General features: G+C 41.5%; 27 protein-coding genes. 18 read left to right on the forward strand and 9 right to left on the reverse strand.

Features of this window, described 5'->3' with window-relative positions; all coding sequences use genetic code 11:
• Positions 1–970 precede the first annotated feature (970 nt).
• On the forward strand, positions 971–3,793 hold the full coding sequence (locus M23134_RS25270; RefSeq protein WP_002700992.1) for a hypothetical protein: 2,823 nt from the start codon (positions 971–973) through the stop codon (positions 3,791–3,793).
• A 151-nt stretch (positions 3,794–3,944) separates the two neighbouring features.
• On the opposite strand, the gene M23134_RS25275 is transcribed toward M23134_RS25270, so the two are convergent.
• Positions 3,945–4,139, reverse strand: coding sequence for a hypothetical protein (locus M23134_RS25275; protein ID WP_002700993.1), 195 nt, complete (start codon positions 4,137–4,139; stop codon positions 3,945–3,947).
• A gap of 588 nt (positions 4,140–4,727) precedes the next feature.
• Here M23134_RS25275 and M23134_RS25280 point away from each other — a divergent pair.
• The 3 genes from M23134_RS25280 (at position 4,728) to M23134_RS38880 (ending at position 9,055) form a co-directional block, all read left to right on the forward strand.
• Positions 4,728–5,966, forward strand: a complete 1,239-nt coding sequence (locus M23134_RS25280; RefSeq protein WP_002700995.1) for a peptidase U32 family protein — start codon at positions 4,728–4,730, stop codon at positions 5,964–5,966.
• A 16-nt stretch (positions 5,967–5,982) separates the two neighbouring features.
• Positions 5,983–6,210, forward strand: coding sequence for a ferredoxin (locus M23134_RS25285; protein ID WP_002700996.1), 228 nt, complete (start codon positions 5,983–5,985; stop codon positions 6,208–6,210).
• A gap of 610 nt (positions 6,211–6,820) precedes the next feature.
• Positions 6,821–9,055: a GEVED domain-containing protein gene (locus M23134_RS38880; RefSeq protein ID WP_053337384.1), complete on the forward strand. Its 2,235-nt coding sequence runs from the start codon at positions 6,821–6,823 to the stop codon at positions 9,053–9,055.
• Positions 9,056–9,077: 22 nt separating this feature from the next.
• On the opposite strand, the gene M23134_RS25295 is transcribed toward M23134_RS38880, so the two are convergent.
• Entirely contained in the window at positions 9,078–9,638 is a 561-nt protein-coding gene (locus tag M23134_RS25295; RefSeq protein WP_002701000.1) for a hypothetical protein, read from the reverse strand.
• Between the two features lie 338 nt (positions 9,639–9,976).
• Between M23134_RS25295 and M23134_RS25300 the strand changes: the two genes are divergently transcribed.
• From M23134_RS25300 to M23134_RS25310, 3 genes are all read left to right on the forward strand, one after another.
• Complete coding sequence (locus M23134_RS25300; protein ID WP_002701003.1) at positions 9,977–11,680, forward strand: hypothetical protein; 1,704 nt, start codon at positions 9,977–9,979, stop codon at positions 11,678–11,680.
• A gap of 210 nt (positions 11,681–11,890) precedes the next feature.
• A complete protein-coding gene (locus M23134_RS25305) occupies positions 11,891–13,315 on the forward strand; it encodes a DUF1501 domain-containing protein (protein WP_002701004.1) in 1,425 nt (474 codons plus the stop codon).
• A gap of 59 nt (positions 13,316–13,374) precedes the next feature.
• The gene (locus tag M23134_RS25310) at positions 13,375–15,006 is read left to right on the forward strand and encodes a DUF1800 domain-containing protein (protein WP_002701007.1); all 1,632 of its coding nucleotides are present in this window, start codon (positions 13,375–13,377) and stop codon (positions 15,004–15,006) included.
• Positions 15,007–15,596: 590 nt separating this feature from the next.
• On the opposite strand, the gene M23134_RS25315 is transcribed toward M23134_RS25310, so the two are convergent.
• Positions 15,597–16,265 (reverse strand): DUF4159 domain-containing protein, encoded by a 669-nt coding sequence (locus tag M23134_RS25315; RefSeq protein WP_002701012.1) that lies wholly within the window; start codon positions 16,263–16,265, stop codon positions 15,597–15,599.
• Positions 16,266–16,450: 185 nt separating this feature from the next.
• The gene (locus M23134_RS25320) at positions 16,451–17,167 is read right to left on the reverse strand and encodes a 16S rRNA (uracil(1498)-N(3))-methyltransferase (RefSeq protein ID WP_002701013.1); all 717 of its coding nucleotides are present in this window, start codon (positions 17,165–17,167) and stop codon (positions 16,451–16,453) included.
• Positions 17,168–17,817: 650 nt separating this feature from the next.
• Between M23134_RS25320 and M23134_RS25325 the strand changes: the two genes are divergently transcribed.
• The 3 genes from M23134_RS25325 to M23134_RS25340 all read left to right on the forward strand — a co-directional run bounded on the left by M23134_RS25325 (position 17,818) and on the right by M23134_RS25340 (position 25,338).
• The gene (locus M23134_RS25325) at positions 17,818–21,501 is read left to right on the forward strand and encodes a PKD domain-containing protein (protein WP_045114314.1); all 3,684 of its coding nucleotides are present in this window, start codon (positions 17,818–17,820) and stop codon (positions 21,499–21,501) included.
• A gap of 564 nt (positions 21,502–22,065) precedes the next feature.
• Positions 22,066–23,697, forward strand: a complete 1,632-nt coding sequence (locus tag M23134_RS25330) for a S41 family peptidase (protein WP_045114315.1) — start codon at positions 22,066–22,068, stop codon at positions 23,695–23,697.
• Between the two features lie 480 nt (positions 23,698–24,177).
• Positions 24,178–25,338, forward strand: coding sequence for a homogentisate 1,2-dioxygenase (locus M23134_RS25340; RefSeq protein WP_045114326.1), 1,161 nt, complete (start codon positions 24,178–24,180; stop codon positions 25,336–25,338).
• A 1,765-nt stretch (positions 25,339–27,103) separates the two neighbouring features.
• On the opposite strand, the gene M23134_RS25345 is transcribed toward M23134_RS25340, so the two are convergent.
• The gene (locus M23134_RS25345; protein WP_002701024.1) at positions 27,104–27,493 is read right to left on the reverse strand and encodes a DUF1987 domain-containing protein; all 390 of its coding nucleotides are present in this window, start codon (positions 27,491–27,493) and stop codon (positions 27,104–27,106) included.
• Between the two features lie 595 nt (positions 27,494–28,088).
• On the opposite strand from M23134_RS25345, the gene M23134_RS25350 reads away from it, so the two are divergent.
• The 3 genes from M23134_RS25350 to M23134_RS25360 all read left to right on the forward strand — a co-directional run bounded on the left by M23134_RS25350 (position 28,089) and on the right by M23134_RS25360 (position 32,299).
• The gene (locus tag M23134_RS25350) at positions 28,089–28,553 is read left to right on the forward strand and encodes a (2Fe-2S)-binding protein (protein ID WP_002701026.1); all 465 of its coding nucleotides are present in this window, start codon (positions 28,089–28,091) and stop codon (positions 28,551–28,553) included.
• Positions 28,554–28,656: 103 nt separating this feature from the next.
• The gene (locus tag M23134_RS25355; RefSeq protein ID WP_045114316.1) at positions 28,657–30,831 is read left to right on the forward strand and encodes a xanthine dehydrogenase family protein molybdopterin-binding subunit; all 2,175 of its coding nucleotides are present in this window, start codon (positions 28,657–28,659) and stop codon (positions 30,829–30,831) included.
• A 346-nt stretch (positions 30,832–31,177) separates the two neighbouring features.
• Positions 31,178–32,299, forward strand: a complete 1,122-nt coding sequence (locus tag M23134_RS25360) for a serine hydrolase domain-containing protein (RefSeq protein WP_002701028.1) — start codon at positions 31,178–31,180, stop codon at positions 32,297–32,299.
• Positions 32,300–32,565: 266 nt separating this feature from the next.
• Here the strand turns inward: M23134_RS25360 and M23134_RS25365 are convergent, their stop codons facing one another.
• The 4 genes from M23134_RS25365 to M23134_RS25380 all read right to left on the reverse strand — a co-directional run bounded on the left by M23134_RS25365 (position 32,566) and on the right by M23134_RS25380 (position 38,213).
• A complete protein-coding gene (locus M23134_RS25365; protein WP_002701030.1) occupies positions 32,566–34,488 on the reverse strand; it encodes a M23 family metallopeptidase in 1,923 nt (640 codons plus the stop codon).
• A 100-nt stretch (positions 34,489–34,588) separates the two neighbouring features.
• Positions 34,589–34,774: a hypothetical protein gene (locus M23134_RS25370; RefSeq protein ID WP_002701031.1), complete on the reverse strand. Its 186-nt coding sequence runs from the start codon at positions 34,772–34,774 to the stop codon at positions 34,589–34,591.
• Between the two features lie 491 nt (positions 34,775–35,265).
• A complete protein-coding gene (locus tag M23134_RS25375) occupies positions 35,266–36,360 on the reverse strand; it encodes a DMT family transporter (protein ID WP_002701033.1) in 1,095 nt (364 codons plus the stop codon).
• A gap of 287 nt (positions 36,361–36,647) precedes the next feature.
• Positions 36,648–38,213: a bifunctional 3-(3-hydroxy-phenyl)propionate/3-hydroxycinnamic acid hydroxylase gene (locus M23134_RS25380; protein WP_002701035.1), complete on the reverse strand. Its 1,566-nt coding sequence runs from the start codon at positions 38,211–38,213 to the stop codon at positions 36,648–36,650.
• A gap of 95 nt (positions 38,214–38,308) precedes the next feature.
• Between M23134_RS25380 and M23134_RS25385 the strand changes: the two genes are divergently transcribed.
• The 5 genes from M23134_RS25385 to M23134_RS25405 all read left to right on the forward strand — a co-directional run.
• Positions 38,309–39,217 carry an SIMPL domain-containing protein gene (locus M23134_RS25385; RefSeq protein WP_002701036.1) on the forward strand — a complete coding sequence of 303 codons (909 nt, stop codon included), beginning with the start codon at positions 38,309–38,311 and terminating at the stop codon, positions 39,215–39,217.
• Positions 39,218–39,291: 74 nt separating this feature from the next.
• Positions 39,292–39,828, forward strand: coding sequence for an NUDIX hydrolase (locus tag M23134_RS25390; RefSeq protein WP_002701037.1), 537 nt, complete (start codon positions 39,292–39,294; stop codon positions 39,826–39,828).
• A gap of 96 nt (positions 39,829–39,924) precedes the next feature.
• Positions 39,925–41,529, forward strand: a complete 1,605-nt coding sequence (locus M23134_RS25395; protein WP_157558639.1) for a sensor histidine kinase — start codon at positions 39,925–39,927, stop codon at positions 41,527–41,529.
• Positions 41,530–41,782: 253 nt separating this feature from the next.
• The gene (locus tag M23134_RS25400; protein ID WP_002701040.1) at positions 41,783–42,481 is read left to right on the forward strand and encodes a response regulator transcription factor; all 699 of its coding nucleotides are present in this window, start codon (positions 41,783–41,785) and stop codon (positions 42,479–42,481) included.
• A gap of 251 nt (positions 42,482–42,732) precedes the next feature.
• On the forward strand, positions 42,733–43,488 hold a 756-nt coding region (locus M23134_RS25405; RefSeq protein WP_045114317.1), incomplete at its 3' end, for a hypothetical protein.

Here is a 43,488-nt window from a genome sequence, read left to right on the forward strand (position 1 = left end):
ACATCTCAAAATATTGAAAATATTTGTTAGCATTTCGTGCGATGTTTCGTCGCAGTAGAAGTTAAGCTCTCCATACATCACCATACGGCAATGTCATTCAGCGTATTCTAATTTACTATACCCCATAGTATAATCGAATTTAGCTGAACGGGCGAAGCCCTCAATGGTCAATTTTACTATGGGGTATAGTAACCCTAGCCTCCCATACGCCTACAGTGATTTCCGCTGGTCTCAGGCAAGAAGTAACAAATAATCATCATTTTTTTATTACTTATTGATAGTATAGTCTCAAATCGAGTTAGCATTTCGTGCGATGTTTCGTCGCAGTAGAAGTCAAGCTTTCCATACATCACTATACGGCAATGTCATTCAGCGTATTTTTAGGCTAGGGGGTATTACTCAAAGTAAAGCTATCCAAACATCATTTATAGTAATTTCATTTGGCGTGTTGAAGAGCCAAAAAGCAGCGTCGGTTTAATGCCTGCCTGTTTGTCTCTTGCTACGCTGGCAATGATTATTACAAATACCAGTGAGTAGTCACAATATTTGGTAAAAATACAAGCACACAACACCCACTTATTTTAAGTGAGTGAAGAATAAAGTAAAGTTGTAAGTTGAGTTAGCATTTCGTGCGATGTTTCGTCGCAGCAGAAGTCAAGCTTTCCATACATCACTATACGGCAATGTCATTCAGCGTATTTTAGCGGGATACCGTCAATTCTTTCATTAAGAATAGCTGAATGAGCAAAGCTCAATTCGATTAATAATAGAATTGACGGTATCCCGCACCATACGCCTACAGTGATTTCCGCTAGTCCCTAGTGAGTAGTAACAAGACTTATCAATGAAATCAAAAAAGTTATACGCAGTCACCAATGCAAGGGTGTTGATCAGTTAAGCTATAACTTTTTATAAACACCAATACTATTAAGAGCTTAAGAATCAATTATTTATAAGAAGGAGGTCTCCTATGTTAAATGAATCATTATTGCAAAACTTTCCCCCTGCCAATGATAAAGATGTGTTTGATATTATTCAATTCATCAAAAAATCTCCTTTGGAAAAAAACTATTGGCGCATACTCAAAACACTTTATAAAAAAACAGAGACTTATTTTTTGGGTTTGTCTTCACAAGACCGCCATGCTATAGATGTTGAGTCGACCAATAACCAATTGTTGATGTTGACCCACTTGATTTTTAAGATTGACCGTATCAACCCCCAAGATGTAAAGAGCCCTTATCCCACCCACGCTACTTTGCGTTATATGAAACGCCGTGCTCGTAGATTTTTGCGCACTCTGGCAGTTCAGCAGCCTCAATACTATTTCCAAATAGCTTCTAAACTGCTTGTTTTTCAGGCCGATAAGCCTCCGTTTAACTTAAGTTATCAATGGATAAGCGCTGATATATTGTTGGGTAACTCTCGTCGTGCTCACCAAAAAGGGCACGGACAAGGCAAGTTTGTTTTTGATGGCAATCGTTATCATTTACACCGCCGAGAAGACGGACAACCTGAGGTTTGGGATGGCCACCTCAATTTTTTGCAAGAGTTACTAATGAAAAATCTGCCTTGGGAAATTTATGAATTTGCGGTGAAGATATTAGACCATCATCAAGCTACCCCTACCCAGGTAAGCGAAGAAGTGCTGGAGAAATTTTTCAGTGCACCCTCGCATTGGCTTAAGCGTACTGCTACTGCTATGGCATACCAAACGTTTTTGTTTCAGGGGGTCAAGCCCGCATTGTTTGCTGGAATGTGGTTGTATAGCAATGCCACTATTCGCAAAAAAATAGATGAAACCGATGCCAATCGACCCAATAAAGGCGCTAAGTGGTACAAAGACTATGGCAAACACCTGTTTAAATACAGTTTTAATGAATTGCGTGTAGGCAACAACGGCAAACGTATTGTAAAAGCGCTGGAGTTAGTACAGCAAAAGTATGCTCAAGAGATTCAGCCAGATAGTATTCTGCCTATAGCCCCAGCTTTGCTTCAGTCTAAGCACAAAGCACTGAATGATTTGGCGTTACAAGGAGCCGATTTTGCTCAGGAGGGCGATGCCATGGAGTGGCTTAAAGCTTTGGGTACCAACGCCAACGAACAGTTGTATAAGCAACTTGCCAAAAAGCTGATTACCAAGTTTACCCAACGCTACATGTATGCCCGAGACATTGAGCCTTATGTATACAATGTGTCGCCTTACATAGCAGACTTTGGCTGGAGATTATCTGATAAATTATCCTGGGGAATTTATTCAGTATGGAGTAAACTCACCGACTATCAGCATAATAACCGCATCAAGCGTGCATATTTTATCAATGCCATCACTACCCAGGCAGGAATCAATGCTTTTATGAATTATTATAGTGGCAGGCATTACCTAAATAGTTTGCCTGAGTATATTCTGAACGACATTATCTCAGATGGAGATAAAAGGGTTTATGATTTTTTGGTAAATCGCCTGAAACTTGACTTGATTAAGCAACCTATGTATCACTTGCAAAGGTTGGCGGTTTTTCCGGGAGATGTAAAAGAGGGTATTTTGGCTGAAGCCTTGCAAAAACTTAAAAATAAAGACTTGTTTAAAGACAGTTGGGGGGTAAATAATGGCTTTTCGAACATTTATGGTAATGATTGGGCTATAGATGCCTTTTTTCAACTCTTAGATATCGCCAAGGTGTCTGATGCCGGGGCAAGCAACCTTTGTGGGCATGTATTTAAGTATGATCAACTGGCGGAACGTTTGATGGCATACATCTATGGTTTGCCTAATAGTAGTAATCGCAAAAGCTTGTTTTTGAAGCACTTGGCAGATAAGCTGAGCCGTGATGTAAACCTTGGCTCACGTATACCTGCCGAGTTGATAAGTGAGGTGATGCTGCGGATGAACTTTGAAATGTTGCTGACCTTGGTGGCTACTGCCAACGATCAGGCTTGGGAAAACCTCAGCAAAGCAGTATATCAACAATTGCTGCATAAACAAAACGAAGTTGGTTTCTGGAAAAATATTCTTGAGCGGGTACTCTCTGCTGAAAGTCAGGTTTTGAGCAATCGTTTGATAGAAGATCAAGGCTTTTTTGAACTTTTTCAGCAACAAAAAGATGCCTCGGTACTCGAAATCAACCATCCTTCTTTTGAGCAAGCATTATTGGCTTGGGTAAAAAACAACGAAGACCTGTTTACAGCAGGTGCAGCGCCTTTGCGAAGCTTGTGTTACCACAAATTACCTTCATTGCGTCAATGGGGGCTTGCCAAAGCCACCGAGATGGGCATGAGCATTATGTTTGGGCTACAATTGCTAGAGTCGGGCATTCCTGATACAATGGCTGCCGGGCGTGCTTATTTCAATGGATTGGCGGCTGGTTCTGACGATGAAAGAGAAGCTGCTTTGGCTTTATGCGACAGCCCCAGCAAAGAGGTACGCACATTTGGAATGGAATTTCTTACGCAGCGCAAAGATCAACTCAAAGACCAACCCCAGGTACTGGCGTTTTTGTCTGAGCATGCCGATGCTTTTGTACAAGCGTTTGTATCGCATGAAATAAGTCAACAAGCGCTTAATGAACCTTTTGTGGCACGTTTCGATAAAGAGATTCTACGAATGAAAAATCGTAGCCGCAAAGCAAAAGAGCATACTAAAAAGAGGGTAGAAGAAACTATGGCTGTAGATGCTCAAGTATTGAAAGAGGTAGCACGTTCGGGGGGCAAAACTGATGCAGAATGGGCCATTGTACAATTGACCAAAAAGGCATTGGCAGGCGAAGAAATAGATGGTTTTGTCCTGGATTAATTAAATGCTTGAGGTTTAACTATTGACCTAAATACAAATCCCCTCGTTTGAAAATATTCAAGTGAGGGGATTTGTATTATATTTAGATATGAGTGGTGTCGTATACAATGTGTTGTGTAGGTTAACAAAAACTAACCTTTGTAACACTGGCTTAACTTTCTACATCTACCCAAATGTTGGTAGTAAACTTGGCGGTTTGGGTTTTCTTGCAGCGGGTACAGGTTCGTTTCAAACTATTTCCTTGCCAATCATGTCCCCAAATTCGGCAGGCAAAATGCTTTGATTTGATTTTGTCTGCCTGAAACTCCTTTAAGTTCTCGTTCTCAGGTGTTTGATGCTCTGTCATAATTGTTTAATTAACGTGTTCGTGTGTCATTACAGCTTTTTTAAGAAATACGGTTATTTTCTAAAAAAAGTTAGATGATTCACCCAATACACAAGATATTATTTTCGTCTATGTTTCCCTGTAAATCACTCATGTTAAATTTACTTTCGTGCGCTGGGTCAATCTTTAAATTTAATAAAAAAATCAAATACTTAAGTAGCGGGTGTAAGACATTTTTTAATAATGCATATTTTAATTTGCTGTTACTGACCACTAGTTACTTGTATTATTTCTGGTTTTGCTCAGAAATATCCTGCCAGACAAATGTCAATGGATAAGCGGAAAATACTGCGGGTAAAGTAAAAATTTTGAGTTTGATGCGTGTTTGCGGTGGTGGCTAAGTAAGTTTTTGGCAGGTTTGTTACACAACTCCCCAATTTAAGTGTAATACAGACGAAGCGTGAAACTGTTTTTTCAAGTTTAAAAACTTTTACTATATCAATTAATTGAAGTGAAATAGTTGAAAAAAAACGAATACGTGCTATGATAAAAATCATTTTACACCTCGATTTTCACCTTCATATTTGTGGCTTTCTAAACTTGTAATTGATGATAGAGCAGCAAATAGAGCTCATGGCTCCGGCAGGGTCATTTGAAGCGTTGATGGCCGCCATTCAGGCAGGCGCCAATTCGGTATATTTTGGGGTAGATCAGCTCAACATGCGCGCCCGTGCCACTATGAATTTTACCTTGGATGATTTGGGTGAAATTGCTAAAATATGCCAACAATACAACGTTAAAACCTACCTTACCCTCAACACCATTATTTATGACCATGACTTGTCGTTGTTTAAACGCATTGTACAGCAGGTAAAAAAACATAATATTACAGCCATCATTGCCAGCGACCAGGCAGTGATTAGTTATGCCCACTCTCAGGGGGTAGAGGTACATATTTCTACCCAAACCAATATTACAAACATAGAGTCTGTAAAGTTTTTTGCCCACTTTGCCGATGTGATGGTGTTGGCGCGTGAGCTAAGCCTCAAGCAAGTAAAAGCGATAGCAGACGCAGTGAAAAAAGAACAAATCACCGGACCTTCGGGCAAGTTGGTAGCGCTCGAAGTTTTTGCGCATGGTGCTTTGTGTATGGCGGTATCGGGCAAGTGTTATTTGAGCTTGCATACCCACAACTCATCGGCAAACCGAGGGGCTTGTATTCAAAACTGTCGCCGTACTTATACTGTCATCGATAAAGAGGAAGGCTTTGAGTTTGATATTGACAATGAGTTTATTATGTCGCCCAAAGACTTGTGTACTATAGACTTTTTAGATCAACTGCTAGACACGGGTATCAATGTGCTGAAAATAGAAGGCAGAGGGCGGGCTCCTGAATACGTAAAAACCGTGATTGCTTGTTATCGCGAAGCAATAGATGCTTACCAGGCGGGTACTTATACCTCTGCCAGAGTAGAAGGCTGGATGAAACGTTTGCACAATGTATACAATCGAGACTTTTGGGGAGGCTATTACCTGGGGCAAAAGTTAGGGGAGTGGACAGACACGAGTGGCTCGAAAGCCCGCCAAAAAAAGGTGTACCTAGGTAAAGGCATGCACTATTTTTCTAACCTGCAAGTGGGAGAGTTTAAGATAGAGGCACAATCGTTGAAAAAAGGTGATCAAATACTCATTACCGGACAAACTACCGGAGTGATTGAGACAAGTGTATATGAAATAAGGGTAAACAATGCCATAGTAGACGAAGCCAAACGAGGTGAGGCTTGCTCGTTTAAGGTAGCGGCTAAAATTCGCCCATCAGATAAGTTATATAAGGTAGTAGAGGTGTAAGCAAACTTGAAAGGCCATGGTTACAATTACCCAACAACGACACAAATGCATTGGTTGCCATTATTGCGTAGAGCTTGCCTATGACCGCTGGCGTATGTCGAAAAAAGATGGTAAGAGTGTGTTATTAGGTGCCACTGAAAAAAAAGGGTTTTATACGGTGAGGGTAGGAGACGAAGAACTGGACGATAACCTAAAAGCAGCGGAGGCTTGCCCGGTAAAAATTATTCAGGTGCGGCAACGATAGATGTGGTTGCTGCACCCATAATTAGATGTAATACTCCGAGGATATTTATTAGTTTTGCTCTTGTTTTGTTGTATCAATACTCAAAACTTACACCTTTTTTTATAAAAAAGATTGCTACCAGGGAAGTTTTTAAACAAAAACATGAGTTATTTGTTTTAACCTCAAAAACAGTAGATTATTTTGTTAAATAACTTTTATTGTACACTATATTTGGCTGTTAAAAGCTCATCAAATCTACTTCAACCTCTTTAAAAACCTCCCTTCATTTTACTACTAACCAATTAGTTATACTTTTTGCAACTGATTGCCAGAGTGATACTTAGGCTTTGAAAAAGACTTGTTTTTTGTTCATTCTACCCTGTATAGGTTCACTCACTTATTTTGCCAGTACCAGGCTGCACTCCATAAAACGTGTTCTCCTTAAAATATTAGAATTTATGCGATTTTTTGAATATAAATCAAAATAATATATGGATTTGTTATATTTGTACTTGTTTATATTCTGAATAGGTGTATCAAAAAACAAGTGCATAAATTTGCTTCATCCCGATAAGTTACTACTTTCGCATCATTCAATTATATTACGCACAATTAAATACACTTATTTACGATGAAAATTAATCAATTCTGGGCAAAATCGATCAATTCGATTTTGTCCACACTTTTGCTTGTCTTTTTTGCAAATCTTCAAGCATGGTCGCAAACCCCTCTAAACGACCTGGTAGAAAAAGTAAACTTCAAGTTTGACAGTAAATCCCGTACTACGGGCAACTCATGGAAAGATGTGCAGTTGCCCACAAATGCGATTTATGGGCGTTTTATTATTTCTAAGGCTAACCTTGGGAAGTATAGCAAAGTTATTTTCACCTCTTACAAAGATGGACAACAGCAAGTTTTGACTGGTGGACAGCTAAGAGAGTGGGGCAACTCTAGTGCTTATTTTAATGGTAACCAATTGAGCGTACAGGTTATTCAAGACTCACGCGACAAAGGGCATGTTTTTCTTGAAATGGAGCAAATGATTGTGGGTTATCCTACCCGTGGCATCAAGTCGCAGTGTGGTAGTACTGACGATCGCATACCTTCAAACGATGCAGCAGTTGGCCGTATTGTACCAGTAGGATGTACAGGGTGGTTAATTACCAACGGTAAAATGGTAACAGCGGGTCACTGTACAGGTTCAAGTGCCCAAATACTGGAATTCAATGTACCTGCTTCTAACTCTAATGGCTCTATTGTACACCCCCCAGTAAAAGACCAATATCCTCTTTTGACTTCTTCATTGCAAACTGGTTATCCATCTGAAGACTGGGCAGTATACAACTTAGGCACCAACTCTGAGACTGGTTTGACGGCATTGGCAGCTCAAAACAAGTCTTTCAACGTGGTACAAACTAATGCTGCAAACACGATCAGAATTACTGGTTTTGGGGTAGAAAAAAGCAGCAACAATCCTTATAACCCTGAAAGAAACCAAACCCAACAAACCCATACCGGACCTTTTTCGAGTGCTACTGGTACTAAATTGTACTATGCCACAGATACTGAGGGTGGTAACTCTGGTTCGCCTGTAATTGATGAGGCTACTGGTAACGCGATTGGTGTACACACCCACGGAGGTTGTTCTACAGGTTCCAATAGCGGAACAAACGCGCAGTTACAAAGCTTTTGGAATGCAATGGGGCTTGGTGACGGTAACCCCGACCCAGGTACTTACTGTGTTTCTAAAGGAAACAACGTGAGCGATGAATATATTAGTAAGGTAGTATTTGGCAGCATCAACAAAAGCTCAGATGGCGGCAATGGCTATTCTGATTTTACGGCGACAAGCACCGATGTAGCACTTAATTCTACCACTACCATCTCTATTACCCCTACCTGGACAGGTACTCAGTACAACGAAGCCTACAGTGTATGGATTGATTTTAACCAAGACGGTGATTTTGGTGATGCTGGCGAGCAGGTCTTTACTAAAGCGGCAAGCCAAGTTACTCCTGTAACTGGTAATATTACCATTCCGGCCAGCGCCAAAGAGGGAACTACCCGTATGCGTGTGTCAATGAAATACAATGCAGTGCCTACTTCTTGCGAAACTTTTACTTATGGTGAAGTAGAAGACTACACCGTAAACATTACTAATGGAACCACCCCTGCACCTACTTACTGTGCTTCTAAAGGTAATAATGTGAGCGACGAATATATTAGTAAGGTAGTATTTGGTAGTATCAACAATAGCTCTGACGGAAGCAATGGTTACACCGATTTTACTTCTACGTCTACCTCTATAGCTCCTGGCAGCAGTGCTACAATTACTATTACCCCTACCTGGACAGGTACTGTATACAGCGAAGGTTACAGCGTATGGATTGACTTTAACCGTGATGGTGACTTTACCGATGCTGGTGAGCAAGTATTTACTCAGTCGGCTACTCAAAGTACGTCTGTATCTGGCACAATTAGTATTCCTGCTTCGGCTACTACTGGCGCTACTCGTATGCGTGTATCAATGAAATACAATGCAGTGCCTACTTCTTGCGAAAGCTTTACTTATGGCGAGGTAGAAGACTATACGGTAAACATTGGTGGAGCTTCGGTAGAAAGTGCAGCTAAAAATTTGCCTGCCGAAACTGTAGTATTGTACCCAAGTCCTGCCAAATCTGGGCAAAATATCAATATGAGAAGCAACCAGGCTGGACAAGTATATACAGTAATGTCTGCCTTGGGGCGTGTAGTGTTGAGCGGTAAAGTATCAGATAGCAATTTTCAGATCAATACTTCTAAACTGGGCAAAGGCTTGTACATCTTGCGCGTGGGTAAGTCTACCAGAAAATTTTTGATTGACTAGTGTCTCTATTAGTTTCAAGCCCTTAGCTACAAGCTACAAGTGGCTCGGAACACTTCAAGTACAAGGTTGCTTCTACAACAGAGGCAGCCTTGTATTGCTTTAGAAGCAGGAGCAAAGAAAGTTTTTCATAATCAAATCCTTCGCTGTAAGCTACAAGTGGCTCGGAACACTTCAAGTACAAGGTTGCTTCTACAACAGAGGCAGCCTTGTATTGCTTTAGAAGCAGGAGCAAAGAAAGTTTTTCATAATCAAATCCTTCGCTGTAAGCTACAAGTGGCTCGGAACACTTCAAGTACAAGGTTGCTTCTACAACAGAGGCAGCCTTGTATTGCTTTAGAAGCAGGAGCAAAGAAAGTTTTTCATAATCAAATCCTTCGCTGTAAGCTACAAGTGGCTCGGAACACTTCAAGTACAAGGTTGCTTCTACAACAGAGGCAGCCTTGTATTGCTTTAGAAGCAGGAGCAAAGAAAGTTTTTCATAATCAAATCCTTCGCTGTAAGCTACAAGTGGCTCGGAACACTTCAAGTACAAGGTTGCTTCTACAACAGAGGCAGCCTTGTATTGCTTTAGAAGTAGGAGCAAGGAAAGTTTTTCATAATCAAGCCCTTGGCTACAAGTGGCTTAAAACATTTCAAGTACAAGGTTGCTTCTACAACAGAGGCAGCCTTGTATTGCTTTAGAAGCAGGAGCAAGGTAGCTTCTCAGGATCAAGTTCGGAGTGCAAGCATAAACTTTCTAAAATCTAAGGATACAAGTTACACCGCGTTAAACTTGCGTTAGAGCAGACTTCGGAGTACCTCAGCCATATAACTATAAAGCAATAGAGTAATAAAACTATCAAACCATTTTATCTATCAAACTATATTTTCCGCCTATTTTTATAAATTAGCCCCCTTTCTCAGGAATGAAAAAAACGATATATGAAACAGTTCACAAAGCTTTCATTGCTTTATAGTGTTTGCTTGGGTTTGTTTTGGGGTATGTTGCCTTCGTTGGCGCAAGCCCAAAGCGTGTATGCCCCCATTAACAACGACTACGCCCATCTCATTAAGCGGTATGAGATCAAAAATGGTAAGTTTCTCAATAGCTTGCCTACCCAATTACAGCCTTATTCGCGCAAGGGCATTGCCCAACTTGCCGATAGTGTGCAAAAAAACAGTACGAGGCTTTCGCCACAAGATGAGTTTAACCTTGTCTATTTGCGCAATGATAACTGGGAGTGGAGCAAAACCGCAGACAATGATACAAAGCGTCCTTTTCTGAAGTATTTTTTAGAAAAAAAATCAGATTTTTATCATTACCAAAGCGACGACTTCGAGGTACACGTAAACCCAGTTATTGGGGTAGGGGGTGGCCTGGAGCGGGGCGACATTAGCCAAACTCCCTACTTTAGCAGCAGAGGGGTAGAGTTACGGGGAATGATTAGTAAAAAAATAGGCTTTTATACCTTTTTTACTGATAATCAAGCGCTTTTTCCTACCTATGTCACCAACGAAATTACGCGGCTCAATGCAGTGCCAAACGAGGGGTTTTATAAAAGACCACTGAACGAAGACAAGGTCGATTTTTTGACCGCACGTGGTTATATTACCTTTGATGTAGTCAAGAACATCAGCTTGCAGTTTGGGCACGACAAAAACATTGTAGGGCACGGTTATCGGTCATTGGCATTGTCTGACTACTCCAGCAATTACTTGTTTATGAAGCTCAATACCAACGTCTGGAAACTCAACTACCAGAATATTTTTGGGCAACTGACCGCCGAGGTGCTCAATGCTGACGGCTTACGTCCCAAAAAATACTTTGCCATGCACCACTTGAGTGTAAACATTACCAAAAACTTTAACATTGGCTTGTTTGAGACTGTCATGTTTGCCCGTAATGATACCACTAACTTGAATGGGGGCAGTGGCACTTTTGATTTTAACTATCTTAATCCCATCATTTTTTATCGCTCGGCAGAGCAACAGCTGGGTAGCCCGGATAATGCCATGTTGGGAATGGACTTTAAATGGAACTTTTTGAAGCGTTTCTCATTGTATGGACAGTTGGTCATTGATGAGTTTGTGATTTCGGAGGTACGCAATGGTAATGGTTGGTGGGGTAACAAGCAAGCCGGGCAGTTGGGTTTATTGTATATAGATGCCCTGGGGGTAAACAACCTCGACCTGCGGGGCGAAGTAAACATTGTTCGCCCATATATGTATCGCCACAATTTTAAGTACCGAAACTTTACCAATTACAACCAAGCCTTGGCGCATCCTATAGGAGCCAATTTTTATGAATTTATTGGCATAGCCCGTTACCAGCCCGTCAAACGCCTCCAGCTGGCCGCCAAAGTGTTGTATACCCGCTATGGGGCAGATAGTACAGGTACTAATTGGGGCAGAGACATTTTTACGTCGCAAACCTTTCAGCAAGAATATGGCAACCGCATTGCCCAAGGCATTGAAACCAACCTGGTATTTGCTGATTTTAACGCCAGCTACCAGTTGCTTCATAATATGTTCATCGACTTGCAGGCTACCTTAAGGCAGCAAACCAGTGCTTTGGGCACCCAGCGCAACCTAATGGGTACGGTACGTTTTCGCTGGAACATTGCCCGTCGTTTGTATGAGTTTTAACAACAAGCGAGTGCAAAGGCTTTGTTTAAAGTACTTGTTAGACGAATCGAGCTTTAGCAAAGTTCTAAATCCCCCGAGCCAAGTTCGGGGGATTTGGTTTTTTTTGCTGGTTTTGAACAAGCGCTCGCCTCTTTTTTTTCGGTACCTATACTTTTTTGATTAAATGCCGTATAACAGGCAATACAATTATCAAAGTAAGAAAAAGAAAGCATGAAAAAGAGTAAAGCTGCTAAAGGTCAGCATAAAAATACCATGAATCGGCGCAAGTTTTTAGGCACAGCAAGTTGTGCTGCTATAGGTACAACTACCTTTTTTTCCTCCCTTTTTAACTTAGGAATGACCAATGAAGCAGCGGCTCGCTCATCGGTTGTAAACAAAGATTACAAAGCACTGGTGTGTATACTGTTAGCCGGAGGCAATGACTCGTTTAATATGTTGATTCCTAACGATGCAGGTACTTATGCCGAGTATGCAACTACCAGGGCTAACCTTGCCATTAAAAAAGACCACATACTTGGGCTAAAGCCCTTGGTCACCGGACAGCCAATGTTAGGACTGCACCCGTCAATGCCCGAAGTTCAGGAGTTATTTAACAAAGGCGATGTGGCTTTTTTGGCAAATGTAGGCACATTGGTACAGCCTACCTCCAAAGCTCAATACACCAATCAGTCAGTATCATTGCCTTTAGGGTTGTTTTCGCACGCCGACCAAATACAGCAATGGCAAACCTCTATCCCTCAAAGTCGTGCCGCCTATGGTTGGGGAGGACGTATGGCGGATATTTTGCAGAGTATGAACACCAACCAAAATATCTCTATGAATATATCTTTATCAGGACGCAACGTGTTTCAGTCTGGCAATAAGATAGCAGAATATTCGATAGAGCCACGAGGGTTAGGCAGTGTAGGCATCAGAGATTATGGCGGCGATGATATGTTGGATCAGATTCGTACTACGGCAGTAAAAAGTTTGATGGAGCAGCAGTATGCCGATGTTTTTACCAAGGCTTACGCCGATGTAGTGAGTGGTTCACAAGCTACTCATGAAATATTTAGCAAAGCCATTCAACAAGTAAATGTCAAGACAGTATTTTCTAAAAACGAAATTTCACAAAGTTTGCAAATGGTTGCTAAAACTATTGCAGCGCGTAAATCGCTCAATGTAAATCGACAAACTTTCTTTATTACATTTGGCGGTTGGGACCACCACGACAGGGTATTGAAAAGCCAACGAAAAATGCTGGCAGTATTGAGCAAAGCGCTCAAAGAATTTAACACGGCTATGCAAGAGTTGCAAACCCACCACGAGGTCACTACTTTTACTATTTCAGATTTTGGGCGTACGCTTACCTCTAACGGCAACGGTACCGACCACGCCTGGGGAGGCAATGTAATGATGATGGGTGGTAAAGTAAAAGGAGGCAAAGTGTATGGAAAGTATCCTTCGTTAGCGTTAAATAGCCACCTGGACGTAAACAACGGAGTATTGCTGCCTACCACGTCTACTGATGAATATTTTGCGGAACTTGCTCGCTGGTTTGGAGTATCTAACACCGATTTGGCAGATATTTTTCCTAACCTTCGCCACTTTTATTCGCTGGGTAGCACGCCCCCCATTGGTTTTATGGCAAGTTAAATCATAGCCTTTATTCTATCTGATTCCCTCCATTTTATTGATTAAATTATTTTGAAAAAATGTCTTTAGTTCAAACTCAAAAAGATAACCTTTATCCTGCTGTACCCCTAAAAGATGCGTCAAGGTTTTTGGCGCAAGCCACCCTTGGCTATCATTCAGAAGATATAAAAGATGTAGCCCAACAAGGGTACAAAACCTGGTTGGACAAACAACTGGCTTTGCCTCGTAAAAGTGTACTTGAGGTAGGGGAGGAGTTGAAAACTTATTTTTCAAAAAACGTGGATGACCCACCGGGAGTATTTCGTTTTAGGGCGGTATGGTGGAACCTAGTACTAGGGCAGCCCGACTTGGTTCGCCAGAGAGTTACGTATGCTTTGAGTCAGATTTTTGTAGTGTCGGCTTTTGCCAACGATTTTTTTACAGATGAACCACTCGTTTCTAACGCCTATTATGAGGTATTGAGTAAGCATACGTATGGCAACTACCGCGACCTACTGGTAGCCGTGAGCCGTAGTACTTCTATGGGCATGTATTTAAGCCACTTGTATAACCCTAAAGGAGATAAAGCCAAAAATATTCACCCAGACGAAAACTACGCCCGTGAGGTAATGCAACTCTTTTCTATTGGCTTGTATGAACTCAATAATGATGGTACTCGAAAAAAAGATGCCAAAGGAGAGTTTATACCTACTTATGATAATGCTACCATTCGTGAGTTTGCCAAAATATTTACAGGTTTTGGTTGTGATTGTCCCACCGCTAAGTGGTTGTTTCCGGTAGACGATTTCGAAGGAGAAGAGCGACACAAAGCCCTGTTAAATCCAATGAAAATGTATGATGAATGGCACGAGTCGGGTACCAAAAAATTGCTGAGGGGCAAGGTAATACCCGCAGGACAAACTGGTATGAAAGATTTTAATGATGCCATCGATAACTTGTTTTATCACCCCAATGTAGGTCCTTTTATTGGCAAAGCCCTTATACAATTGCTCACCAGTGCCAACCCTGGCCCAGCCTATGTCAATAGAGTGGCAAATGCTTTTAATAACAATGGGCAAGGGGTAAGAGGAGACATGAAAGCAGTGATTAGGGCAATATTGCTTGACCCAGAGATAAGAAAGACCGGAGCCGAAAACAACCCCAAAGGAGGCAAGTTGCGCGAGCCACTTTTGCGTTATACTGGGTTTTTAAAAGCGTTTAAAGCCGAAGCTTCACGCGGGGTGTTTATCAATCATCTGGTACGCTGGGAAGAAAGCATAGGACAAGCTCCTTTGTATGCCCAAAGTGTGTTTAATTTCTATTTGCCCAACTATCAACCCAATGGGGCAATTGCCGATCAGCAATTGGTGGCTCCTGTGTTTCAAATTCATAATTCATCTACCTCTATTGGGTATATCAATGAGGTAAGCGATTGGTGTTTTGAAAATAGTCCTTTTGGCGATGATGAAGATGATAGGCAAGGGGTACAGCGTCGTGTAAAAATGAAACTTGACTTTGAAGAAGAAAACGAGTTATTGGCAAAGCCCAAAGAGTTGATAGCGCATTTGGATATTTTACTTGCCTGTGGGCAATTGTCGACTCAGGCAAAAAAGGTAATGACTACAGCAGTTGCCAAAACTCCTGAGGATCAACGCTTAAATATGGCGCTTTTTCTGGTAATGATTGCCCCAGAGTATGCCGTATTGAAATAAAGCGTATAAAAAAACACCGCCTGTAGCGACAAGAGTCATTACAGGTGGTAAAAAAAGAGCTAACAGTTAGGCTGTCCAAAATTAGTGAATTTCTTCCCTAAGAAAATATTCAAAATCTATAAAAACCACTACATTCGGCTTATTCCATACCTGTCAGGTAGGCTGTTCAAAATTAGTGAATTTCTTCCCCTCATTTTTTCTAAATTTCTGTAGTAAATACCAAAGCAAATTCACCCAAAAAACACCCTCTCCACCTCGGTTGTGTGTTTTCACCAACCGATCGATGCCCCGAAAAACAGCGTTTAAGCGTAGATTCGTGTCGGTCAGTATGTCACGCGACCGAGGAGAATGACGTTTAATGACGTTTTTTGAAAATTGATTGGGCTCTGAATAAAATAGCCCCATATTGAGTAAATAAATTCGCCATAATAATTAAGGATGGCTTAAAGCTTTAGGGCATTTTTTTAAATTTTGAACAGTATAGTACCCTAGCTTCTAAGTAGATAAGGTAGAAATTTTGAAGAGAAGCTAGTGAACAAAAGGCGCGAAATAGCGCTTTACTTATGTAGTGTTCAGAGTACTCTGCTTATTTAAAAAGTAGTAAAAGCAAACATAATAATGTTGGCACCCATACGCAACGCCTTTTCTCTTAACTCTGGCGGATCGTTATGAATGGCAGTGTCTTCCCATCCATCGCCCAGGTCACACTCATAGGTATAAAAACATACCAAACGTCCTTCGTAAATAATACCAAAACCTTGCGCAGGTTTGCCGTCGTGTTTATGAATTTTGGGCAAACCATTCGGAAACTTATATTTTTGATTATAAATAGGGTGGTTAAAAGGCAGCTCTACAAAATCGAGTTCGGGGAATACTTTCTTCATTTCTGAGCGGACAAACTTATCCAGCCCATAGTTATCGTCTATGTGCAAAAAGCCCCCCGAAATCAAGTATTTTCGCAGGTTTTCTGCTTCCGAACTGCTAAACAATACATTGCCGTGCCCAGTCATGTGTACCAAAGGATAAGCAAATAATTCGGGGCTGCCTACCTCCACTACATCATCTTCATAATGAATGTTCATTTGAAGGTTTCTGTTACAATACTTGATAAGGTTAGGCAAGGCGGTTTTGTTCGAGTACCAGTCGCCTCCTCCATTGTATTTTAGTTTGGCTATTTTATAGGTAGCTTTTTGTGCCTTTACCAAACCCAGGCTCAGGCATAAGCTCAGGCAGAGCAATACAATTTTTCTTGTGTTCATATTATTTATTATATGGTTTTGTTGTTATATGGAGGCAGGTTTTCAGCAACAAGCCTCTTAAACATTATTACTATAAACTATCGGTCTAACACTGTTAGTCAACGATATTATAAACGGCTAAAAATAAGCAGGCTTTAAAATCTCTAACTATTTGTAGGGCAATTTGTAAAGCCTGACATCTAAACCTACTCATTGACAATATTCAGCAAATGACAAGCCGCTATGCCAGCAGTTTCGGTACGTAGTCGGCTATTGCCCAGACTCACCGCTTTAAACTCATTGTTGAGGGCAAGGGTTACTTCATCAGGTGTAAAGTCTCCTTCTGGCCCAATCAAAATACAATATTTTTGGTGTTTTTGTGCTACATCCTTCAAAAAAACTCTTTCACCTTCGTTGAGGTGGGCAACATAGCGGGTTTCGTCTGGTGTCAGGTTAGCCATAAAACTTTTGAAACTTACCATTTCATTAATTTGAGGCATAAAAAACTTAAGTGATTGTTTCATAGCACTGAGGGCAATTTTTTGAATCCTGGGTAGTTTTACTTGCTTGCGTTCCGAGCGATTGCATTGCACAAAGCTTATTTGTTGGATGCCAAACTCTACCGATTTCTCTACAAACCACTCTATCCGGTCAATGTTTTTAGTAGGTGCTATAGCCACGTGAATATGGTACAGTGGGGCAGGAGTTTGCTCTATAGTACGTACAATGTCGAGCACACATTTTTTGTGGTGTGGTTCAGCAATTTTTGCCAAAAATAAATTTCCCTTGCCATCGGTTAAGTGTAGTTCATCGTTTTTTTTCATTCGTAACACTTTCACGCAATGCCGCGATTCTTCTTCTGAAAGTATGGCTTGTTGATGGGTGGTTTGAGGACTGTAAAATAGTTGAGATAATTTGAGCATAAAACAGGTAAAATAAATTCTAAATCAATTTGCAATCTACAAAACAAAATCCTATTTCAAAGCAGGGCAAATTGATAAATCCTTACCTGTTTCTAATCAGCTTTTTGCCAGGTGAAAAAGCAACAATTAATATGTTAAAAAGTGGCATATATTAGAGTAATTATCTTAATTCGCGAAAAAAATGGCTAAAATAATACCACAAACCAAATCACAGTCAAGCCTACAAAAGGCAACAACGTAATATTTGGTATCAGTTGGACAGTGATCTGTTTCAATATTGTTTTTTTGCCAGACGAATTGTATTCTACAAATAAATAATTACAACCCAAACCGCAGTTAACATGAATATTGCTACATCCTTTGCAACTTTAATCATTCTTATCCAATTTTTTATTACACCTCGCCTTCACCCACTTTTAAAGGACACATAGGCTTGTCGTTTCTCTTTTGATTGTTTTATTATTCAAAAATACTGATTGTATAGACTCTTCTTTTATACAGTGGCTTGCGATGTCTCATAAACCATTATTCAAATATTTAATTGTATTATACAAATATATAGTGTGAATAATTAGTGAGTGACAATGCCTTGGAAGAGAGTTTATAGAGAATTTACACATTATTGAGGTTATAATTTAAAATCACAACCAATGAAATTTACCATAATCAACCAACCCGTCACTATTTTAATAGTCGGGCTTTTGCTTGCATTTTTGTCTGTTACTCAAGTAAAAGCGCAGCGCCCTTATGTAAACAATTTAGAAATAAAAAACCTGGCAAATACCCACAACTATGGAGGCAATGACGACGATCCTGAACAGTTGCCTATGAGTGGTTTTAGAATAGATATTGAGTTTGACGAAGAGTTTAGATCGGGGGCTAATATTGGTGCCTTTGTAAGCACTGTTAACGACATACAGGCAATGTTTGAGCTTAAACCCTATTATTATGATGCGCCAGATGCATTGGTGGCAAGCAACATGACCACAATGGTCACCAATACCGATATTCAACAAAATGGAAAAAAGCTTACGGTGTGGGTGAAGCTAGATAAAGGGTTAGCCCCTGATACCTGGTATGTACTTAAATTAAATAGAAGTGGGGTAAACGGTAAAAGAACTTTCCTTAACGGAACTGAGGTGTGGGACAAAGGCTGTTACGAAAAAAAGTTTGACTTTAAAACTGCCCAAGGAGTGGCAATTACCCCAGGTTTGGCTACTACCTTATGTCCCAATGGTGATGAAACCTCCCTATCGCCTATTATTATTTCCGAAAAAAGCCAATACAGCTTTGTGCCTGGTCAAGACCATACCTTGACGTTAGAGCTAAGTGATCCTACCTTTGAGTTTAGCAACCTTGACGTCAGCGAAATCAAGGCAGAAATGTATGGTTTAGGACAAACACAAGCCCTTAATGTGAGCTTGAGCAGTACCGAAATAAGTATTCCAATAAGCGTAGGTGGCTCGGCACATACGACAGGTTCGTTAATGATTTCGGGTATCAAGGTGGTATACAAAGGTACAGGTGACAAAAACTGTATACTTAGGGCAAAGCAAATCACGTCCCACACGATCAATGGTTTGTATGTAGAGGGCAACGCAATGCCTTTGGCAGTCATAGAAGCAAGAACCGCCATACCAACGGCTGACTTGAACCTGACCAATGTAGATATTGTGGGGCCTCAGGCAATATGCGTAAGCGCCATCGATGCTCAAAACTATTTTGTACCTCCAGTAAGTGGGGCAAAGCATTATATTTGGAACGTACCTCCTATATTTAAAAATCCAGTAGGTAGTTTTTTGGTAAACCTGGGCAATGGACGTTGGCAAACACCCAACAATGCCATTAGTTTGATTTTGAAAGAAGGAAACCTGCTTGAGTCGGGCATTCTATCAGTACAAGCAATAGACCAATGCAGGCAGGGCACGCTTTCCAATGATTTTACGGTAAACATTAACTTACCTGATACCTTGGTATTTGACAAACCTGTAGAAATATTGAGCAACGAACATCCTCAAGTGTTATCCGTAGTTTCGCCTGTTGGTGGAACCGTTCGTTTTTCGGGCAGTGGCATCGTAAAAGATACGTTGGTGCCTTCTTTAATTTCGGGGCCTTACCCCAGAACCGTTGACATAGACTATGTGTTTACCAACGGAGGGACTGGTTGTGTAACCAAGGGGCAGTTTAGTGTAAAAGTGTTGGATGGTAGGGTGCCCAAAGGAATGAAGTTGCGGGTAGTACGTGACCTGGAAAGCCCTTTTGTCTACTTTAAAACTCAAGTGCCTAATGTTACTCCAGAGTGGCGTTGGAAATGGGTGTTTGAAAACAATCAAAGCAACCTATCCAGTCCAGTGTTGGCGCTCAAAAACCCTCAGCCCCAGAGCGTAGCCTACAACATAGAAATTAAAGACGCCAAAGCCAGAAAATACTCTTTAGCCAAATCTTTTCAGGTAAGTATAGACTTTAATGGGCGATGTCTGGGTAAACCTACCAAGTTTTTGAAAACAGTAGATTTGGGAGCAAGCAATGACAAAATTAACAGTCAAAAGTGGGATTTTGGTGATGGTACTACCTCAACAGACAATAGCCCAGTACATACCTACAGCCAAACAGGTAGTTATGTAGTTAAACTTACCATTGTAGCAGAAGATTTCATTACCTATGAGCTGAGCAAACGTATAGACATTTTTCCGGTGGTGCACGTACAGCCAAGCCGACTTTACTCAGAAGACTTCAGCAACTTGTCTCATCATTGGGCTGCTCAGGGTACAGTAGACTCGGCCGGTGTAGCAATTCAGCGGTATAGTTGGCAACTTAAAACTCCGGCAGGTTTTGGGCATATTTCTGCCGATAAAGGCGAGGCTTGGGTAACTGATAATCAAAATCTGCCTCATGCTACCAGTAACCAAGCCTACTATTATGCCAGGGAACATTCGTATGTAGAAAGCCCTTCTTTTGACATTACTGACTTGCAACGCCCTACAGTGTCTTTTGATTATTGGGTAGATACAGACGCTGGGTCTGATGGTGTGGTGCTATTGTATACAGTGGACGATGGCAAAACCTGGTGGAGAGTAGGACAGATAAACCAAGGTTTGCAATGGTACAACTCGCGCCCTATACTGGGTAGCCCTGGTAAGTATATGACCAACGACAATATAGACAACCAAGGGTGGTCGGGCAATCGCCAATATGAGCAAAAAGAAGGATGGCAAACCGCAAGGTTTACCTTGGATGCAGCACTGGAAAAAATGCTGAAGTTGTCACGCAAAGTTATTCGGTTCAGAGTTGCTTTTGGCAGCAATGCCGATGACCCTCCCAATAAAAAGTTTGATGGCTTTGCCTTTGATAACTTCCAGATCAATAACCGAAACCGATTGGTGCTGATGGAGTACTTTACTAACCAGGGAGTGGCTGGAGCAGCAGGCAAAGACCAACAAGCGCATAACTTTGTCGTAACCAAAAACGAAATGATTAATTTGCACTACCATGTAGGGTTCCCCGGACGTGATGAGGCCAACCAGCTCAACCACAAAGACCCTAGCGGACGCTCCTTTCATTATGGCATTCGCCAGGCACCTCAAGTGGTAATAGATGGCAGCACGATCGAGTCTAAAGGGCTCAACCTTGAATGGGCAGAACGCCTTTTTTATTACCATACCCTTATTATGTCTCCTTTTGAGATTAACATTGACCAGCCTGAAATAACCAAGGGGCAGTTGAATTTCTCAGCTACACTTACTGCGTTGCAGGCATTTGACAAAAAATTGGTGGTGCATGCGGTGGTAGTAGACACTGCCGTAAAAATGGGGGGAGAAATATACCATCAGGTAGTACGCAAAATGTTGCCCGATGCCTCTGGAACTTTTTTGGCAAAAAACTGGGCACAAGGCGCGGCACATACCCTCAATTTTAGCTGGAATACAGGCAACGTACCCAGCGGAAGGTTAAAAGTAGTGGTGTTTGTCGAAAACTATGAAACCAGAAAAGTGTACCAGGCAGCATTGCGTAAGGTAAGCTTTACCCGTAATGAAAAAAATGAAGACCATCATACGGTTACTGGAGTTCAAAATATTGAAAGTCAGGCGCAAACGATTATCTATCCTAATCCGGCAACCCATACTGTAAGCGTTACTTTGGGCAAATCAAAGGACTTGCCTGCTTTTGCTCAATGGTCTGTCACCAATACCGAAGGTAAAATAATGAAGAAGGGAACCTTGCTAAAGCCAAGCAAACAGTTAGTGGTAGATGTTTATCATTTGCCCGCAGGTATTTACCTTGTGAGGCTACAAAAAGGGCAATGGGCAGTACAGCAAAAGTTTCGTAAACGTTGAGGTGGTAAGCTCTTTATGCCGTTGTTTGTGTCTCCTCTGTTGTGTCAAGTCTTCCATAGGGTGACTTGGCATGATTGATTATCAAAATACTACGCCGTTGCTTGTGTCTCCACAAGCAACCTGTGTTATGTAAGCTTTGAGGCAATGAAAGAAGGCGTCATGCTGAGTAGGTGACACGTATTAAGCCTGAAGACTTAAACAACCCAGAACCCTATCGTTGCTGTGACCTTATCTGTATATAAAGCTTTTCTTTCGTTTTGGGCAGGTAGATTGGTTGTTTGCATAAAAAAATGTTATTTAATAAACAATTGATGGATAAAATAAGTATTTCTTATTAACTTACTTTGTAAGTAGGTGTAGTGCAGCATTACTATGCAATAAACCTGAAAAACATCGGTTGGGAGGAATATTCATTGCTCTTCAATCAATACCCTGAATGAGGCAATACAACTTTATTAAACGATCGTCTTTTAGCTCATATCAACGATAAGAGACCGTCAGTTTTTAAGTTAACCACGTCGTTCAGCATATATACTTTTTGTATTACTAAAATTCTTTATTGTAGTGAGTGAAAGAATAAAAAATTCTAATTTCCAGATTCGTTTACCCTTACTTTTGGGCTTGGCTCTTGCCGGAGGTATGTTGCTTGGCGCCAATATGTTTGGAGGAGGCACTGCCAATGTCAAAGGAATCAAGGACGGATACTTAAAAATTAAAGAGATTCTTACCCATATCGATAATCGATATGTAGATACAGTCAATACCGATGATTTGGTAGACTACTCCATTGAAAAAATGCTGGAAAAACTCGATCCACACTCGTCTTACATTCCCAAAAAGAACATCAGAGAAGCAAAAGCTCAACTTGAGGGAAGTTACGATGGTATAGGCATAGAGTTTAACATTTTTAAAGATACCATTTATGTAGTGGCTCCTTTATCGGGTGGTCCCTCTGAAAAAGCAGGGCTACAGTCGGGTGATAAAATTATTAAGGTAAATGGTGAAAGTGTTGCCGGAATTAAGATAAAAAACCAAGGAGTACGCAAGCGTTTGTTGGGTAAAAAAGGAAGCAAAGTAAAAATTGCTATCAAGCGTTCAGGTGTCAATGAGTTGATGGAGTTTACTATTACCCGCGACAAGATTCCACAAAATTCGGTAGAGGTAAGCTATATGATAGATGAGAAAACCGGATTTATAAAAGTAAGCCGTTTTGCCCGCCGTACTTATATCGAGTTTCGCGAAGCATTGGAAGGCTTGCGCAAAAAAGGAATGAAACGTATGGTGCTTGACCTGCGCGACAATCCTGGAGGCTATATGGATCGTGCCATTAAAATGGCGGATGAGTTTTTGTCCGGCAACCCCAAAATTGTATATACCAATGGCAAAGGCTCACGCTACGACTCGGAAGCCCGTGCCCGTTTTACTGGTTTGTTTGAGCAAGGTCCCCTCATTGTATTGATTAATGAAGGAAGTGCTTCGGCATCTGAAATTGTATCGGGTGCTTTGCAAGACAATGACCGCGCATTGATCGTAGGGCGCCGCTCGTTTGGCAAAGGTCTGGTACAGTTACCCATTGACTTACAGGATGGCTCAGAGTTGCGCCTGACTATTTCACGTTATTACACGCCTAGCGGACGTTCTATACAGAAGCCTTACGGTAAAAACCCTAAAGAGTACCGTTCTGACCTGTTGAAACGCTATAAAAGTGGAGAGTTGTTTAGTGCCGATAGCATCAAGTTCAACGATTCGCTCAAATATACCACCGTTCGCAAAAAACGCACAGTATACGGCGGGGGTGGCATTATGCCTGACTACTTTATCCCGATAGATACGAGCAGAAACAGTAAGTATTACCGCAATCTTTCGGTAAAAAATGTATTCCAGGAGTATTCGTTCAAATACTATAAAAATAACCAGAAAAAACTGGAAGCTTATAAACTGGATGATTACATTAAAACCTTTAGCGTAAGCCCGGCAATGGTGAAAGATGTGATAGCGATGGGCAAAAAAGCGGGTGTAAAATACAACGCTAAAGAATTTAAACGTTCCGAAAAACTCATCAAAACCTTGATTAAAGCGTTGGTTGGGCGCAGGGTGTGGAAAGAACAAGGGTTCTACCCGATTTGGTACAGTATTGACCGAACGTATGTAAAAGCTCTGGAGTTGTTTGACAAAGCTGCGGCCATACAGGAATAATTCTGATTATTTGACAGCCATACGCTATTTTTATGAACTGCAAAAAACACAAGCCTTTGTGTTTTTTGCAGTTTTTTTTATGCCTTTTATTCATCTTTTTTGAGGCCAAGGTGTACAATGGTTGTTTTGCTTGCTGTTAATACAGGTTTTGGGAGAGGTGGGCTGGCTTGGCGCTATTTGGAAAAACCTCAAACAAACTTTATATTTAGCCCCATTCAAAACTCAGGTTGGGCATTACTTGCTTTTAGGGAGCAACCAACAAATAGTATACGCATTTGCTGGGTGATACTTCACCCTGAGGCTTTGTTAAATTTTTTGACCATAGCTATGGCTATGCTCGCAAAATTTGCCGCGCCTCAGGGCAAAGCCTCTACCCAAAAATAAGTACTTTATTTAATGATTACTCCCTTAATAAACACTTTGGGTTTGAGGTGGGTTACATTAGACAAAAAGGTAAAAATCACTTCGATAATATTAATTATGGCTTATTACTATAGATTAGGGAACATACCCCCTAAACGGCATACACAATTTAGACAATCTGATGGCAGCCTGTACCACGAAGAACTGGTAAGCTCTAAAGGGTTCAGCGGCATTTATTCTAACTTATACCACATTTATCCGCCCACTCGTATTCAAGAGGTGCTTAAACCTGAGCCTTGCGCACACAAAATAGTGCCCGACTTGCCATTGCAACAAGTACACCTCAAAACCTCGGTACAAGGCATCACAGGAACCGACTACCTTGATGCTCGCCGTATATTGATGGTAAACAACGACGTACGCCTGGCAATTTGTAATCCATCAGAAAAGAAAATGGATTATTATTACAAAAACGGTGAAGCCGACGAGGTGATTTATGTACACGATGGCAGTGGCTATGTATACTCTCAGTTTGGCAAGTTACGCATCAAAAAGGGTGACTACGTAGTGATTCCAAGAACCACTATTTTCCGCATAGAGTTTGACGAAGATCCTGTGCGTTTGCTTATCATAGAGTCGATGAGCCCCGTAGAAACCGTGAAGCGTTACCGCAACGAGTTGGGACAGTTAGAAGAACACTCGCCTTATTGCGAGCGCGACATTCACCCACCGCAAGAGTTGGTAACCGAAGAAGACAAAGGTAAGTATATTGTAAAGATAAAAAAGCAGGGCTATTTGCACCAATACCGTTATGAGCACAGCCCGCTGGACATTGTGGGTTGGGATGGCTTTTTGTATCCTTATACCATTTCTATTTATGACTTTGAACCTATCACTGGACGCATTCACCAACCACCACCAGTGCATCAAATGTTTCAGGCACACAACTATGTGATTTGTTCGTTTGTACCCCGCTTGTTCGACTATCATCCGTTGGCTATTCCGGCGCCTTACAATCATAGCAACATTGACTCTGACGAGGTGTTGTTTTATGCTGAAGGAGACTTTATGAGTCGCAAGGGGATAGATAGAGGTTCGTTTACCTTGCACGTAGGTAGTTTGCCCCACGGACCGCACCCAGGTACAGTAGAGAAAAGCATTGGAGCCAAAGAAACTCACGAGTATGCAGTAATGGTAGATACTTTCAAGCCTTTGTTTTTGACCGAAGATGCCATGGAGTTTGTAGACAAAAACTACCCTATGAGCTGGACTGAGTAAGATTTTGTCTGATATGATATAAAACCTAGTGCATTAGGGATTAAATAAGTTGCCTATTAATTTGGATGAATTAACTACGTTGAGCTCGCGAAAAGCTCGGTTTTGTTTTCTGACGAGTCGTGAAAATGGCGGATAGTTCGCTTTCTGAATTCCGATGCATATCGGAACCTTAGCTATCTAACTTTTTTACGAGGAAGTCAGGGGGCAAAAGCTCACAGTCCTCCGAGAACAAGCTCGGAGCTGTGAGCCGAACTTGATTCGGGGACGCCAAATAATATGTGAGTAACTTAGTACCTAATGCACTAGTACAATGGGGATTAAGTAAATAATGAATTAATTTGGATGGATTTTGTTCTCTAACGAATCGTTAAAATGGCGGAGAGTTCGCTTTCTGAATTCCGATGCATATCGGAACCTTAGCTATCTAACTTTTTAGCGATGAAGTAAGAGGGCAAAAGTTGCTGAATAAATCATTAGGAATTTAGTTCCCGTTGTACTAGTACCTTAAACATTAAGTAAATGCGCTATTGGCTGAAGCAGAGCTCAGCACAGTAGAACTGTAGCCTCGGCTATTTGGGATGAGTTTTGTTCTCTGACGCACTTCAAAATTTATCCCGCAGGGAACTAGCATAGTTCGATTTCTGAATCCCGATGCATATCGGAACCGTAGCTACGCAAGTTTTTTTAAGTAAAGTCAGTGGGCAAAAATCGCCGAAATAACGGGTTAGGTATTTAGTGGTTAAGGTACTAGCCCCACTTCAATAACAAATGAAGTGGGGTTGTTGTCTTTAGAGAGTGTTACTGGTGTATAGTGTCCTCGCGTAGGCAATCCAACCCAAAAAACTTCCCCGTGCTGGCCTTAAGGCTTTAGCCAGACCTGAGCCCAACCATTTCGACGAATAACGGAACACTTGCCAACCCAAAAGCGGAGGATTTTTCGAAAAATAAGTTGTTTTGTGAGTTTTGGGTGAGGATTGCTCAGGTCACCCTGCGGTAAGACCTTCGCGGAGGTGGTAGTTTGAATTGAAGTAACCTTCTTCCACAAAAAAAGCCCATCACTTAAGTGAAAAAATACTTGCTCACCCTAAAAACCAATATATGGGGCTTTTCAAAAATAAATTGTTTGCAAAGTTTTGGGTGAGCATTGCTCAGGTCACCCTATGGTAAGACCTTCGCGGAGGTGGTGGTTTTGAAGTAACCTCTTTCCACAAAAAAGCCCATCACTTAAGTGAAAAAATACTTGCTCACCCTAAAAACCAATATATGGGGCTTTTCAAAAATAAATTGTTTGCAAAGTTTCGGGTGAGCATTGCTCAGGTCACCCTACGGTAAGACCTTCGCGGAGATGGTGGTTTGAATTGAAGTAACCTTCTTCCACAAAAAAAGCCCATCACTTAAGTGAAAAAATACTTGCTCACCCAAAAGTCAATATATGAGGCTTTTCGAAAATAAATTGTTTGCAAAGTTTTGGGTGAGCATTGCTCAGGTCACCCTGCGGTAAGACCTTCGCGGAGGTGGTAGCTTGAATTGAAGTAACCTTCTTCCACAAAAAAAGCCCATCACTTAAGTGAAAAAATACTTGCCAACCCAAAAGCGGAGGATTTTTCGAAAAATAAGTTGTTTTTTGAGTTTTGGGTGAGCATTGCTCAGGTCACCCTGCGGTAAGACCTTCGCGGAGGTGGTAGTTTGAATCCTTCTTCCACAAAAAAAGCCTGTCACTTAAATGACAGGCTTCAATTCCTTTTTGCGGGATATATTTTTTGGCTCAATTAATTTCTTCCTGGGCATAAAACTCAAAAGGCAACTCGGTAATAATTTTGAAGTGGTTGCCCAACTCTTTCATATCTTCATCTTCTTCTTCGTAGTACCACTCTACCGTTACTGGGTGCTGCTTATTTTGCAGCTTTTTTAGTTTTTTCAAAATTCCCATCAAATAATCAGAGGTACTGGTGTTGAAGTATACCAGTTTAAAAATAATGATGGTTCCTTTGTTTTGCGGGTTTACTATATACTCGTCGATCAGGTCTAACAAGGGAGTATAAAAACTGTCGGCATCTTCGGGAATAGAAATGCCTGTAAGTTCCAAAATTCCTCTTTTTACGTCGAAATGAACCTTTGGAGTTTTATTGGTTTGTTCTATGCTAATGCTTTGCATAAAGGAATTATTAAGTTGATTATAGGTATTAAGTAGTCAGGCAAAATTAAAATTTATTGTTTCATTGTCAAATGGTTTACAAAACATCAACCATCAAGCAATATTTGTTTATGCCTAAGTACTTATATCAGTTTAAATATAGCCTAAACTTCGTCAAAAATATAAAATATTTGTTAGAACTAATTAAATAAATCAAGGGATTTGTTTTAATAATACAAATTCTGCGCGCTTGTTTGTATACAAGCAAAATACCTTGCCAAAAAAACGGGATAATTTTACAAAAACAAAGTGGCGTCTGATAACCTGTCGCTTTAGGCATTGGTAACAAGAAAGTGGCTATACAAACCCTGAATGCCTCCGTTCAGCGAAAAAATTAGTGAATGCATGTAGAAATCGCTAATTTAACAATTAATACAACCAATGTATCTCATAAAGGAAGGTTATAACAAACCCTTTCACACACAAAGTGTTTTGATAACCTGCCGAATAATATACAAAATAACAATCATATATCACATAGTAATCTGTAAAAAATAAAGTGCTTTTTGAGAACAAATTATTTTTATAGGATTGCATAAACCTTAAAACAAATTTTATGGCAGCTTACATACTTCACGTGAACAACAAAAAACTAAAGGTAGAGGCAGAAGCCGATACTCCTTTGTTGTGGGTATTACGCGACGAATTGAATCTTACCGGAACTAAGTTTGGCTGTGGCAAGGCTTTGTGCGGAGCCTGTACTGTACACCTCAATGGCAACCCTGTACGTTCTTGTGCTATGCCTATAGCCGCTGTACGCAATGCCAAAATCACTACTATAGAAGGGGTAGCCAAAGGCAATACCCTGCATGCTGTACAGCAAGCCTGGATAGACGAAGATGTACCTCAGTGTGGCTATTGTCAGTCGGGGCAGATTATGTCGGCGGTAGCCTTATTGTCGAAAAACTCCAAACCTACCGATGCTGACATTGACGCGGCCATGTCGGGCAATATTTGCCGTTGTGGTACTTATGTGCGTATTCGTAAGGCCATACATCGTGCAGCCAAAGCAATGAATTAGCGTTTAAATTACCTGCGTAATCTAAACCAGTATGCCTAAGTATACAAAGACTGATGGCTACCCAAATTTTAGCTAACAATTGCCCGAAACAGAACCCAACCCAATGATGGAAAAGAAATTAAACCGAAGAAATTTTATCAAAAGCTCGGCGGTAGCCGGAGGCGCTTTTGTGCTGAGCTTTAGCATGCCTTGGGGCAACAAATTGATGGCAGAGCCCGCCAAAGTGCATGAAATGAATGCCTTTTTAAAGATAGCCAAAGACGGTACCATTACCATTATGGCTAAAAACCCTGAAATAGGACAAGGGGTAAAAACTTCGCTTCCTATGATTATAGCCGAAGAGCTTTGCGCCGACTGGCGTAAGATAAACGTGGTACAGGCAGACCTCGACAGTAAATATGGACCCCAGGGTGCAGGAGGCAGCACGGCTATCAACCGTCATTGGAAACCCCTGCGTAAGGTAGGTGCCACTGCCCGTGAAATGTTGTTGGAGGCTGCCGCCAAAAAATGGGGCATAGACAAGAAGCTGTGTTATGCCGAAAGTGGTACCATTAAGAATAAAAAGAACCGCAAAAAATTATCTTTTGGTGAGCTTGCCGAAACCGCGGCTCAGGTGCCAGTGCCTAAAGACCCTGCCCTTAAGCCCGATAAAGATTTTAACCTCGTAGGGTCGTTTAAAACTGGAGTAGACAACCATGACCTGGTGCAGGGCAAAGTAACCTATGGGCTAGATGCCCAACCCAAAAATATGGTCTATGCCATGATTGAGCGTTCGCCTGTTTTCGGAGGCACTGTGGCGAGCTACAACGATGCTGAAGCCAAAAAAGTAAAGGGAGTATTAAACATAATAGCGATTAAAGAGGGCACTACCACTCAGAGCGTAGCCATCATAGCCAAAAACACTTGGGCGGCTATCAAAGCCCGGAAAGTACTCCAGGTAAAATGGGATACCAAAGGCAATGAAAAGCACAGTTCAGAGAGTTATGATAAGGCTTTTAAAGCGGCTGTGGCAAAAGACAATAAAAACCTACGCAATGACGGCGATGTAGACAAGGCCTTTAAAGAAGCTACCAAGGTACTGGAGGCTACGTACGAAGTACCTTTTGCTACCCACGCACCTATGGAGCCTATGAACTGTACCGTGTTGGTAACTAAAGACAGGTGTGAAATTTGGGCGCCTACCCAATCTCCTGGAAGGGCAGCAAGCATTGCTAAAAAAATAACCGGGCTTAAAGCAGCCCAAATTCAAGTACACATGCTTAGGTCGGGTGGTGGCTTTGGACGCAGGTCAAACGGCGATTTTGTAAAAGAAACCGTGTACCTTGCCAATGAACTCAAACAACCAGTAAAGCTGGTATGGACGCGTGAAGACGACAATCGCTTTGGGTTTTATCGTCCGGCAAGTATGCACAAAGTGAAGGCAGCCCTCAACAAAGAAGGTAAACTATCTGCCTGGAAGATTCAATGTGCGGGAGCGTCAGTGGCTAAGTTTTTTTCGCCTAAACTTGCCCCACATCGTTTTGATATTTACCCCGATAACTTTCCCGCGCAGTTTATCCCTAACTTTCAGATGCAATACACGGCAGTAGATACTTATATGCCATTGTGGTTTTGGCGGGCTCCTGGGCACAATACCACAGCCTTTGTTGACCAAAGTTTTTTGGATGAACTGGCGCATGCTGCCAAAAAAGATCCGCTTAAATTTCGTTTAGAGCTATTGGGTAGCAACAGCAAAGACTACCAATACAAAGGACACGGAGGACCTACTTTTAACAATGCCCGCCTACGTGGGGTACTGGAGCTTGCCGCTAAAAAGGCAGGTTGGGGCAAAAAAATGCCCAAAGGCAGTGCCCAAGGCATAGCAGTTCACTTTACTTTTGGTACTTACACCGCGTTGGTGGCCGATGTGTCGGTAGATAAAGAGGGTTATGTAAAAGTGCATAAGGTAGTGGCAGCTGTAGACTGTGGCAAAGTGGTGAATATGAGTGGTGCCAAAGCGCAGATTGAAGGGGGAATCATTGATGGCTTAAGTACCATGATGAATGCCGAAATTACCCTGAAAAATGGCGCAGTACAACAGAGCAATTTCCACGACTACAAGTTGTTACGCATCAAAGATGCTCCAGATGTAGAAGTACATTTTGTAAAAAGCGATAAAGATCCGCAAGGCCTGGGTGAAATGAGTTTGCCTCCATTAGCTCCGGCAGTAGGCAACGCTATTTTTGCGGCTACTGGCAAACGGGTGCGTAAACTGCCTCTTAAAGATATGAAAGTATAAATTTGAGGTCAAAAGAGAATAAAAAACCGGGCTTGGACAATTGTTCAAACCCGGTTTTTTATTGGTGGACATTTGCTGTCCACTGGTGGGCACTTTGAAATTGAATATGGGATGTTTTTTGGTGTTAAGTATTTGATAATAAGATTGTTGTAAAGTTGGTCTTACTCTTGTAAAGCGTTTTGACCAGTACTCTGGTTTCTAGGTAGGTAAAGTAGGAATTTTGATGAGTTTTGTTCTTTGGTGATCTTTAAAGAAGCCAAAGGGCAAAAGGTGCAGAATACCGCTTTACATATTTAGTGTCTGGAGTACTAGTACAAACAATAAAAAACAAATACCTGTTACCCAAATGAAAAATCAGACAAAACATTCACTCTTGTGCTTACTACTTTTAATATATGTTTGGTTGCCTGCTCGTGCCCAAGATAGTACACCTAAGCACCAATCTAAAACCGAAGTAATAAAGGCAGTGGTAGAAAAGTACTGCCAAGACCATCCCTTTTCGGGAGCGGTGTTGGTGGCACAAAACCGACAATTGGTGTGGAAAGGTGCCAAAGGTTACGCCAACAAAGCAGCTGAGCAAAAGAACCTAATCAATACAAAGTTTTTGGTGGGGTCAGTGTCCAAACAGTTTACCGCAATGATTGTACTGCAGTTGGTGCAAGAAGGCAAACTTAAGCTAAACGACTTGGCAATTAAATACTTCCCTTTTTTACCTAAAGAAAAATCAACAATTACCATTCACCAACTGCTCTCGCATACCTCAGGTCTAGGGCATTACTCTCAGCTAAAGGTAAAGTATAAAAAGTTTATGTATAAGCCCACTACTCCAGTAGAGTATGCCAAGGTAATAGCTAAAATGGGTATGGTGGCAAAACCAGGCAAGAAGATGTCTTACAGCAGCATGGGCTATATATTGTTGGCAGCTATAGCCGAACAAATTACCGGAAAAACTTTTAGTACTTTGCTCGAAGAGCGTATTGCGCGTCCTTTGGGGCTTAAAAATACCGGATTTACTTTAAACACCGACGAATTGCAAAACTTTGCCTTGAGCTATGATCTTAAGAAGCAGAAAGCTGCTACAGACAACGACTTTAGATTTAAACTTAACAAGCCACGTCATCAATCCAACACTTACTCTACCGGAGGTGTTCACTCTACCGTAGAAGATATGTTGGTTTGGTTGAAAGCCCTTGCCACAAACAAATTACTGAACAAGGAACTGACTAAAAAAATGTTTACGCCCAATTTGAGTAACTATGCTTATGGATGGTTTATCAATGACGTACGACTCACTAAAGCATACAAACTTACCAACATCATTAGCCACGGAGGATCAGTCAATGGTTTTCGTGCCGCAGTAAGTATGTTCAACAACCAGCAAGACTTTGTGATTATCCTGGGCAACCAACCTTCGCGTATTTGGTTATTAACTGCCGAAATCAAGAAAGCCCTGGATCGAAAAGAGTAATTAAGAATTAGGGAATTACGAATGGATTAATTACGAATGGTTCAATTACGAACCGACCAGAGGGAGCTCTGCTTTAGCTAATTACGAATTGGCGCGAAGCGAGGCTAAAAGCCCAATACAAACAGTCAAAAAAAGGCTAAAAGCCCATCATAGCTCAAGAAAAGGCTAAAGGCTAAAAGCTCATCGTAGCTCAAGAAAAAGCTAAAGGCTAAAAGCTCATCATAGCTCAAGAAAAGGCTAAAAGCCCATCGTAGCTTAAGAAAAAGCTAAAGCCTAGCCTTGAAGTACCTTACATTGCCTGCTTTGTCAGTAATAGTAAGGGTGAATAAACCCTTCAAGGCTTTTCTTTTGTTGCCTAGAGGCGCGGCCGACCATATCATAAAACCCTTATGTTCGTAATTCATCAATAAAAACTTGCCGTTGAGGGTAGCCTTAAAGTTTTTAATACCCGAAAGGTTGTCCTTGATTCGAAACGAGATTTTATACAACGATTTTCGCAACCAGCGCAAAGAGGGAGGGCTTATATCGCGGGCAATACGATAATTGCCCAAGCGATCATATTGAAAAACCATCTTATTGCCTACCCAACGGCTACCTTTGATAAACTTATTGCCCTGATAAACATTCCAGCCTTTTTTGTTAGTAGGCACCACAGCAGGCTTCAGGCTTATTTCAATGTTTTTGAATATAGGCGTATAAGAGCTATTAATAGTCACACTGTTTTTATAGAGCTTGGTTTCCAGGTACAAAGTATCAAATAGTGCCCCTTTAGGAAATTTAATTTCAAGCCTGCCTGCTTCTCTATAAATGACGGTACGATTAGCGGGCACCAACATCCTAAGGTTAAATTTTTTGCGTAAGCTGCCCAGTTCCACATAGTCGGGCAAGCCGTGGCGCAAATCCCACAAATACACCGAAGTGAGCCCTTGCATATACACTATAGGCACATCATAGGCGAGCCCTGCTACATTAAAGCGGGCAATGTCAGCCTTTTGTCTGATATAGTGCCCTTTAAGCACCAGTGTATTGCCTTGTATCTCATAGCTTAAATAAGTACGTCGGGGAACAGAGGTGGGGCGAAACTTGACCATTGGTGGTAACTTTCCCTTGATTTTGAAGCTCAGTATACTTGTATTGCCCCAAAAGTCAGTGGCGTATATGGCCACCGAATGCAAGCGGTTGTCTTGAATATTGACAGCACCCCGCAAGGCATCGGTTTGATAAAAAGTATAAGGATTGCCATCTGCCACATAACAACGTTGGTAGCCCCTATAACTGCGGCGGTGTTGGGCATAGTCGGCATGCACCCGCATGGCCTTATTGATGTGGTGGTCTATCTTGTTTATATCCATCAAAAAAACCTGCCTGCCATCTACCACCACTTTTATTTTGGTAGTGCCATAGGTATTGCTTGCCCTGTTCATGAGGTCGTGGGTCAGCAATTCAAAACCTATTTTACCGTTGGCGGTAATCACTTTGCCCAAGGTATAGCGGTTGCGGGCTACTTTTCGTACTTTGAATTGGTACCTGCCAAAACGATTGTTTACCCTGCCGTTAATATTCAGGGTTTTGATAGCCAACGCACGAATAACCGGAGGAATGTTGTCGTAGCCTATTTCTTTGAATTTAAATTGAAAAGGGTTCAGGGCTTCATCGGCAAGGGTACGTATTTCAAAGTGTAGGTGAGGACCAGCCGAGGCACCAGTATTGCCCACATAAGCAATGATTTCGCCTTTGGCTACCGGAATGGCGTGTGCCTTGAGGTATTCTTCGTAAAAAAAATCTTGTTGTTGATTTTGGCGAGCCCTTACATAGCGGGCTATCTTGGGGGCAAATCGTAATAAATGCCCATACAAAGATTGTTGTTTGGTGTGTGGGTGGTATAAGTATACTGCATTGCCGTAGCCATACGTAGAGGCTTTGAGGCGGTATACATAACCATTGGCAACCGCACGCACTGGAGTGCCTGGATTGGCGGCTATGTCGAGTCCGGCGTGAAAATGACTGCTGCGAATTTCCCCAAAATTGCCGGTCAACCAGCTTTTTTTGCCTGGATTAACCGGAAACATATACGTGTGTTGCGCCTGTGCCTGCCAGCTTATACAGCCCAGCAAGAGCACAAGGGCTTGTTTAAAAAATAATGTATGTACTGAATAACGTGTCGATTGATCAATGCAAAATCCTCCCATACTTTTCCTTCGGTGTTGTGGCATACGCTTGTGCGAAGGTGGCGTACTTTACAACAAGTGTATACCACCTTTGCCGGGCAACGTTCTAAAAAACAAGCAGTTATTTATTTTTTTTCTTCTTTTCCTGGCGGGCAATCCACTCTTTTTGCATTTCTTCCAACAAAAACATTTTTTCGTCAGTACTCAAATCTTTATCAGCATAAACCAAGCTGTTAAACTTGTTTTTAAACTCCGATTTTTCGGTTTTTACCAGCGTCTTAACGATAGTCAAATAAAAGTCGAACATGTGCGTATAATATGTGTTTAAACTTGTGCAATACCAAAGTTATAAAAATTAGCTACAGGGTAAACCAACCAGGCACAAATTTATTAAATAGTGGTATGGCTATACTGTTAAATTACTTTATAGTTCAATTGTTTTGTTATCAGTAGTAGCAAGCAGTGAACGATGAGCTAAATATAGCGTTAACTGGTTTATTATAAGTTTGTTATATTTTATTGTGGTTTGTATTTAATTCTACTTTAGTACTTATTTATAAAACCAAGAGGGCTAACATTGGGAGGGTTGATTTATTGAAAGTAAATTTGAAAATAGTCTACCAGACAAGTTATTTTTTCATCAGATACCGAAGCCAATGAGCAAACACACCAAACACTTATCTCAGAGCTCGTTTAAATTTCCGCATTTAGCTTGATTTTCAATGAGTTTTGTTCTCAGATATGTTAAACCGAGCTTTGCCTTTTGAAGAATGCCCCCAAGTCTTTTTGACTGTACATTTACCGGTTCACCTTCACTGTTTCTAAATTAGACTCTTCGGCAGCTTTGCGGGCTTTCCTTTTTTTTGTTATCCATTGGTACACTTCTGGCGAAATAAGCACCAACATTAATCCTAAGTAACCGAGCCAGTGAATATATATGGGAAACAAGCCCGATTCGTTGAAAACAATGGCAGCCAACAATACTACAATTTTCCAGGAACCTCGTTTTTCGGCAAAATATTTATCAAGGTAAGGGTAGGCAAGTACTGCTGCCAGTATAATGAGGGTACCCAAATAAAAGCCAGCCGTCATTTTTTCGGCATCACCAAAAATAATAAACGCCAGTACGATGCCATATACAGGCTCTAGGTTTACGGTAAGGTTAATGGCAAAAGGACTAAATTTGTTCATGAGTTTTACTGCCACAGTATAAGCATATACGGTACAAATAATGGCTAGAATACCTATATAAAGCCAGTCTATGGCATTGTCGGGGATAAGGTGCAAGGTGTGTGATTTGACAAAATACCGGGCATAAAATGGAAAGAACAAAGCCGAACCAAGGCAAGCGCCTGCCATCTCATAAAAAGTAATGATAGAGTGGTCGTGTTTTTTGATAAGTTTACTATTGATTACCGTAAACAATGCGGCTAACATGGCCGAAATAAGGGCAAGCAAAATGCCCCAAAAGTGGTTAAACTCAAAGCGAAAAACCACATACAAGCCCAAAATAATTACCAAGCCTATGTTTATTTCAAACCCCTTGACTTTACGCCCGGTAATGAGCGGGTCTAGTATACTTGTCCAGAGCGTAGCAGTGGCCATACCTGCCAGGCATACCGATACGGTAGAAATATTTACCGAAGCAAAAAATAGAATCCAATGTGCCGAAATGAGCATACCAGTACCCAAAATCTTAAGTCCAGAAGCGATACTCATTCTAAACGATCTGCGACGACGGGTAATAATGAGCCCTAAGGCAATAGAAGCAATGAGGGTACGGTAAAAAACCAACTCAACTGCGGGAATGGTAATGAGTTTGCCCAAAATGGCGGTAAATCCCCAGATCAATACAATGAAATGGAGAACAGCGTGATCTCGTAAATTTGGCATGTACTTATATAATCATGGCAATGGTGATAAAAGGGCAGGAGATTTTGATTAATTCAATGAGTGTTTTCCTGATAATACCTGCCTTGTTTAATTGTATTTTTGTAAAAGTTATAGCAAAACTAGCCGATTATTTAGGATTAGGCAAACAAGGTAGCTTTTAAATACGTCAGGGGCTTGCCCTAGGTTGGCAATGCCTCTACATATTCTACCAATGTGCTTTGGTGGCAGACCAACAAAAGCCAATATTGCCCCTTTTTTCAAGAACCGCACGAAAGCATCACACACAACTACACAGGATAAACCTCTTTCAACAAACGCTGAATTACCTGTGGCAACTTTGCTGTTTGGGTAGCATCATAAATATAGCGGTCGGGGCGCACTACTACCACCTCTACTTTGTGCTTGGTAAACCACTGTTGGTAACGGCCATAGCGGTCGGTTGGGTTGCCTTCCTCATTATTCACCGCATCGGCTGTAGCAATTATACAAAAAGAGACACCCAATTGGGTCAAACGTTGCAAAGTGTCGGCAGGCAATGCTTGTGAAACCTCTTGTCCATAGCTCACAATGCACCAGCCTTTGCCCAGACAAGCATCTTGTAAGTGGGTCTGGTTGGCAAGGGTTACTTCCATTTGTGGAAACAGGTGCCCGCGTAAGCGTCTGTTTTTGCCAAAAATGCCTTGTTTAAGTTTTTGGGGAGGAACCTTTACTTTACGCCAATGTCTGGGGGCAAACAAGGCAAGCCCCTTGAGTACCCACCCCCAACGCCGGGTAATGAACAAACGCCCCACCCAACGAGTGACCCACATTATAAAGCGCACATGAGGAACGCGCTCAACGGCATAACTCTGCAGGAGTTGGAGGGGAGCCTGGTCTTTGATCACAGCTTTAATTTTCCAGCTTATATTCATCACATCACGAAACCCAGCACACATGCCTTGTCCTATATAGGGAGGCATTTGATGGGCTGCATCGCCTGCCAAAAACACCCGATCTTGTTGCCACTGTCGGGCTATTTTGGTAGCAAATCTATATTCTACCGCGTGGATTATTTTTACCTTGTCAGGATTAATTACGGTAGCCAACATGTCTTGTATGATACCAGGCGATGCCCACTCGATAGAGGCGCTGGAGCTCCCCTTGGGAATAGAAAATTCCCAACGGTAATGGCTGCCAAAACTATTGAGAAACACGTGCGATTTGTTGGGAGGAGCCACAGTTTTTTGAATCCAGTCCGAAAATTTAAACGTCTCTCCTTCGTCTTCTATTCGCACGTCAACTTTAAGGTTGCGGCGGCTAAACCTAAGGTCTTTCAGTCGAAGCTGTAACAGGTCACGTAGAGAACTATTGGCTCCATCACAGGCAAGGATAAATTTACCCAAATAGGTACAGGTTTTTTCGGCAGTTTTTACTTGCAGGGCAGGGGTATTGTCAGGTTGTATGGCTACTGCCGTTGCCCCAAAAAATACCGATACATTTTTGTAGCGTTCAACTCCTTCCATGAGCACCTGTTCCAGGTGGGGTTGGTAAAACAAGTAGCTTGCCGCAAACCCTGCGGTAGCGGTTTTAGAGGTTTCGAGCAATACCTTGCCACGGGGGGTAACAAGGCGCATGCCGGGTACAGGTTTGCTCAAAGCCAATACTGGCTCATGCAACCCCACATATTGCAAAATACGCATAACCTCATCGTCTATGTGAATGGCACGCGGAATATTGTATAGCTCCTGATTGCGTTCAAACACAGCTACCTTTAAACCATACATGCCCAGTAAGTTAGCCGCCAGCATGCCTACCGGACCCAAACCTACAATCAATACATCATATCCTGAAAACTCATCCTCTTTCTGCATCATGTGCCCAAAATAGAAATTTATTTTGAATGTGACATTAAACTTTATCTTTCAGAAGGTATCTTACTACCACAAGTACTACCAAAAATTTATAAGATATGAACAAACTAGTGAAAAACACCTTATTGGCTTGGTGTTGCCTGATTGCCCCTCACTATTGGTTAACTGCCCAACATGCCGGTAATTCTTATTACAAAAAAAGGACTTATAGCAGCTCCCAACAAGCAGTAGATATAAGCAACTCGAAAGGAACCAAACTGGTGGTGACCGCCAATATATTGAAGTATGTAGAGGCAGACGAATTTGTCGCGGTATTTGGCTTATCAGAAGAGGCGCCCAGTGTAAAAGCCTGTAATGAAAAAATTACCCAAAGGCTACAGGGCTTTGTACAAAAACTGAAAGGGTTAGGCATTCGACAGGATGACTACTATATAGACATGGTAACCCAAAACCAGGTATATGGCTATAGTTTTGACAGTGACAAAAAGGTAGCCACCGAAAAAACAGAGGGTTTTGAGTTAAAAAAGAACATTGCCATTCGCTACAAAGACGATAAGTTGCTCAATAAAATGTTACAGTTGGCCGCCCAATATGGTATATACGACCTGATAAAAGTAGACTACCTCAAGTACAACCAGGCGCCCATATACAAAGAATTATGGAAAGAAGCATTGAAGGTAATTGAACAAAAAAAAGGGGTTTACCTTGAGGTAACTGGGGTAAAACTATGGGATAAAAGCAAAATTTTGTCTGAACGTTTTGGGGCTTATTTGCCAGGGCAGATGTACCAGAGCTATACTGCTTTTCAATCTGCCAGCGTAAGTTCGCCAAGTTACAGTCGGCGCAATTTTACTCGAATCGACAAGCGAAAACTCAAAACGGTATACTATGACCCACCTAACTTTAGCAAGTATGACAAGGTGTTGAACAATAACCCTGTGAAACCCATGCTTCAGTTTCATTTGCAAGTGACCATAGAGTACGATGTAGTAAGAAAGATAAAGTAAGAAGTTTTTGCAGGGTTGGGGTAGGTTCTTACAAATAACCCTTATTTTTGACTCTCTCAATAAATAGGAAAAGTATGGACATTCAACCCTGGAAAAAACTCAAAGAAGACAAAGTATACCATGGCTACCGAAGCATTATCAAGCGAAAGTTTGAGTTGCCCAATGGCAAAGTCATGGAATATGACATTGTTGCTGGAGGTAACTTTGCCTCTATTGCGGCACTTACCGAAGACAATGAAGTATTGTTGGTCAAACAGTTTCGTCCTGGTCCCGAACAAGTGTTGATGAGTACCCCGTCTGGGTATATAGACTTTAATGAAGATCCAAAAGATGCTGCCAAACGTGAGTTGCTCGAAGAAACAGGTTACCAGGCAGAAGACATATTTTTCAAGAAAAAAGTGACCTTACCTTATGGCATTGGCTGTCAATATTGTTTTGTGGCCACCGGATGCATAGAAATACAAGGGCAGCGCCTCGACGATACCGAGTTTATAGAAGTAATTACCATGAATTTGCCAGCGTTTAAAGAAAAGTTGCGCAACCCACACGACTTTGATTTTTATAACTTAACTGCTGCTTATCTGTTACTTGATCATATCCAGCCTTTTTAGTTGGTAGCCTCTACAGAGTTAAAAAATGTTAAATACCCAAAAAAACAGTTGCTTTCACCGTATTTTGTATCAAATATACAAAGAACAGGTGCCTATATGAAAACCAGAAAAAAACTCAATTATATCATTTTCTTAATGAGTGTTGCCCTGATAGGTTTGATTGGTTTACAGATTTATTGGGTCAATACCTCGCTCAAAATAAAAAAAGAACGCTTTAATCAAGACGTACATCAGGCCTTGAGCAACCTGGTGCGTAAATTGGAAAAACGAGAGACCGCTTATGCCGTAGGCAATCGTTTTTTTAATACAAAAGGCAGTCGCTACCCACACCCCCAACAATTTTACAATATCATTGCTTCTGGTAATCGCAAATTCAATGTGTTGCGAAAATCAAAGACAAAAAAGAACCATAGTAAAGTAGAACTTCAACACAGCTGGACCCTGTCTGAAGGAGGAGAAGATACCACTTTTACCCTCAATGTCAGCTCTAAGTCCAACCCTCGTCTTAAGCAAATTTTGCACCCTCAAGAGGTCACTGTCGTGAATGACGACTCAAGCAAAAAAGTGCATGTGAAGGCTAGTTCGGTGATGTTGGTGATAGACGAGTTGTTGAGCAAACGCAAGCCATTGCACCAGCGCATCAGCCAGGAATTGCTCGATTCATTGCTTCATATAGAATTGCTAAGTAAAGGCATTGACATTCCTTACCGTTTCAATGTGGTTACTCAGCAAAATGGCCAGTATCGTTATGTGTTTCACCCCCAAAAGCCCATCCAGTACTCCAACCCTCAGCAGGCACTGTCTCAGGTAAACTATGCGACCATCTTGTTTCCCAATGATATATCACCACAACCCAACAAACTATTGGTAGACTTTCCGGCAGAAAACACCTTTGTAATAAAGCAAATGTGGACAGTGCTTGCCTCAGCATTTGTGTTTATTGCCCTCATTATTTTTTGTTTTACATTTGCGGTAAACACCATTCTGAAGCAAAAGAAAATGTCAGACATGACCAAAGATTTTATTAATAACATGACCCACGAGTTCAAAACCCCGATTGCTACTGTGTCGTTGGCTTGCCAGGCAATGCAAGACCCTGACATTCAACAGCTCCCCGGTCAAGTGAATCGCTATATGGGAATGATCAAAGAAGAAAACGACCGATTGGGGCAACAGGTAGAGAAGGTGCTGCAGATAGCCCGGTTAGACCGGGAAGACTTCAAGCTGAATATTAGCGAGGTAGATGTACACCAAAGCATTGCCAAAGCAGTGAGAAACATACAAATTCAGGTAGAAAAACGTGGAGGGATGCTTCATACTGCGTTAAACGCTGAACAAGCCTGCATTTATGCCGATGAGATTCACTTGACCAATATGATCATTAACCTGTTGGATAATGCCAATAAATACTCGCCCGACCACCCGGAAATCACCATTGAAACCCAAAGCAATGAACGGGGCATTAGGGTAATGATTAGCGACAAAGGACAAGGCATTTCTAAAGAAGTAATCAACAAGGTTTTTGATAAATTTTACCGGGTGCCTACAGGCAACATTCACGATGTCAAAGGCTTTGGGTTAGGGTTGAGTTATGTAAAAACAATGGTAGACGCCCACCAAGGCGAAATTCAGGTAAAAAGCGAGCCAGCCAAAGGCAGTACCTTTACCCTGTTTTTCCCTTACATGGCACATAGTGCTTGATGGGCAGGGCAAGGGTGCGCGAAGCAACCAATAAAAACGGATCATTGCCTTGTGAGCCCTCAAGCTGTACCTGCTTCGTTGAAAATGCGATTGTCTACCTTCAAGTCTAAAAAAGTGCTTAAACTTAATTGGGAACCCTTTGGTTGTAATTCGTCATAGACCCAACCTTGTGACCCATATCCCGTACTTTATTTTATCTTGTTCATTCTCGCTAAACGCCAGTGCATGAAGGCTAGTCAAAAGAAGATCACCTATGAAAGATGAAATAAAAATATTGTTGGTAGAAGATGACAACAACCTGGGGCAGCTGCTACAGGAGTATTTACAGATTAAAGGATACCCTACTACCCTGCGACGTGATGGCGAAGCCGGATTAGATACTTTTCACACTGCGGGGTTCGATCTGTGTATATTAGATGTGATGTTGCCCAAAATGGATGGATTTACGCTTGCCGAAAAAATAAGAGAGCAAAACAAAAAAGTACCCATTATTTTTCTGACGGCTAAATCTATGAAAGAAGATGCCATCAAGGGGTTCAAGGCAGGGGCTGATGACTACATCCACAAGCCTTTTAGTATGGAAGAACTCTTGTTGCGCATAGAAGCCATTATGCGACGTGTAGGGGAGCAGCCAGTAACACCATCAACCCAAGAATATTTTGAGGTAGGCTCGTTTAGTTTTGACTACAGCACCCAAAAACTCCAGCGCCAGGGCGAAAGCAAAAAACTGACCTCTAAAGAAGCTGCCTTGCTCAAAATGTTATGCGAACATAAAAACCAGACCCTGGAGCGGTCAAAGGCTTTGAAAAAAATATGGTTGGATGACAACTACTTCAATGCCCGCAGTATGGACGTATACATTACCAAGCTCAGAAAATACCTCAAGTCTGACGAAAATATTCAGATTGTCAATGTACACGGACAAGGTTTCAAGCTCGTAGAGTTGGTATAGCCCTGCCCCCTGCCTTAATGATCACCCCTCTCTTTACTTTCCTCCAATAAAAAATATAAGTCGTTGATGTTCAGTTAGAAGCATCAACGATTTTTTTTGTTTAATATGTTTTCTGAAAAAAACTTCCAATGGTGTACCCTTATATTGGTATAGTTTAAATGAAAGCGCTAAAAGACGCAATGTTGCTTTTGGCTAAATACAATAATGGTTAAACTGTTTTTTTGATAAAACAAATAGTGAATCAACAAGTGATGAAAAAACACCACTCTATACTAATTACTTTGAGCCTGATGGCTTTTTTTGCCTTGGGGCTATGTACCCAGTCACAGGCGCAAACCTCCCGCCTTGCCATCAAAAAGCCCAGCAGTGGCACGGGAGTCATCCTGGATAATGAAACTGGAGGCAACTCCATTTTTAGCATTGGGGGCAACGAAAAAATGCGGCTAACCACCTATGGCAGCTTAAGCTTAGGAACTTCTAGTCCGATAGAACATGCTAGCCTTACCCTGAAGGATAACGCAGGGGGTGGATGGAAACACCTAGCGTTTCAGGGGAACTCAGAGAACTGGTGTATGGGTGTTTTTGGTGCTGGCGGTTTTTATATTGCCAAGGATGGCTTTAGTTCTTCCTGGGCAAAGTTTGTTTTGAAAGGAGATAACGTAGGCATTGGTACTGCTAGTCCTTTTGCTTCTTTACCCAACTCAGGGCTTCATATAGCCAAGGGTGACCACACATCTTTGGTATTAGGAGATCCTGTGGGTGGGAATTATGGTGGAATTATCCAAACAAGCGACCAAAGACATAGAGTATTTATTGGAGCAAATTATTATGATGGAGGATCAAGCTGGGGAAGCTTCTCTTCTGGAAAAGGCATTGCAGGTATTAGTATTTTAGCTGACCAAGGTTCAGCTCCTGCTTGGGGTGTATCATCTATTGATTTTTATGTATCAAACACCGAAACTAACAAAACAGCCATGACCATGAAGATAGAGGTAATGTCCAAGAGT

It is taken from the genome of Microscilla marina ATCC 23134, from assembly GCF_000169175.1.
Taxonomy (GTDB): domain Bacteria; phylum Bacteroidota; class Bacteroidia; order Cytophagales; family Microscillaceae; genus Microscilla; species Microscilla marina.

What these genes read in the sequence shown, in the direction of transcription:
- M23134_RS25380 (WP_002701035.1), bottom strand. Translation starts at nt 38,213, where the DNA reads ATGATGCAGAAAGAGGATGAGTTTTCAGGATATGATGTATTGATTGTA.
- M23134_RS25395 (WP_157558639.1), top strand. Translation starts at nt 39,925, where the DNA reads ATGAAAACCAGAAAAAAACTCAATTATATCATTTTCTTAATGAGTGTT.
- M23134_RS25345 (WP_002701024.1), bottom strand. Translation starts at nt 27,493, where the DNA reads ATGCAAAGCATTAGCATAGAACAAACCAATAAAACTCCAAAGGTTCAT.
- M23134_RS38880 (WP_053337384.1), top strand. Translation starts at nt 6,821, where the DNA reads ATGAAAATTAATCAATTCTGGGCAAAATCGATCAATTCGATTTTGTCC.
- M23134_RS25370 (WP_002701031.1), bottom strand. Translation starts at nt 34,774, where the DNA reads ATGTTCGACTTTTATTTGACTATCGTTAAGACGCTGGTAAAAACCGAA.
- M23134_RS25300 (WP_002701003.1), top strand. Translation starts at nt 9,977, where the DNA reads ATGAAACAGTTCACAAAGCTTTCATTGCTTTATAGTGTTTGCTTGGGT.
- M23134_RS25305 (WP_002701004.1), top strand. Translation starts at nt 11,891, where the DNA reads ATGAAAAAGAGTAAAGCTGCTAAAGGTCAGCATAAAAATACCATGAAT.
- M23134_RS25285 (WP_002700996.1), top strand. Translation starts at nt 5,983, where the DNA reads ATGGTTACAATTACCCAACAACGACACAAATGCATTGGTTGCCATTAT.
- M23134_RS25375 (WP_002701033.1), bottom strand. Translation starts at nt 36,360, where the DNA reads ATGCCAAATTTACGAGATCACGCTGTTCTCCATTTCATTGTATTGATC.
- M23134_RS25280 (WP_002700995.1), top strand. Translation starts at nt 4,728, where the DNA reads ATGATAGAGCAGCAAATAGAGCTCATGGCTCCGGCAGGGTCATTTGAA.
- M23134_RS25360 (WP_002701028.1), top strand. Translation starts at nt 31,178, where the DNA reads ATGAAAAATCAGACAAAACATTCACTCTTGTGCTTACTACTTTTAATA.
- M23134_RS25270 (WP_002700992.1), top strand. Translation starts at nt 971, where the DNA reads ATGTTAAATGAATCATTATTGCAAAACTTTCCCCCTGCCAATGATAAA.
- M23134_RS25350 (WP_002701026.1), top strand. Translation starts at nt 28,089, where the DNA reads ATGGCAGCTTACATACTTCACGTGAACAACAAAAAACTAAAGGTAGAG.
- M23134_RS25310 (WP_002701007.1), top strand. Translation starts at nt 13,375, where the DNA reads ATGTCTTTAGTTCAAACTCAAAAAGATAACCTTTATCCTGCTGTACCC.
- M23134_RS25355 (WP_045114316.1), top strand. Translation starts at nt 28,657, where the DNA reads ATGATGGAAAAGAAATTAAACCGAAGAAATTTTATCAAAAGCTCGGCG.
- M23134_RS25325 (WP_045114314.1), top strand. Translation starts at nt 17,818, where the DNA reads ATGAAATTTACCATAATCAACCAACCCGTCACTATTTTAATAGTCGGG.
- M23134_RS25400 (WP_002701040.1), top strand. Translation starts at nt 41,783, where the DNA reads ATGAAAGATGAAATAAAAATATTGTTGGTAGAAGATGACAACAACCTG.
- M23134_RS25365 (WP_002701030.1), bottom strand. Translation starts at nt 34,488, where the DNA reads ATGGGAGGATTTTGCATTGATCAATCGACACGTTATTCAGTACATACA.
- M23134_RS25390 (WP_002701037.1), top strand. Translation starts at nt 39,292, where the DNA reads ATGGACATTCAACCCTGGAAAAAACTCAAAGAAGACAAAGTATACCAT.
- M23134_RS25385 (WP_002701036.1), top strand. Translation starts at nt 38,309, where the DNA reads ATGAACAAACTAGTGAAAAACACCTTATTGGCTTGGTGTTGCCTGATT.
- M23134_RS25315 (WP_002701012.1), bottom strand. Translation starts at nt 16,265, where the DNA reads ATGAACACAAGAAAAATTGTATTGCTCTGCCTGAGCTTATGCCTGAGC.
- M23134_RS25275 (WP_002700993.1), bottom strand. Translation starts at nt 4,139, where the DNA reads ATGACAGAGCATCAAACACCTGAGAACGAGAACTTAAAGGAGTTTCAG.
- M23134_RS25320 (WP_002701013.1), bottom strand. Translation starts at nt 17,167, where the DNA reads ATGCTCAAATTATCTCAACTATTTTACAGTCCTCAAACCACCCATCAA.
- M23134_RS25340 (WP_045114326.1), top strand. Translation starts at nt 24,178, where the DNA reads ATGGCTTATTACTATAGATTAGGGAACATACCCCCTAAACGGCATACA.